We start from the raw sequence: 55,964 nt of genomic DNA on the forward strand, positions 1-55,964 counted from the left end.
ACGAGAATCAGGGAAAGACGCGGCACGACAAGGCTCCTCGCACGCCGGTCCGCCCGGCGCGCATGTGGTTGAACTCAGGCGCCGCATGGTAGAGATCGACCGGACATGTGAAAATGCACGAAATCGCATGCCATCCCTGCAAATTTGCATCACCACGACACGACATGAACTGGGACGACATTCGCATCTTTCTCGCCGCGCATCGCGCCGGCACGCTGCGCGGCGCGGCGGAGCAACTGGACATCGATCAGACGACGGTCGGGCGCCGCCTCGGTGCGCTCGAACGCACGCTGGGCAGCCGGCTGTTTCTGCGCACCACCGCCGGGCTCGGGCTGACCGACAGCGGCCGGCAGGTGCTCGATACCGCGGAGGGCATGGAGCGGCTGGCCGTGTCGTTCGAACGGCGCAGCGAAGGCGCGGACGCGCGCGTGGCCGGCGAAGTGCGCGTGACCACGACCGATGCGCTCGCGGTCGACTTCGTGGTACCGGCGATCGAACGATTGCAGCAACACCATCCCGACGTGCGCGTGCTGCTGAGCACCACGACGCGCATCGTCGATCTCGCGCGCCGCGAGGCCGACATCGCGGTACGCACGACGCGTCCCGACCAGCCCGACCTGATCGTGCGGCTGCTCGCGCGCTGGGACGTCGGGCTCTATGCGACGCGGCGCTATCTCGATCGCTTCGGCGAACCGCGGCCCGGCAGCCGCTTCGCGGGCCACGACATCGCGCGCTACCAGCCGGGCGTCATGCAACAGCAGCACGACACGCTGGCCGGCGAATCGGCCGCCGACGGACGTGTCGTGGCCGAACTCGATTCGAGCCTGATGCTGGCCACGTTCGTGCGCGCCGGTCTCGCGCTCGGGGAACTGCCCGCCTACCTCGCGCAGCGCGATCCGGAACTGGTACGCATCTGGCCCGGACGGCACCGCACGAAACCGTACGAGACGTGGCTCGTGCTCCATCAGGATCTTGCCCATACGGCGCGGGTGCGCGTCGTCGTCGACGCGCTCGTCGAGACGTTCGCGCACTGACGCGCACGCCGCGACGCAGGCCTGCAGCGGCTCACGCGCGAGATCTACGAGCACGGCGGGATCGTGTCGGACCCGCGGTTGCAGCAAGCTGCCTCCTCACGTTGATTCGCGATCCTTTGTTTTTTCGATTCCTGTCGACCGGGACGCGTGCGCCACACGCTCAAAGCACCTCGAAACGCAAGCCGGCATGACGCACGAGGCGCTCGACGAAGCGCTCGTCGAACATCGTCGCGGGCGTCCAGAAGCCGCCGCCGCGCCCGGTCTTCTCACCGTCGCGGCTGCAATCCAGCGCGAGGCGGAGTGCGGCCTGACCCAGCATCTTCCCGGTCGAGCCGTAGCCCGGATCGCGATCGCCGGTGACTTTCACGCGCAGCGTCCGCCCGTCGTCGGCGCGGCCGAAGAAGCGCAGGTCGAAACGGCCGGCCAGTTGCGCGGCGACGCTCGGCCCCTCGCCCGGCTTCGGCAGCAGCCGGCCGCCCGTATCCGCTGCACCCGGCGATCGCGTCCCGCCCCGCCTCCGCGCCTCGCCTATTGCGCAACCGCCTCCGCTGCCCGCCGCGCGGCCGCGATGTGATCGGCCGCGACATAGCCGAACGTCATCGCCGGCCCGATCGTCGAGCCGGGGCCCGGGTAGGTCTTGCCCATCACGGCCGCCGACGTGTTGCCGAGCGCATAGAGGCCGTCGATCACCGAACCGTCGGAACGCAGCACGCGCGCATGCGCATCGGTACGCAAGCCGCCCTTCGTGCCGATCTCGCCCGGGTCGACCCGCAGCGCATAGAACGGCGCACGCTCGATCGGCCCGAGGCATGGATTCGGCTTCGACGACGCATCGCCGTAGTAGCGATCGAACAGGTTGCCGCCCTTGCCGAATTCGGTATCGATGCCGGTGAGCGCGTAACCGTTCATCCGCTCGACCGTCTGCGCGAGCCCCCGCGCATCCACGCCGATCTTCGCGGCCAGCTCGGCCAGCGTGCCCGCGCGATAGATGACCGAGTCGAGCCAGCCGGGCGGAATCCTGCTGTCCGGCTGCACGCTGCCGGGCAGCAGCACGCCGCACGGATAACGCCTGCGATATTCGGCATCGAAGATCAGCCACGCGGGCACGTTGGCCTGCGTGTTCGCATGGTCCGCATACATCGCGTGGATCACGTCCGGATACGCCGCCGATTCGTTGACGAAGCGCCGCCCGAGCCGGTTGACCATCACGCAGCGCGGCGCCGAGCGCTCGACGAACAGCCCGCGCTGCTTCTCCTCGCCCGGCACGCGCACCGTGGGCACGCCCCAGACGAAGTCCATCAGCGCGACGTCGGCCCCGAGCGCGAGCCCCGCGCGGATGCCGTCGCCAGTGTTGATCGGCGGCGCCGCGCTCCACTCGGCGCGCGTCGGCTTCGGCAGAAATTGGTCGCGCATCGCCTGGTTCGCCTCGAATCCGCCGCACGCGAGCACGACGCCATGCGTCGCACGGATGCCGAACGGCCGGCCGTCGCGTTCGACGACCACACCGTTCACGCGTGCGCCGTCGGTGTGCAGCGAGCGCATCGGCGTTGCGAGCCACAGCGCGATGCCGCGCTGCTCGAGCGCTGCGCGCAGGCTCGCGACGAGCGCATTGCCGAGCGTCAGGCGCCGGTCGCGCGGCGTGCGGCGCCGCCATTTGAAATCGGTGGCATAGCGCAGCATCAGGCGCACGGCGAGCCGCAGCCAGCCGCGCTCCTTCGTGAGGATCGTGTGCGCCTCGATCTGCGTCATCGCGATACGCCCGCCGATCAGCGTCGCCGGCGAAGGCGCGCGCAACGTGTCGAAATGCGCGCCGAGACGCGCGGCATCGAACGCCGCCGGCTCCATCGTCCGGTAGCCGGGCTTGCCGCCCTTGCGGTCCGGGTAGTAGTCGGGATAACGCGGCACCGCATTGAACCGCGTGTGCGCGTGCTTCGCGAGATACGCGACCATCTTCGGGCCGTTGTCGAGATACGCATCGATGCGCTGCGCGTCGAAATCCTCGCCGACCACGTCGCGCAAATACATGATTGCTTCGTCGTACGAATCGCTGCCGCCGAGCGCGGCGATCTGGTCGTTGCACGGAATCCAGATGCCGCCGCCGGACACCGCCGTGGTGCCGCCGTAGACGGTGCTCTTCTCGACCACCAGTACCGACAGCCCCTGGTCATGCGCGCGCAGCGCCGCCGTCATCGCGCCCGCGCCGGAACCGACCACCACCACGTCGTACGTGGCGTCGCCGAACGAATCGTGTCGATCGTCGTACATGATCGCCTCCGCTCAGATCGTGGCAAGGCAGCTTGCCGCATCGGCCGGCACGTCGGCGAGCTGGCGCCAGGCGCCGTGCTCGCCGCGGTATTCGTGCACCTCGACGCTCGCGTGCCGCGCGGGCAGCTCGCCCACGTCCGTGTAGAACTGCTGGTACCACTGACGCAGCCGATAGATCGGGCCGTCGCCTTCGCACAGCAGCGGATTGTCGACGCGCGTCTTGTGGTCCCAGATCGCGACGTCCTCGCGAAATGCCGACTGCGCGGCCAGCACGTAGCCGTCGACCATCGCGCGATTCTGTTCTTCCGTCAGCGCCGGATTCTTCTCGACCATCACGCCGAAGCGCAGCTCGAAGCTGTTCGTATCGATCGGCACGTGGCTGTTGAGCAGGATCGACCTGAGCGGCTGCCCGTGCGCTTCGCCCGTCATCAGCGTGACGTGGTATGCCGGGCCGAAGTAGGCCGAGTCGGCCGTCAACCCGCCGCTGCCGGCCAGCCGCGTGCTGCCGCCGCGCAGCTTCTGGTAGGCCACCGGGCCCGCGAACGTGTTGCAGAAGTAGTCGATCGGCGCGCCATGCACGGGGCCGAAGTGCGCCATGTCGGACTGGTTGTCGATCAGCTCGCGGCAGTTCGTGTCGATCACCCACTTGACGATCGCCCAGTCGCTCCACGCATCGGAGAAGCACGCGTCGATGCGCGGAATCTCGACCGCCGGATCGGGCCCATTGCCCTCCGGATCGTTCCACACGAACAGCAGGCGGTTCTGCTCCATCACCGGCCACGACTTGATGCGCGCCTTCGGCGGGATGCGCTGCGAATACGGAATCGCAGTGCAGGTGCCGTCGCCGGCCCACGACCAGCCGTGAAACGGACACACGAGCGCGTTGCCGTCGACGTGGCCGCGCCCGAGGTCGGCGCCCATGTGCGGGCAGTAGCCGTCGAGGATTCGCAACTGCCCGTCCTCGCCCTGGAACACCGCCACGCGCGTGCCGAAGATCGACAGGCCGTGCGCGCGGCCGTCGCGGTAGTCGTCGGCGCGCCCGAGGCAATGCCAGCCGCGCGCGTAGCGCGCGTCGATGGGTGCGGCATGAATCCGGTGAACGGGATGCCGGGTGGCCGGCGCGGATGATTCGGTCATGGATCGTCTCCTTCCAGTCGAAAGGCGCAGCCCTGCACCTGCGTGGCGGACCTTGCCGGGAATATGCCGGGCGGGTCGATGCACCCGGCGCTATGTCACAAAACATTTATTTTGTGACGAATAATGGCACAAATTCCATTTTTGTGACAACGTATGCGAAAATTCCGAACCGACGCATTCGGTCGGCTCATCGGCACACGCCGCGCAACGCACGGCAACGAGGAAAGGTATGGATCGGCAACTGCGCTGGGGCGACGCCAGCAGGATGGACAGCGTCAACGACGGGCGAAGCGCGATCCTGCGCGCCACGCTCGACGCGATGATCGAGCACGGGATCGACCGTTTGTCGATCGACGACGTCGCACGCCGCGCGAACATTTCGCGGCGCACGCTGTACCGCTACTTCGGCACGAAAAAGGAGCTGATCCAGGGCGTGATCGGCATCCAGAACGCCGAGTTCTTCGACGAGATGCAGCGCGCGCTCACCGCCTTCGAGCACGACTTCGAGGCCTACTGCGAAGAGAGCGTGTGCTTCGCGGTGCGCTATCGCGATCGTCATCACGGCGGCTTTCACCACAACTATCTGGCCACGAGCCTGTCCACCGACGTGTTCGGCTACATCGTCGAGAACATCGCGCCGATGTGGCAGCGCGTGCTCGAAAAGCCGTACCGTGAATACGTCGCCGTGCACGGCGCGCGGGTGCCCGCGCTCGACGACATCATCGCGCTGATCAGCCGTATCGGGCTCGCGTACTGCCTGGTTCCGGCTGACGAGCAGGCGATGCGCGCGCAGATGCGCATCCTGTGGACGTTCCAGCGCGAGCCGGCCGGCAAGCCGGTCGCGGCCCGGATGAAGGCCGCGCGCTGAGCGGCGGCGCCCGCGCGATGTCGCGCAGCCCGGCCGATACCATCCGATACCGGCCTCGAACATTTCAACTCACACCGGACTACCCCATGACGACCTGCGGAGTTTCCGTCTCCGGCCGAACGCTCGATCGCGCCGACCTGCTGCTTCTCGTCGAAGGCTCGCCTGCGCCGCTTCGTCTCGAAGACTGCGATCTCGAAGGTGCGGACCTGTCGCGGCTCGATTTGCGCGGCGTGCGATTCGAGCGCTGCGCGCTCGCGGAAGCGTCGTTCGTCGGCGCGACGCTCGCGCAGACCGCGTGGATTCGCTGCCGCGCGCGCCAGACGAGCTTCGCGTCGGCCGACCTCGAGGACGCGCAGTTTCAGTCCTGCGATCTCAACAACACGAACTGGCGCCGCAGCAAGCTCGGCTCGGCGCGCTTCGACGAATGCAGGCTGACCGGCGCCGACTTCGAGGAATGCAAGTCGCTCGGCATCGAATTCGCGAACACGTTGCTGGTCGGCGCGAGCCTGCGCCGCTTCTCGTTCCGGAAAACGCGGCTCGTGGCGCTCGACTTCTCGGATGCCGATCTCGCCGGCACGGACTTTCGCGACGCCGTGTTCGAAGGCGGCAGCCTGCGCAACGCGCATCTGAACGACGCCCGGTTCGACGGGGCCGACCTGCGCGACGTGGAGCTCGGCGGCACGCCGAAGCTGCTCGCGTCGGGCGTGCTGCGCGGCGCGACCATCTCGTATGACCAGGCCGCGATGCTGATCGAGAATCTGGGGATCCGGGTCGCCTGACGACCGCACGCGCGTTGCTTCGCCCCGCGGCCGACATGCGCGACGCCGGCCGCGAACCGCGCATGTCGCATGTGCTGCCGGCAATCTGTCGAATATTCTCATCACTTCGACCGCATCCCGAACGGCACACGTCACGCACGCCCTTGCGCTCACGCTCGACGACCCGATCCGTCGACGCGCGAATCACTAGGGAAAATCCGGAGACATCCTTACAGCGATTTACCTGATGATTCACAGGAACGCGATGTTTCGGCGATTTCGCTTTGCATCATGCTTTCGTTTTGCTTGACGGTCCCGCTGCCGCCGCGCGGCAAATGCGGCGATCGACATGTGAAACGGCCAGCGTCCGCGAGTCGCCGGGTGTTCAATACTTTCAACAACCCGGTCGAGAGCAATCGTGAGAATCCGTGGCCCGCTGGTGCGGTGGAGACGAGGCGATGCGCGCAACGTGCGTGCATCGATCTCGTCCACCGGCGACAGTGACCGCCGGCAAAGTCCTCGCCTGCATCTGTCGATCTACACCATCCTGTCCCGCCGTTCCGTCCGCCGTCACAACGCCGTCGCCGCGCGCGCATACGTCGCGATCCACACCGACGACGTGGCGTCGCTGCTGCCTTAGCGCGCCCCCTCCGTTCCGTTCGACCTGCGCATCGTGTCGCGTGACTCGCGACAGGGTCGGCTCGCGTTGCGTGCCCTCACGATTCGCTTCGCAGGCCGAGCCGACTCCTGATCATCATGCACCGCCGGCGTTCGTTTCGAGCGCCGGCCGGTTGCACACGTCCATCCCTTGAACCGTGGCGCGGCGAGCAGCCAACCGCCGAGCCTCCCGATACGAACGACAAGCCATGCAACTCCGCACCCTTCGCCGCACCATCGCAACCGCCGCCATGATGTCCGTCGCGGGCATCGCCTCCTTCGTCACTACGCACGCCCAGGCCGCCGGCGAGCTGAACATCTACAACTGGTCCGACTACATCGCGCCGGACACGATTCCGAATTTCCAGAAGCAGACCGGCCTGCACGTGCGCTACGACAACTACGACAGCGACGACACGCTGCAGGCGAAACTGCTGTCGGGCAACTCCGGCTACGACATCGTCGTGCCGACGTCGAACTACATGGCCAAGCAGATCCAGGCAAACGTCTACCAGCCGCTGGACAAGACGAAGCTGCCGAACCTGTCGAACCTCGACCCGCTGCTGATGAAGATGGTCGCCGATGCCGATCCGGGCAACCAGTACGGCGTGCCGTGGGCGTATGGCACCGACGGCATCGGCTACAACGTGCAGGCGGTGAAGAAGGCGCTCGGCGACAAGGCGCCGGTCGACAGCTGGGCGCTGGTGTTCGACCCGGCCAACATGGCGAAGCTGAAGAGCTGCGGCGTATCGTTCCTCGACCAGGCCGTCGACGTGTTCGCCGCGACGCTGCAGTACATGGGCAAGGATCCGAACAGCACGATTCCGGCCGATTACCGCGCCGCGTACGAGGTGCTCAAGAAGGTGCGCCCGTACATCACGCAGTTCAACTCGTCGGGTTACATCAACGATCTCGCGAACAACGACCTGTGCGTGTCGTTCGGCTATTCCGGCGACGTCGGCATCGCGCATCGCCGTGCGGCGGAAGCGAAGCGTCCGTACGAGGTCCGCTTCGCGAATCCGCGGGAAGGCGGGCTGCTGTGGTTCGACATGATGGTGATCCCGAAGGATGCGCCGAACCGCGATGCCGCGCTGAAATGGATCAACTACCTGCAGGACCCGAAGGTCAACGCGGGGATCACCAACGCGGTGTTCTACCCGACCGCGAACAAGGCCGCGCGCCAGTTCGTGAAGCCCGCGATCGCGCGCGATCCGTCGGTCTATCCGGCCGACGAGGTGCTGAGCAAGATGACGCTGCTCAAGCCGATGCCGCCCGAGATTCGCCGGCTTCAGAACAGGTTGTGGGCGCAACTGAAGACGGGGCGCTGACCAGCACGGGGCGGCCCAGTCGGGCCGCCCCGACAGATCGCCGGCACGCACCGACGCGCTCCCGCGACGATCATCCGCTGTTCGGGAAAACGGCCGCGGATGCACGACCGCCGATCCGAACGGGCCGTGCCCGACCGGCTGCACGACCAGCCGCCGTCGGCACCCGCACCCGGCGACTGATGCCCGGCCGCGGCTGCACTATCGCTGCGCCGGCTCCGCATGCGGCAACGCCGCCGCGAACGCTGCGTCGATGAAGCGAATCACGTCGTCGAGCGACGACGTGCATGTCGCGCCCGCGGCGAGCTCGCGAAACGCGCCGTCGGGCCCGAGGCAGATGAGCGGCTTGCGCCAGTGCTGCGCCAGCGCGATCTCCTCGGCGGTCCCGTGCCCGCCGGGCAGCGCGACGATCAGGTCGCTGCTCAGCACGTTCACGTAGTTCCGGTTGATGGTGTGCGGATCGGCGCCCGGTTCGCGGCGCGGCAGCGGCGTGAGGATCGGGATCTCGACGAACGGATGCGGGTAGCCGTCGAGCGGCACGAAGCCCGCGTGCGGATCGGCCTGCGTCGGCAGGATGCCGATCGACCGGCCGGCCCGCCCCGGCACGCCGGCGAACGCGCGCGCGACCGCCAGCATCACGCCCTGGCCGCCGCCCGTCAGCAGGTTGAAGCCGGCCTGCGCGAGCCATGCGCCGAGCGGCTCGGAAAACGCGAGCCACGGTTCCTTGCCCGAGCCCATCACGCCGATTGTTCGGTGGTTGCGTTGCATCATGTATTCCGGTGATGTGATGAATCGTTGAATTGAACCGCGGCGCGGCACCGGGCTGCGAAACCCGGCCACGCGCCGCGCATCGTCATTCGAGTTCGACGCCCTTGAGCTCGGGGATCAGGAACAGCGTCGCGACCATGTCGAGCACGTAGAGGCCGGCGAGCAGCGCGATCGCCGTCTGGAACGAGTAGCGCGCGGCCAGCGCGCCGACCGCCACCGGCCCGAAGCCGCCGACCGCACGGCCGATATTCCACAACACGTTCTGCGCAGTCGCGCGCGCGGCGGTCGGATAACCTTCGGACATCAGCGTGCCGTAGCCGCCGACCATCCCGTTGACGAACATCCCCATCAGCGCGCCGCCCCACAGCATCGCCGTCGGGTCCGACAGGTGCGCGTAGGCGATGACCGTCACGACCGAGCCGAGCTGGTACAGCAGGAACGTCGGCTTGCGGCCGATACGATCGGCGAGTTGCCCGAAGGTCCAGACGCCGATCATCATCCCGACGACGGTCACCGCGGTCCACAGCCCCGACTTCGTCAGCGAGAAGCCCATCTGCTTCGACAGGAAGGTCGGCAGCCAGATCATGATCCCGTAGTAGCCGAAGTTCTGGACCGAGCACAGGATCACGATGCCGAGACTCGTGCGCGCGGTGTGCGCGTCGGCGACGAGCATCCGGAACGCGTTGGCCCGCGGCTGCGTCGCGCGCCGCACGAAGACTTCCGGCTCGTGCAGCCGGTTGCGCAGCACCCATGCGAGCAGTGCGGGCAACACGCCGACCACGAACATCCCGCGCCAGCCGATATGGAGCAGCAACAGCGGCGTCAGCAGCGCGGCCAGCAGCACGCCGGCCTGCCAGCCGAGCGCGACGTAGCACGACACGCGCGCCCGCTTGCTCGCCGGCCACGCTTCGGCCGCGAGCGCCATGCCGATGCCGAATTCGCCGCCGAGGCCGATGCCCGCGATGGTGCGATACACGAGCAGGTCCCGGAAGCCCTGCGCGAACGCGCACAGGCCGGTGAAGACCGCGAACAGCATGATCGTCCAGGTCAGCACGCGCACACGGCCGTAGCGGTCGCTCAGGGCACCGAACAAAATGCCGCCCGCGACGGCGCCGATCAGCGTCCACGTGACGAGCGCGCCGCCCTGCCCGGGCGTCAGCTGCAAAGCCGCGGTGATCGCCGGCAGCATGAAGCCGAGGATCAGCAGGTCGAAGCCGTCCATCGCGTAGCCGATCGCCGAGCCGGCCAGCGCCTTCCACGCGTACGCCCCGACCTGCCCGCCGCGCGGCGCCGCCGGATCGTCGAGCGCCGAAGATTTCATGTTTGCTGCCATGGTGTCCCGCCGGAAATGTCCGGGCGACATTCTAAAGCCTGTTCCCGCGCATGACGGGCCCGTGCACGGGCGCACGCAGAAAGCGCCGCGCTGCCCGCTTCCGGGAACGGAAGCGGGCAGCGGCGGTAATGAATTTGAAAAATGTTGAAGCCGGCGATCCCGCAGCAGGCTGGGACACCGAAAGAACGGGATGAAACGGGAGTGGTGAGGCCGGCGCGGTGCTGACTCAGCCCTGATCGTCCCCGGGCCACCAGGTTTTGGCCTCGCGGTCGACGAGCAGCGTATCGAGATCCCGGCCTTCGAGCCATTTGGGTCGCGGGCCGCGGCCCGACCACGAGCGGCCGGTCGTCGGATCGTAATACTTGGCAGGCGCCTTGCGTTTTCGCTGGACGATGTAGCCGAGGGCGCTCAGCACTTCCTGCTGCGAGATGCCCAACAGCTGGACCTGCTCCCTGAATGCCGCCAGTGCGGCTTGCTTCTCCTTCTGCTTGGCTTCCGACAGCTTGATGTTCAGGTCCCGAAGTTGTGCTTCGAGTTCCTGCAGAGCCTGGGTCATGTATTCATCCTCTTTGGGCATGTTTTTATTCAAAAAACCTCCGATGGCAGAACCTATCACGAAGTTCCGCCAATCTGTGTTGCGATGTGTGAATCGTTTGCCGGCATCTGTAAGGGTTTCGAAGTGTGCCGAACGCAACACCATCGTCGAAAACCGCATGACATCGGCACGCAACACCTGACGCGCCGCGTTCGAACGCGCGGCGAGCCTTCGGCGGCGACCTCCTCGCCGCCTGGCGCCGCACCCTGGCACAGGCGCGGCATGGCGCGAATGATAGCAGTGCGCATCCGTCATGTTCGAGGACTTTTGCGGTCCGGCGCACACTCGCCGGCCTTGGCCCGCGAGCCTCGACGCCGGCGCGGCGTTTCACGTGCCGAAGCGGCACCCGTCCCGCGCGATCCGCGCATGCAGCTTCGGACCGCGCGCGGCGTTCAGCGCGCTTGCATGGCCGACGCGTCCGGCCAGATGTCCGCGGAAATCCGGATGCGCGGCGCGGGTTCCGCGACGCCGGCCCGTGGCGGATGCAGTTGGTCAGGATCAGGAGGCAGCCGCCGCGACGCTTGTCGTCAGCGTCACGAGAAAACCACGACGGAAGTCGTCGAGCCAGCGATCGTCGATGGCCGTCATGCCGCTTGACCGGTTGACGTGCGTCAAGGCCGGCCGCACGGCCAAACCTAGACTGGACCCATGCCCTCTCACCGGATGTCGGCAGTCACTCATCACAGGAATCCACCATGCGCATCACCGTTCATCTCGACACGTTCGCGCATGCCGGCCCGTCGGCGTATGCGATCGTCTGGCTTGATTTCGACGAGCAAAAGTGGTCGTGTGAAGGCCACTACGCGATGGCAATGCCCTCATGGGGGACGCTTGCCCGGACCGGCGACGGCATCCGGCTTGCCGTGCCCGATGCCAGCCGTCCGCTCATCGTCCTTGACGGCTTCGCGTCCGGCAATGCCGAAGCGCCAAGTGTCGGCGCATCCGGCATGGCACGCTGGTACCCGCATGCCCATCACGCGCCGGATGCCGGTCGCTGGCGCGTGCAATGTCTCGATACCGAGCAGGCCGAACCCGAGCACCGGCTGTTTGCAGACGACGCACGCTGAGCGCGTCGCACACACGGAGCCGGCATCCTGGCTCGGTAGAGAGCCTCGGCCCAGACCCACGCGCGAACCGCTAATCTTCCGTTTCCGGAATCGCATTGACGATCATCGAGAACAGCTTGCCGAGATCGGCTTCGAGCTTGACCCCGTCGAATGGATCGCGATTGGCTCCGAAGGCGAGGTCAAGTTCCGCCCAGTCCTCGTTTGACAGCAAACGTCTCGCGGCCGGCAAAATCAGCGTCTCCTCGGTAAACCGGTGATCCGAATAGAACTCGGCATATTCATCCACCAGCGCCACCAGTGCCGCTAATGCGGGCGCCCCCTTCAACTCGTACCGGGTGAGCGCGTGTTCGAGATTGGTCAACATCCCGTCACCTCGCGCGTGCTGAGTCTCCAGTTCGTCGATCACGCCGTCGAATTCGGAGGCCACATCCCGCAATGGTGCAAACAGGTAGCGCTCCTCTTTCGGATGATGTATCTGCTCGGGGTACTCTCGAATGTAATAGAGCATCGCCCGGAACACCATGAGACCCGGAACGGGCTTGCCAGCCGCAAGCAGATGGACATAGCGCCGCATGCCCTCGACGACGGCAGACAGCCGCTCGTGCTCACGGAGGATGACGGTGATCGCGGCCCGCGGCCCCAACGACGACATACCAGACCTCACGGAAACAGGCGGAATGCACTGGCGATCGCTCGATCGACTCGCTTGCTCGGCGAGCCCGTCAGCCAGTGCCCACAATTTCCATCTTGGTCCGCTGCGGCTCGACATCAAAGTGTGCCGACGCGACGGCCTTGAGGGAGATCAAAGAGTGTGCCGGCCCGGCAACGCGCGAAGTCGGCATGCGTCGGCCGATTCGAACAGGTGCCCTGCCGACTGAATCGCTCGTGCTTGTCATCGATCCGGCACCTGGTTTTCGAGGTCCGGATGCGCTCCGCCGTCAGCGCGATCGTGTGAAAGATGGGCGACTGCGATGGACCGGCAAAGCACCCGCGGCGAGCGGCAAAATACACTCGTATTTGACTTCAATCAAGATATCCGTCTCCGGCGCTCTCACACTGTATTCAGTATCGCTACGCAAGCATGAGGCCGCCAGGGAAGACATCGATACCAACGCAAGCGACCGATACCGGCTGTTTGGCTGTACCGCGGTTCGACTGGAAGCAAAGAAAGATGAACAAGATGTTTTTCTTGCCAATGTCACTGCTACCGATCGTCATCGCGATCGGCGGCGTCCCGTCGCACGCACGCGCCGAGGACGGGGAGCAACTGGCTCGGCAGGTCTGTGCCACTTGCCACGGTGCACGGGGACACAGCGAATCACCCATGTTCCCGCGCTTAAGCGCCCAGACACCGGAATATCTCACTGTGCAGCTCAAGGGCTTCCGCGAGCACACGCGGGGCGAGACGCATGCGCGCGAGTATATGTGGGGTATTGCGTCGCGGCTCGACGATGCGACGATTGCATCGCTTGCAGCCTATTACTCGCATCAGGAACCGGTGCATGGCAAGGCAGGCAACGCCGCGCTGATGGCCAGGGGGAAAGATATTTTCGAGCATGGCGTACCGCACCGGGGGACCCCGGCATGCGCGTCGTGCCATGGCCCGCAGGGCCAGGGTGCCGGCGCGTTCCCGCGGCTTGCCGGACAACACGTGAACTATCTGCTTCGGCAGATCGAGTTCTTCAAGAACGAGACACGTGCCAATTCCCCCGTCATGACAGCCGTTGCTCATACGCTGGATGCCGACGACGCCAATGCGGTCGCCACATGGCTCGAATCGCAGTAGGGTCGTAAGCGCGAAATCCTCCGCACGTCGCCGGCACTGCTGAATCGATCCACGATTGCGTCCGCAACCCACAGTTGCGGACGCAACCACGATGACAGGTGACACGATCAACCCCGATAGCTGCGCTCGTCCCGAGCCACGGCGCATGGAACGTGTCGACATCGATATGGATGACGTAACGTTTCGCTTCGTCCGGCAACGCGGCCGGAAAGCAATCGGTCGGGAACGGGCACGCACGAGGTCGCGCGCGCGATCGCATCCGATACGAAGACACGCCGCGATCGGCTCTCGCTTGCTCGCGTGATTTTTCGAATGCGCCAGGGTATCGGCGAACCGGACGGGCCGCCTTGCGGCCCGGACGCTTCCCCCAAACGGGAATGTTGCGCGGTGTAACGTCCAGCCGCGCCCCGGCGCCGACCGCTGCCACACGTTGCGGCATTGCGGCGCGCCGCGCTTACGGCAGCGGCGGTGCGTCGCGCAACACGGCTTGCAGCCCCGTCGCGAACGGTGTCACATGATCGATCCCGAGTGCGCGCACGCGCGATGCATCCAGATGGCAGTCGTACGGACGCGGCGTCGCATCGGCCGGCGTGTCGATCCGCGCGAGCGCGGCGTCGATGCCGAGCGCGGCCGCGATCCGTTGCGCGATGTCGTACTTCGTCATCGGTTCCTCACCCGACCAATGACGGATACCCGTGACCGGCGAACCCGCGAGCTGGCGCAGCGTCAGGTCGCGGATCACGTCCGCCACGTCCGGCGTGTAGGTCGGATAGCGGATCGCCCACGCGTCCATGCCGACCGCATCCGCGCCCGCTCGCGCGGACGCGACGATCGCCGGCACGAGGCTCGTGACGGCCGACTCGCGCCAGTCGACGATCGGGCCGTAGAGCAACGGCAGGCGCAGCACGCAGGCAAGCGGCGACGCGGCGAGCAACGCGGCCTCGCCTTCCAGCTTGGTGCGGCCGTAGATGTTCAGCGGGTTCGGCACGGCATCTTCGCGGTACGGTGCGGCCTTGCCGTCGAACACGTAGTCGGTGGAGATGCCGAGCGTCCACGCGCCGTAGCGCGCGGCAAGCGCGCCGATGCGCGCCGGCGCGTCGACGTTGATCGCGCGCGCCGCCGCGGGGTCGCGTTCGCAGACGTCCGGGCGGCGCTCGGCGGCGCAGATGATCACCGCGGCCGGGCGGCGCGTGTCGAACAGACGTTCGAGTGCCGGCTGATCGAGCACGTCGAGTCGGACGATGTTTTCCGGCGGCAATGCGAGGCGCCGTGCGCCCGCGGTGTCCGGGTTCCGGATGGTTGCGACGAGCGTCAGCGACGCTGCGCGGGACAACGATGCGGCAACCGCACGGCCGAGCAGGCCGGACGCGCCGATGAGAAGGATGGTCGGGTGCGACACGGTAGCCAACGATGAAAGGGGACGAGGGGCCCCAATCTATACGAGAACCGGCAACCGATGTCGATTTCGCTCGCCCGTCGACGACGAGCGGATGATGAAACACGGGCCCGGTGCGCTTCCACGCACCGGGCCCGTCGTGCAGCACGAATTCTCGCGCCCGCTTACTTCCGGTCGAACGAATACCGCCCCGGCCCGCTCACCGCGAGCAACAGCAGCCCGCCGATGATGCTGATGTTCTTGTAGAAGTTGATCATCGCGAGGTACTGGTCCATGCCCTGCAGCGCCCAGTAGCGATGCCCGATCAACGCGGTCGCGAGCGTATAGACCGCGAACACCAGCGCGAGCGGACGCGTATAGAAGCCGACCGCGATCAGCGCGCCGCCGAACAGCTCGACCGCCACCGCGATCACCGCCGACAGCTCCGGCGACGGCGCACCCGTCGACGCCATGTACGCGACCGTGCCCGAGAAGCCGCTCAGCTTCTGCCAGCCGAACAGCACGAACAGGATCATCAGCAGCACGCGAGCCGCCAGCAGCAGCTCGTCCTTCTTCGACTCCAGCGAAACGTAACGCATAGCAATCACCTTGATTTGACGGTTTTGACGCATTCGGTGCCGACGTCCGCCACAATGGCGAACCCACGGATCGACAACGAACCCGCCTCGCACGATCGAACCGCGGGCCGGCCGGCCCGCTGCCGAAGAATCCGTCCGGTCGCGCCGTCGTGGCGCGCTGCCGAACGGTTCTGGCGAAGCACGAGTGCAGTCTACTGTCTCACCGGAAATCATCAATCCGTCACAACAAGATTGGCTGTCTCGATTTGGTGGACAATTGTCACGTAACAAACGCGTCATAGGCGACCGGCGGGGCATCGCACACGAAAGGGCTATCGCGGCTTTCCCTTCCATGCAAGGGCAGCCGGAGATCGGCGGGGGCCCGGCCAGCGCAGCGTCGAAGCCCCCTCGGCCCGCGAATACGCCGGACGGCGCCCGCCGGACATGCCGATGGCACCGGCCACGGCATGACCTCAGGTGACGATGGCCTGGCGGATCGAGATGCCCTGGGCCGCATTCGATACGGCCTCCCATTGCTCCCACTCGGCCAGTCGCGCCGCATAGGCGGCACGCACGACGGGCATGCCCTCGGTGCCCAGGAACAGACGCAACGGCGGCTTGTCCGTATCGACGACCTGCAGCACGGCCTGCGCCGTGGCCTGCGGTTCGCCGAATTCCATGGCCGCACCCCGCGCGAACGCTTGCTGACGCAGCGCGGCGTAGGCCTCCAGCCCCTCGGAGATCTTCAGGGACGCGGGACTCGCGAAGTCGGTCGCGTAGGCACCGGGCTCGATCAGCGTCACTTTGATGCCGAAGTTGGCGACTTCCTGCGCCAGGCTGTCGTGCAGGGCTTCCAGCGCCCACTTGGAGGCGTTGTAGAAGCCGGAAGTGGGATCGGCCACGATGCCCGCCACGCTGGAGACGCCCAGGATATGCCCGCTGCGCTGGCTGCGCAGGACAGGCAGCGCAGCCTGGATGACGCGCAGCGCACCGAAGAAATTCGTCTCGAATTCGGCTTTCACGTCGTCGACCGTGGCTTCTTCGATGGCGGCGACCAACGCGTAGCCGGCGTTGTTCAGCACCACGTCGAGTCGCCCGAAATGCTGGTGCGCCTGCGTGACTGCGTCCGCAACCTGCTGCGCATCGGTCACGTCCAGGGCCAGGGGAAGTACGCGGTCGCCATAGCGCTCCGCAAGCACGTCCAGTGAGCCGGCGTTGCGGGCCGTTGCAGCCACCCTGTCGCCGCGCGCGAGTGCGGCTTCTGCCCAGATGCGCCCGAATCCGCGTGCGGCGCCCGTGATGAACCAGACTTTCGATGTCATATCGCATACCTCCATGTTGGGGAAAAAAGCCGTACGGTCTGTCAGCGCGTCTGACTGAGGATGATGCGGTCGAACATGCGGTCGCCTAGCCAGACGCGCATGCGGATCAGCATCTTGGCGAACTTGCCGGCCGCATAGCGCGTGCGCGGCTTGCGACTGGAGACGGCCTTGGAGACCACGTCCGCGATCACGCGCGGATCGCTACCGGTGCCGTGTCCGTATGTGTTCTTGATCGACTTGGCCACCATCTGCACCAGGCGGCCGTACGGGCCGCTGGCCGAACGCTTGACGATGCTGTCGGTGGCGGCATCACCGAAACCCGTCTCGATCACGCCGGGTTCGACGATCACGACCTTGATGCCAAACTCGGCCACTTCCAGGCGCAGGCAGTCCGACCAGCCTTCCAGTGCGTGTTTGGTCGCGTGGTACCAGGCCCCCAGGATGCTGTACATCTTGCCGCCCATCGAGGTGATGTTGACGATGTATCCCGAACGCCTGGCCCGCATGGCCGGCAGCAGGAGTTGCGTGAGCCGCGCGGCGCCGAACAGGTTGACCTCGAACTGGTAGCGCGCCTCGTCGATGCCGATTTCCTCGACCGGCCCATACAGGCCGAAGCCCGCGTTGTTGACCAGCACGTCCACCCCGCCCGTCCGGGACAGGATGAACTTGACGCCATCGACGATCTCGTCGTCCCTGGAGAGGTCCATGCGCAGCGGCTCGGCGCCGAGTCGCGCCAGGTCGTCCATCTTGTCGACACTGCGTGCAGCGACATAGACCCGATAGCCGTCCTTGATCAGACGCTGGGCAATGGCCTTGCCCATGCCTGACGATGCGCCGGTGACCAAGGCCGTTTTTCTCTTTCCTGTGGTGGACATGTCGCACCTCGTTTTGTTGAATTGCCGCTAGCTTTTCAGGAAAAGCAGGCCGCTTGCCTCGCGTCATGTGCCAAACGGCTTGCGATCCGCGCCGCCGCACGGGGCGCGATGTTCATCGGCCGGCCTCCTGCACACGGCTGCGCAGTGCCTTGAGCGTCCCGTACGGCGTGTCGACCACTGTCCGGTTGGCCAGCCAGTCGGGAATGGCGCCGCCGGGGGATGCATGCATCTGGTAGGTGACTTTCACACCCTCGGCGTCGGGCACCAGCTTCCACTGACCTTTGGCCTGCGGAATCCGCACCTTGCCCTCGCGCAACGGCAGGTAGTCGGGGACCGCCTCCACGCGCACGGTGACCGCGCCGTCGCCGGCCTTCGTGTAGGTGAAGTGGTAGATGCCGTCGCGGTTGGAGACCGGCCAGGGCGCCTTGTTGTCCAGGTAATGGAACTGCTCGGTGTCGGTGGCCTTGAGCAGTTCGGATGCGGCCACGTCGGGCATCCATTGACGGTAGGCATCGGCGTCACGCAGCACCTTGACGACGTCATCGGGGGTAGCCCGGATCTGCACCTCGCCGCGGAATTCGCGCAGCGGCGATCCGTCGACGTTGCGCACGTAGACCCTGATGCCATCGGCCTGCCTGGCGAGCGACCAGCCGTCCTGCGCGAAGGTCGTCTGGCTGGCCAGCAGCCCAATCAGCAGGGCGGCGGAAAGAAGATTGCGTCGGGCGATCATCGCGAAACCTCATGGAGTGAAGATGCCTTCACCATAGAGGGCCACGCTGCGCAGCGAACTCGCCACGCGCGCCAGAGGGATGGCGATCGGCGCCAGCCTGAACGCGGCTCAGGGCGATTTCGTTCGCGCCTGTGCAACCTGGGCTGCAAGGCCGTGGCGCTGCAAGACCGACCGGATGGCAGGCAATTGCGCGACGACAGCCTCGTAGCCCAGGCGCCGTGCCGTTTCCCGGCCCTCGGCATCGTCCATGCCCGCGGGCGCGATCGGCGGAGCGATCAGCACGTCGGCCGACGCGGCCTCCGGACCCGAGAGCAAGCAGCTTTGTGCCTGCGACACACGCAACCACATCGACACCGCCGAACTGGAGGGGTATTGCGGTCCGTGGCAATAGATGTCCACTGCGATCACGACGTCGGCGCCCAGCGCACGCGCTGCCCGCACCGGCACCAGTGCGGCGACGCCGCCATCGACCAGCAGGTGGCCGCCGGCCTGCACCGGCAGTAACACGCCGGGAATCGCGGCCGACGCACGCAGTGCCTGGCCGGCGTCACCTCGCGTGATCACGTAGGGCCGGGACTGGTCGAGGTCCGTGGCGACGGCGGCGAAACGCACCGGGAAGCGCTCGATGGCTTGCCCGCCAACCAGGCCGTTGGCCCAGCTTGCCAGCGCCTCGCCCTTGACGAAGCCGGGACCGCCGAGGGCAACATCGACCAGCGCGCGCATCCGCATGCTGTTGGCCTGCTGCCAGAGTTGGCCGGGCGAGCGGCCCGACGCATAGGCCGCGCCGATGATGGCGCCGACGGAGGTGCCCACGACCAGATCCGGGCGGATGCCGGCTTCTTCCAGCGCCTGCAACACGCCGACGTGCCCAAAGCCGCGCAGCCCCCCGCCACCCAGCACGAGGGCCAACCGGGGTCTGGCGGCAAGCGGTGCGACAGGCGGCACGGCCGCTGGCGCCTGCAAGACGCCGTCGACCAGCCAGAGGCCCTCGAAGCCGGGCCGCGCCCGCTTCGGCGCGCCGACACATGCGCTCAGCAGGCTGACCGCCAGCATCCAAGGCAAGCCTGCGCGCAGCCAACGCGTTCCCATCCCGCTCAATTCTGCGCGGCGCCGAGCCGGGCCAGTTCGGCAGAAGGCAGAATCACCACGCCCCGGGACGTGGGAACGGTTCGTACCAGCGCCTGGGCAACGGCCTCGGCGTGTACGGGCCTGTAGGCGCCGGGCAGGATCGGCGCGAGCAGTCTGGCGACGGGGATCGCGATGATCTCGCCGTACCGCGTGGCCTGGCCCAGGCCGTCCCGGTAGTCCAGCAGCAGCGAAGGTTGCGCGATGACCAGCGCCGTGAAGGGCATGGCCTTGAGCGCATCTTCCAGTTCGCCCTTGACGCGGGTATAGAACATGGACGACCGGGCATTCGCCCCTGCGGCGCTGACCAGCCCCACGCGCCGCGCGCCCGCCGCAAATGCGGCCTGCGCCACGGCCAGGTTGGCATCGAAGTCCACCGCGCGGAAGGCCGCCTTGCTGCCGGCCACCTTGATCGTGGTGCCCATGGACAGGTACACCTCGTCGACCTGCGCAAGCGCGGGCAAGCAGCCGAAATCCACCTGGTGGACCTGGAGCCTGGGGTCGCGCACAGCCAGCGGGCGGCGGCTCAGCGCATGGACCTCCGAGACCGTCCGGTCGGCCAGCAGGGCCTTCAGCATCAGGCCGCCCACGAGTCCGGTGGCACCTGCCAGCAGCACTTTGCGTTGTTTCTCTTCCAGGGTCATGAGTGTCGTTCTCAGTTCAGGCGCATCGCATTGCGCGCGGTATCCGGCGTCTGCCCGGTCCATTCCAGGAAGGCGCGGTAAAAGGAGTTGGGATCCTCGAAACCAAGCAGGAAGGCGATTTCGCCGGCAGTCATCGTCGTGCTCCCGAGGTAGTGGCGGGCAAGACTTTCCCGGGTGGTGTTCACCAGCGAGCGGAAATTCTCCCCTTCGTCTTCGAGGCGGCGCTGTAGCGTGCGCTTGCTGAGCCCCAGGCGCTCGGCGGCTTTCTCGATGGTGGCCGTGTTGCCGGGCAGCAGCTCCAGCAGCACCGCACGCACGCGCTCGGCCATCGTGGCTGTGGCGTCCAGTTCGCTGAGCCGACGGCGCAGTTCGGGCTCGAACACGCGCCACATGCCTTCGTTCACGGTCAGGAACGGGCGCAGGGCATCGGTGGCGCCAAAGGTAATGGCCGGACGCTCGCCACGTTGAACGGGCACGCCGAAGAAGCGCTGGTAGCGCGGCGCACAGCTGGCGGGCGGAAGCTGGGGCAGGGCCACCCGCAATGCCCGCACGGGCTCGCGTGTGGCCAGGCGAGCCAGCCGCAGGAAGAACGCGACCTCGGCCACCTGCAGCGAATAGGGCAACTCGGTCTGCACCGACAACCAGCGCGGCGACACCGTCAGCGATCCGGCCTCATCCACGTCGACCTCGAGCCTCATGGGCGCCACAAGTTGCTTGTATTTGGCCAGGCGCTGCACCGCCTGCATCAGGTTGGCACTGCACAGGGCGGCGAACAGCGGCGGATCGAATACCTCGGCCGAGACCATCTCGACGAGGCGCAACGGAAACATGGGGTCGTTCGCTTCCAGCTCCAGCGCGCGCCAGAAGCGGAAGTACTCGTCCGTGTCGAGCCCGCGATCTGCGCGATGAAACAGGTCTTCAGGCAGACGCGCCCTGCGCAGCACGTGGTCGGCCTGCACGCCGAAGTCCTTCAGCAGCGTGCGCCATGCGATATCCAGAGAGAAAGTGAGGTTGCGTGCCATGGGTGTGCACCAAAGGTCGATGATGGCCGGACGTGATCCGGTGTGCGGTAACAGCTTAGCTGTTGAACCGCGATCGGACACATGCAATGCGCGCCAAATCGATCGCAGGATGTGACATTCGATGGGGGCGGCAGTTGCACAAGAGATAGCGGGCAGGCGCACGCAAGGCAGGGACACGGCCCCGGCATCTTCGACGCATGCCCTCGAGACCTGTCGGGAATGCCGGTCAGGCGACCTCCGCCGCTCGAATGGCGACCAGGCCGCGCGACGCCGCGTTTCGGTCGCGTTTCGGCCTTCGGCGATCGACACGACTTGTGTCGAAACATCGGGACGCCGTTTTTCAGCAACGCCTGTACCAAGGGCATGCGAAGCATCCGAACGACTGTCAACCGCCGCGTCGCGATGACCGTTCATACTCGGCAAGGCAGCTTTCTCCCCGCGGCCCGTTCATCGTGCGACGGTCCCGGTTCGAATCCATGCCGGTTCTTTTTCGGCAAGACCGCGCAACCATTATCGGAGCCATATGGCATTTCGTCCGTCCTTGCGAACAGCAGCCGCGCTCCCGGTTCTTTGCGTGGTGATGCTGGGCGCGTGCGCCGCCGTGGCGCAGCACCCTGCCGACGCGACCGTTTCATCTCGGTCGCCCACCGGCACGCAACTGAAGACCGTGCCCGGCGCCCGGACGGCCGGCGCGCCTTTTGTCCACCCCGGGCTGCTGCATACGGAGCGCGATTTCACGCGCATGCGCGAGAACGTCGCCGCGCGGCGGCAGCCCTGGTTCGACGGCTGGCAACGCCTGGTTGCCAATCGGCATGCTTCGCTCGACTGGAAGCCGAATCCGCAGCCGGCCATCTATCGCGGCCGAAACCCCGACCACCCGGAAAATTACGCGACGCTCTTCAATGATGCCGCCGCGGCCTACGCGCTGGCACTTCGGTGGAAGATCACCGGCGACGACGCCTACGCGCAACACGCGATAGGAGTCCTGAACGCGTGGTCGCGCACGCTGACGACGATCGGCGGCAGTTCCGACAAGTTCCTGGCTTCCGGTATTTACGGCTACCAGTTGGCGAACGCGGGCGAAATCCTGCGCACCTCTCCCCTGTGGCGCGCCGACGACTTCCGGCGCTTCCAGTCGATGATGCTCGGCGTGTTCTATCCCATGAACCACGACTTCCTGGTTCGGCACAACGGCGCAAGGATCGACCACTACTGGGCCAACTGGGATCTCGCCAACATGGCATCCATGCTGGCGATCGGGATCCTGACCGATCGCCCCGACATCTACGCCGAAGCGGTCGACTATTTCAGGCACGGCGCCGGCAACGGCTCGATCGAACACGTGGTGTGGAAGTTGTATCCGGACGGGCTGGGTCAGCTGCAGGAAAGCGGGCGCGACCAGGGGCATGCCATGCTCGATATTGCGCTGCTCGGGGCGTTCTGCCAGATGGCCTGGAGCCAGGGAGACGATCTTTACGGATATGACGACAACCGGTTCCTGCGCGCAGCGGAATACGCCGCTCGATACAACCTCGGGAGGGACGTGCCTTACACGCAATACACGAACAGCGACGTCACGCAGCCCGTCATCTCGCCGAATTCGCGCGGTAACGAGCGCCCTGTCTGGGCACTCGTCTATAACCACTACGTCGTGCTGAAAGGGCTCTCCGCGCCGGACGTGGAGGCCTTTGCCCGCAAGGTCGCGCCGGAAGGCGGCGGTGGCGACTATGGTCCCAACAGCGGCGGCTTCGATCAACTGGGATATGGCACGCTGACGTATACGCTCGAATGACGGGCAGCTGTCCGCGATCAGCGAATCGTGAACCCACGGTTCGCCGCCGAATTTGCCCCACCCCGAGACAGCAAAGGTAGATCGCTTCCGGTGTAGACGTCTTGCAGGATGCCGCTCGCATCACGGCCGAGCTTGACGACAGTTGCCAGGGTGGCCGGCCGTCGATTGCGAAGCGCGTTGGCCCAAGACCAGGGCCTCGTCACGCCTGGCGCAGCGGCCCGCCGAATCACATCAAATCGATCGGCAGCGTCTTGTCGAGATTGTCGTGCCAGGCGCGAATGGTCTTCGGCACGGTCTTTTTCCACGCCGGCACGTTCGAGTAGTAGCGCATGCGCACCTTGTCATGGGCATCGAACACGAGCAGCCCGACCCACAACTCTGTGCCCCGGCGCATCACGATCGCGGCGTTCGTCGTCGCGATGCCGCGCACCCAGTACGACTTCACGTCGGCGTTCAGGCCGTCAAGATCCTGCTCGTTCGCGCTGGTGTTGATCGTATCGACGAGCGTCTGATAGTCGGCGCCGAGCAGCGTATGTGCGATCGCGTTCTGGTGCGCGTCGGCCAGCACCTTCAGCGTCACGAGGTCAGCCGCCTGGCTCGCCTGCGCCTTCGACGCCGTCACGTACTCGCCCGAATACACGACGCCCGCACCGGCGCCGCAATCGGCATCGCCGCCCTGCTGCGCGACCTGCACGCGGCCGCCCTTGCGGCTGAAATCGAGCCGGCATCGATCCTGGCGAAACGTGCCGCGGTCGCCGTGCAGGTCGATATCGCCGCCGAGTCCGCCGGTATTCGCGCCATTGTTGCCGCTCAGTTCGAAGTGCAGACGCGGTGCCGTGCCGGTAAACGTCAGCACGCCGCCGAACGACGGGTTGTCGCTGTCGCGATACCACGTCTGTTGCCAGCGGTCGGCCGCAAGCGGCGCGCCGTTCAGGCTCGCGAGCCGCTCGCGATAGCGATCGCCGAGGCACGATGCATCGTTGCCGCAGCGATCGCGCTGCTTGAGCCATTTCAACTGCGCCGCCTTCAGCGCGGCGGTATCGCCGCCTTTCGCGAGCGTGTTCTTCCACACCGCCGCCAGCTGGCCGTCGAGCGACGACAGCCCGGCGTCCGCGCAGATCGTCTTCTCGGTCGGTGAAGCGGCTTTCGCGCAGTCGAAGCCGGCCGCCTGCGCGGCCATCGGCGCGATCGTCAGTATTGCCAACATCATGGCGGCTCGCGGGCTCACGCTCCACGCATGCCGGCCGCGAAGCGCGGCTTGCCCTCGCTCGCCGGCGCGAGCACTCGATCGGTTCTGGGTTGTCATGGCCTGGATCGTCGCTGGTTCGCGGGCCTGTAGAAACGCCATGCCCGCAACGTTCGAGGTAAAAATGCCCGGCGCGGCATGCGGCACTCGCCCCGCCCGCCGAAGCGTAACCCGAACCGGGCGCGCCATCCACACCGATCACGCGCACGATGCCTCGGCCTTGCATGTGCACGCCGTGATGGCGACACGCGCGAACGCCGGCAGCGCAAGCACGCGTCAGCCGTCAGCCGTCGAATGGCACCAGTTCGTAACTCGTGCTCCGGCCACCGGACGACGAGCGATGCAGGACACCGCGCGCGACGAGCTGCTCGATATCACGCAGCGCCGTGTCTTGCGAGCACTTCGCGAGGGCGGCCCACTTGCTGGTGGTCAGCTTCCCTTCGAAACCATCGAGCAGGCGATTCATCACCTTGACCTGACGTTCGTTCATCGCGAGGCCCGCACATCGCTGCCAGAAGCGCGCCTTGACCAGAACCGCATCGAGCGTCGTGTGCGCGTGATCGACGGCCCGACCCAGCGCATCCAGAAACCACGCGAGCCATGCCGTGACGTCCAGCGAACCGCGCTGCGTGCGCTCCAGCACGTCGTAATACGCATTGCGCTCGCGCTGGATTTGCGCCGACAGGCTATAGAAGCGCTGCGGGCTCCGATCAGCGCGCGCCAGAACCAGATCCCCGAGCGCGCGTGCGATACGGCCGTTGCCGTCGTCGAACGGGTGGAGCGTGACGAACCACAGGTGGGCCAGGCCGGCCCGGATCAGCAAGGGCTCGACCGGCGTCGCATTGAACCACCGCAGGAAGCGCTCGATCTCGTTCGGCAGGCGCGCGGCAGGCGGCGCTTCGAAATGCACGCGTTGCCGGCCGATCGGCCCGGACACCACCTGCATCGGCCCGCTCGCATCCATACGCCACGCGCCGACGGTGATCCGCGACATCCCGGAATAGCCGGTCGGAAAAAGCGCCGCATGCCACCCGCGCAGCCGGGCTTCGGTCACCGCCTCCGCCGAACGGGCCGTCGCGTCCAGCACCATGTCGACCACGCCCTCGACATGGCGATCAACCGGCGCCAGCGCCCCAATATCGACGCCGAGCCGGCGCGCAATCGATGATCGGACCGATGCGACGTTCAGGTTGTCGCCCTCGATTGCGCTGGTCTTGACGACATCCTCCGTCAATGCGGCCAGGCTGGCCTCATCGCGCAGTGCGAGGCCGACATCCGCCAGTCTTCCGGCCAGCGCACCTTGCGCACGGCTGACATCGGCCAGTGACGTCGCGAGTGCCGGGAGGTCGAAGCGCCAGGCGGGCCAGTCGGACGACTGCCAGATGAAGGTGTAATCTCCGCTCATGATGCGGAGATTATCCCACCGATTCACCGCATGACTCAACAATCTCCGCAAATCCTGCGGAGATTACGCTTCGATTCACCGCACGCGCCGCACGCCCGCGCCTCTACCGCCGCCGGTCCGCGCCGCCGTTCGCCGCCGGCACGGCCTTCCCCAGCCGCTCGGCCAGAAACCCGATGAACGTCCGCAGCGTGACGAATCCTTCACGGTGCTGCGGAAACACCGCGTTCAGCGTGATCGGCGGCGGCGCGTACGCGTCGAGCACCGGCACGAGCGCGCCGCTGTCGAGCGCCGCGCCGACGATGAAATGCGGCAGCAGCGCGATGCCGAGCCCCGCGATCGCCGCGTCGCGCACGACTTCGCCGTTGTTCGCGACGAGCGGCCCCTGCACGTCGAAGGTGCGCGCCACCCCGTCGACCCGGAATTCCCAGCCGACGCGCCGCTCGCGCCCGTACATCAGGCACGTATGGCCGCCGAGGTCGGCCGGCGTCGCGGGCGCGCCGTGCCGCTTCAGGTAAGCGGGGCTCGCGCACGCGATCATCTGCCACGCGCCGAGCGCTCGCGCGATCAGCGTCGAATCCTCGAGCGTGCCGATCCGCAGCACGAGGTCGAAGCCCTCGCCGATCAGGTCGACCCGCCGGTCGGTCAGGTCGACGTTCAGCCGCACGGCCGGATGCGCGGACAGGAATTCCGCGATCAGCGGCGACACGTGCGTGATCCCGAACGACAGCGGCGCGCTGATCTTCAGCGAGCCGTGCAGCTCGGTGCTGCGCACCGACATCGCCTGCTCGGCGTCGGCGACCTCGGCGAGGATCCGCTGCGCGCGCGCATAGAACTCCTGCCCCGATTCCGTGACCGCGAGATTGCGCGTGTTGCGATGCAGCAGACGCACGCCGAGCGACGCCTCGAGCGCCATCGTGCGCCGGCTCACGAACTGCTTGGACAGCATCAGCTGGTCGGCCGCCGCCGTGAAGCTGCCGGCATCGACGGTCGCGACGAAGATCCTGAGGTCGTTGAGTTCCATATTGTCCACTCCATAGCGACAGTCATTATCTCTACGGCCATTTATTTGTCAAATAGATTGACCTAAGATTCATCTCAACGAACGGCCGGGCCCACTTCCGAGGTCCGGCGACATCCAGGAAAAAATCATGATCGAGACTCGTGCAGCAAACCAACGTGGCCGTGCCGAGCATGGCTGGCTCAGCTCCCGTCACACGTTTTCTTTCGCGAACTACTACGATCCCAAGCAAGTCGGCTTCTCCGACCTGCTGGTGATCAACGACGACCGCGTCGCGCCGGGCCGCGGCTTCGGCACGCACCCGCACCGCGACATGGAAATCCTGTCGTACGTGCTCGACGGTGCGCTGGAGCACAAGGATTCGATGGGCACCGGGTCGGTGATCGTGCCGGGCGACGTCCAGTTGATGAGCGCGGGTACCGGCGTGCGTCACAGCGAGTTCAACCACTCGCACGAGACGCCCGTCCACTTCCTGCAGATCTGGGTCGGACCGTCCGAGAAGGGTGCCGAGCCGCGCTATCAGCAGACGAACATCGCGGAAGCCGACAAGCGCGGCAAGCTCACGCCGATCGTGTCGCCCGACGGCAGCGGCGGTTCGCTGAAGATCCGCCAGGACACGCGGATCTACGCGGGCCTGTTCGACGGCGACGAGCGCGCCACGCTCGAACTGGCACCGGGCCGCTTCGCCTACGTGCATGTCGCACGCGGCAGCGTGACGGTCAACGGCGTGACGCTCGGCGAAGGCGACGGCGCGCGCATCCGCGACGAACAGGCGCTGACGTTCGCCGACGGCAAGGATGCGGAAGTGCTGGTATTCGACCTGCGTCCGGTCGAAGTGACGGCCGAGTGGGCATGACGCCTGCTTGGAACCTCGGGCCCCGCTGAAGGCGGGGCCTTCTTAATCGGAGATTCGCAACATGGCCAAGGTACTCGTTCTTTACTACTCGTCCTACGGGCACGTCGAAACGATGGCGCAGCACGTCGCGGAAGGCGCGCAATCGGTGCCCGGCGTCGAGGTCACGCTCAAGCGCGTGCCGGAAACCATTCCCGCCGACCAGGCGAAGGCGATCGGCGTCAAGGTCGACCAGGCCGCCCCCGTGGCCACCGTGGACGAACTCGCGGGCTACGACGCGATCATCTTCGGCACGCCGACCCGCTTCGGCAACATGGCCGGCCAGATGCGCACGTTCCTCGACCAGACCGGCGGCCTGTGGATGAAGGGCGCGCTCGTCGGCAAGATCGGCAGCGTGTTCGCGTCGACCGGCACGCAGCACGGCGGCCAGGAAACCACCATCACGTCGTTCCACACGACGCTGCTGCACCACGGGATGGTGATCGTCGGCGTGCCCTATGCGTGCAGCGGGCTCGTCAACATGAACGAGATCACGGGCGGCACGCCGTACGGCGCGACCACGCTCGCGGGCGCGGACGGCAGCCGTCAGCCGAGCGCGAACGAACTCGACATCGCGCGCTACCAGGGCAAGCACGTCGCGGAACTCGCCGCGAAGCTCGCGTCGTAACGCGAACGAATGCCGCGCGTGCCGGGAAGCCCCGGGGCCGCGGCGCGTGGCGCTTGCGCGGCACACACACGAGCGAACGGCGCCGGTCGAACCCGGCGCCGTTTTTCATTGAACCAACGTCGGCCCTTGCCGGCCGCCTGCAGCCGTTTGCGGCCGTTACTGGCCCGATGCAGGCGCGGCCGGCGCCGGCGCCGCCTTCGTCGCGGGCGCCTTCTCCACCGCGTTCTGCGGATAGTTGCTCTGGTCGTTGGTGAGCCGGTAGCCGGTGCCCGTGCCGATCGCCTTCAGGTCCTTCGCGTGACGCGCGCGCGCTGCCTTGCGGGCAGCTTTCTTCTGCGCCTTGTCGAGTTGCTTCTGCGTCGGTGCGGATGCCGGATTCTCAATGGGCGCGGACGCCGGATCCTGCGCATATGCCGCCGGCGCTGCGGTCAACAGCAGACCGAACGACGCCGTTACTGCCACTGCCACCGAAACCACGCGAGACTTCGTCATGACCGGTTCTCCTTGTCGATTGTTGGATGTGGGTCGAACGCCGGCCCGCACGCGACGGACGTCGGCGTGCCGCCACGGCGCCGATGCAACGTTAGCCGATCGCTGCACAAATGTCCGTGCCGGTTCCTGAATTCTCCCGATAACGGCCACGATACATCCGCGGCAGGCGCCCGGCGGGCCGGCGCGGGGGGCTCGGTCATCAGGGAAACCGATAGCATCGCTCGCCGCCGCTGCCCTGCACCGCTCAGATCCAGCGCGACAGCACCGGCAGCAGGATCGGCACGACGAATGCGGTCAGCACGCCGTTCAGCCCCATCCCGAGGCCCGCGAACGCGCCGGCCTCCTCGCTGACCTGGAACGCGCGCGCGGTGCCGATCCCGTGCGACGCGACGCCGAGCGCGAAACCGCGCACGGCCGGCTCCTCGATGCGCAGCGCGTTCAGGATCGCACGGGCGCACACGGCGCCGAAAATGCCGGTCGAGATCACCAGCACGGCGGTCAGCGACGGAATTCCGCCGATTTCCTGCGCGACGGCCATCGCGATCGGCGTGGTCGCGGATTTCGGCGCGAGCGACGCGATCGTCTGGTGCGACGCGCCGAACAGCGCGGCGATGCCGACCGCCGACACGATCGCGGTCAGCGAGCCCGCCAGCAGCCCGACGAGCAGCGGCACCGCGGCGCGCCGCAGCTTCGACCACTGGCGGTACAGCGGCAGCGCCAGCGCGACGGTCGCCGGGCCGAGCAGGAAGTGAACGAACTGCGCGCCCTCGAAATACGTCGGATACGGCGTGTGCGTGATCGTCAGCAGCACGACGATCAGCGCGACCGCGATCAGCACCGGGTTCGCGAGCGGGTTGAAGCGCGCCCGCGCATAGACGGCCTGCGCAACCAGGTAGGCAATCAGCGTGATCGTCAGGCCGAGCAGCGGGGTCGCGGCGAGGTAGACCCAGATCGCGCCGAGTTTCGGGAAGGCCGTCATTGCGTGCCCTCCGCCGCACCGTCCGCGCGCCGCTGGCGCCGCAGCAACGCGCGCGTGACGAGCGCCGTCACGGCGATCGCAAGCGACGTGCTCGCCGCCAGCGCGACGACGACCGCCAGCGCATCGCCGCGCACGCGGTCGGCCGACACCATGATGCCGACGCCGGCCGGCACGAACAGCAGCGACAGATGGCGCAGCAGCTCGAGCGCGGTCGGCTCGATCGCGTCGGCCACCCGCGGGCGCAGCATCACGAAACCGAACAGCAGCAGCATGCCGATCACGGGGCCCGGCACCGGCACGCCGAACAGGTAGGACACCCCTTCCCCGAGACACTGGAAGGTCAGCAAGACCGCGAACGCCTGCAGCATGAGCCGCTTCTCCCGAACGTGGCCGCGTGACCGTGCAGCCGATGGGCCGGCGGCATGCGACGCCGGCGTGGACGATACGCGCGATCGTACCAACAATGCGCGCGGCGGGCACCGCGGGCCATCACGCGATCGGGATCGGCATCGGGCTGCTTCGATCCGGCCGCCGGGGTCGCGTTTCGACGGCCCTGTCGCCCCGCTCCCCATGCGAAAGCGGCGGACCTAAGCCCGCCGCTTCGCCGTTCGCATTCGAACCCGTTCGAATGCCGCCCGCAGCCCTACTTCAGGCGCGTGGCGATTTCGTTGGCCATCGCCTTCATCGCCGCCTTGGTCGGCGCATCCTCGGCCAGCGCGTTCAGCAAACCGAAGTCGTGAATCGTGCCGTCGTAGCGCGTCGTCGTCGCATCGACGCCAGCGGCGTCGAGCTTGCGACCGTACGCTTCGCCTTCGTCGCGCAGCACGTCGAACTGCGCGACCTGGATCAGCGCGGGCGGCAATCCCTTCAACTGCGCGGTGCTCGCACGCAGCGGCGACGCGTAGATCTCGTTGCGTTGCGCTTCGTTCTTCGTATAGGCGTCCCAGAACCACTTCATCATCGGCCGGGTCAGGAAGTGCCCCTGCTGATACGCGTTGTACGAACCGGTATTGAAGTCGTGGTCCGTCACGGGCCACAACAGGCCCTGGAAGCGGATCGCCGGGCCGCCCTTGTCCTTCGCCATCAGCGCGACGACGGCCGCCATGTTCCCGCCGACGCTGTTGCCGACCACCGCGAGGCGGCTGCCGTCGACGCCGATTTCCGCGCCGTGCGCGGCGACCCACTTCGTCGCCGCATACGCCTGGTTGATCGCGACCGGGTAATGCGCTTCCGGCGACGGCGTGTAGTTCACGAACACCGCGACGGCGCCCGATTGCACCACCAGATCGCGCACCAGGCGCTCATGCGTCGGGAAGTCGCCGAGAATCCAGCCGCCCCCATGGAAAAACATGAACACCGGCGGCGTGCCCGCCACTCCTTGCGGACGCACGATCGTGATCGGCACCGACAGGCCGTCCTGCTCGATCGTGCGGTTCGATACGTCGATGCCGGACAGGTCGACCTTCGCGCCGCGCTGGGCGTCGACCAGCACCTGACGCGCCTTCGCGGGGCTCAGCGTTTCGAGGCCCGGCCCCTTCTGGCCGTTCAGCACGGCGAGCAACCCGCTGGTCGCCGTATCGGGACGGACGCCGTCGGTGCCGGCGGCAAAGGCGGTGGGGGCGCTGAACAACGCGGCCGCAACGGCAGCGGCGACAAGCAGCGGCTTGACGATCTTCATGATGAAACTCCTTGGCTCAACCGGTGTATGCAATGAATGACGACGGATTACTTCGTAGTGCGTGCGATCAGACGAGCGTCAGCGTGACGTCGATGTTGCCGCGCGTCGCGTTCGAGTACGGGCAGACGATGTGCGCACGGTCGATCAGCGTTTGCGCGGTTTCACGGTCGAGGCCCGGCAGCGAGATCTTCAGTTCGACTTCGATGCCGAAGCCGTTCGGGATCGCACCGATGCCGACGCTGCCTTCGATCGCGGCGTCCGCGGGGATCGCGATCTTGTCGCGGGCCGCGACGAACTTCATCGCACCGATGAAGCACGCGCTGTAGCCGGCCGCGAAAAGTTGTTCAGGGTTCGCGCCGGCGCCGCCCGCACCGCCGAGTTCGCGCGGCGTGGTCAGCTTCAGGTCGAGACCGCTTTCGGGCACCGTGGCACGGCCGTCACGGCCGCCGGTGGCTTTTGCATGAGCGCGGTACAGCACTTTTTCGATCGACATGACAGACTCCTTTTCAATGGTGAGTAAGTGAAACAGCCTTCCAACCCGGGATCGCGCGCCGACGGCCTGGCCGCCGGCATCACGTTTGTTTATCTACTCATAGATAGACACATATCCCCAAAAAAATGCGGATGATCGAATCCATCCGCCCGATTATCTATCTACCACAAGATAGATAACTAACCCCAACAAAAGGCGGCGAACCGCCTGACTGCCTGCCCCGTCCATCAGGACCGGGTTTTCCAGACGGCCTCGACATCCTCGAGACGCGCCCGCGTATGAAACAGCCGGCTGGCCAGCACGCTGCCCTGGAACGCCGCGTACAACGTGCGCGCCGCCGTTTCCGGCGTGCCGCTGAACTGCAGCGTGCGCTCCTTCGCGCCCTGCGCCAGCAACTCGGCGAGCCAGTTCTCGTTGGCCTTGAAAAAGGCCTGAACCGCCTGCCGCACGCGCTCCGGCAACGATTCGATGTCCGCCGCGAGCATGCCGCACAGACAGATCTGATTGCCGTCGCCGAGCGTTCTGCCGAACAGCTTCGTGTAGAGGCTCAGCTTGACGTCGGCCGGCAACGCCGGATCGATCGCACGCATCGCCGCAAGCACTTCGTCGCTGTACGCCGCCACCGCTTCCAGCACGAGATCGTCTTTCGACGGGAAGTAGTAGTGGATGCTCGACGTCTTCACGCCAACCAGATCGGACAGGTCTCGATAGCTGAAGCCGTTGTAACCGCGCAGCATCATCAGCGTGATCGCGTGGTCGAGAATCTGTTCGCGGACGGTCGTCTTCGTTTCCATGGATCGAACTTTATCTACTCATAGATAGATAGTCAAGACTTTTTTGTGGGGCGCGATGAAAGGCTCGTCGAATCCCGGGTGTCGGCACGCGTGGCACCGTGCCGCCGCGATTGCTTACAACGCGCGCAACAGCGTGCGGGACACGCCGGAGCGCGGCGGCGGGCGGAACTACCCGGACAGGCGACGACGCGTGGGCAACGAACGTTTCGAATGATCCGCCCATGCTCGGGTCGCGGCGCACCACTCACCGGACACCATCCCTTCGTTCCATTTTCTTCGTCAACCTAACGAAGCGCGCCCCGCTTCGCCTGCGCGATTTGCGCACATGCGCGCCCGAGCGCGTGCCGGCATCGCCCCTCCGTCGCCGTGCGACGCCGGTTCTCTCTCGGAAGGAGTACCTCTTCAAGAGAGTTGTTTGCGCGTTATTGGCTAACGATCGTTGATCGCATCGTACCCAACCCGACTTGACGGAGACCCCCATGAGTTCCCTCCCTGACAGCGCACCGGCGGATTTCCCCGCCGCGCATGGCGAGACGGCCGGACTTCAGCGCAAGATAAGCTGGACCGGCGCGTTCTGGGTCGCGAGCGGCGTGCCCGCGCTCGTGCTCTTCTCGATCGGCTCCATCGCGGCCACCGTCGGCAAGCCGTCGTGGATCGTATGGATGATCTCGATCCTGTTCGGCTTCATCCAGGCGTTTTCTTACGCGGAGATTGCAGGACTCTTTCCGCACAAGTCGGGCGGCGCGTCGGTGTACGGTGCGATCGCGTGGGTGCGCTACAGCAAGCTGCTCGCGCCGCTGTCCGTGTGGTGCAACTGGTTCGCGTGGTCGCCGGTGCTGGCGATCGGCTCGGGCATGGGCGCGGGCTATGTGCTGAACATGCTGTTCCCGGCCACGGCCGCGATCAACACCTGGCAGATCACGCTGCTCGATCTCGGCTGGCTCGCGAGCGGCCTGTCGCTGCGCATCAACGCGACCTTCGTGATCGGCGCGATCATCCTGCTCACGACCTTCGCGGTCCAGCATCGCGGCATCCTGCAGGCCGCAAAACTCCAGATGATTCTCGCGATCGCCGCGCTACTGCCGCTGCTGCTCGTCGGCGTCTATCCGATCCTGAGCGGCGACCTGCCCAAGTCGCACCTGCTGCCGCTCTACCCGCTCGCGAAGGATGCGGCAGGCCGCGTCATCGACGGCACGTGGAATCTGGCGGGCCTGCAGCTGATGGCGGGCGGCCTGTTCATCGCCGCGTGGTCGACCTACGGCTTCGAGACGGCGGTCTGCTACACGCGCGAGTTTCGCGATCCGCGCCGCGACACGGTCAAGGCCATCGTCTATTCCGGCCTGCTGTGCATCGTGTTCTTCACGATGGTCCCGCTCGCGTTTCAGGGCGCGCTGGGCCTCGGCCAGCTCGTCACGCCCGAAGTGAAGGATGCGGCCGGCAACGTCACGCAGGCGGCCGTCTACGACGGCGTGCTGTCGCCGGGCATCTTCAGCGGCATGGGCGTCGCCGAAGCCATGGCGCAGATCGTCCACGTCGGCAACCGGGGCGAGTACATCCTGAAACCGATGCTGGTATTCGCGCTGGTGCTCGCGATCATGACGTCGATGGCCGGATCGTCGCGCACGCTGTATCAGGCATCGGTCGACGGCTGGCTGCCGAAGTACCTGTCGCACGTGAACGAGAACGGCGCGCCGACCCGCGCGATGTGGACCGATCTCGGCTTCAACCTGTTTCTGCTGCTGATGTCCGACTACACCGTCGTGCTCGCGATGTCGAACGTCGGGTACATCATCTTCAACTTCCTCAACCTGAACGCGGCATGGATCCACCGCCTCGACCGCGCGAACTGGCCGCGCCCCTTCAGGGCGCCGCGCTGGCTGCTCGCGCTCGGCACGCTGCTGTCGTTCGTCAACCTCGCGCTGATGGGGTTCGGCGCCGACGTGTGGGGCAAGGGCACGCTGGTCTCGGGCCTCATGTTCGCCGCGCTGATCCTGCCGGTGTTCGCCTGGCGGCATTACGTGACCGACAAGGGCCGCTTCCCGGACCAGATGCGGGAAGACATGGCGTTGTCCGGCAGCATGCAGCCGCGCAAGGCCGGCTATCTGCCGTACCTGACGCTGCTGCTCGGCGTGGCGGTCGTCGCTGCGACGCACTGGTTCGCGCCATAAGCGCGCCGTCGCGGTTGCGCTCGAATCGAAACGACGCCCGGTTCACGACCGGGCGCCGCGCTTTCGCGCCGGCAATCCGGCGCGGGCGCGGCTGGCCGCGCGAATGCGTCGGCCGCTCAGGCGCCCGACCGGTCGCCCGGCCGCACTTCGAAGATCGCGCCCTCGACGCCCAACACCTCGCCGCTTGCCGAATAAATCCCGACGCCGTTCTCCCACACCGGCTTGATCCGTCCGTCGGCGCACCTGATCCGATACCGCAGATCGAAGACGCCGCGCACCGCCAGCGCCTGCTGTACACCCGTCCACACGTAATCGGCATCCTCGGGCACGATCAGTTGCCCGAATGCATGCGCATGCCCGTCGAGAAACCACTGCCGCGGATAGCCGGTCAAGCCCTCGCATCCGGCGCTCACGTACTCCATCGTCCACAGCCGGTTGTTGCGGCCGCGGTAGACGAGGCCCGGAATGCTGTCGAGCAGCCCCGCGACGCTTCTCAGGTGTGCCTGCGTCGAGGTCTCGCGACGGCGGTCGAGCGTCACGTCGGACAGCGCAACGGACGAGCCGCCGGCATTTCTCTTCAACGACACCTCGAACCAGCGCAGTTCGCCGTCCGGACGCACGCAGCGCAGACGCTCGCGGACCCCGCCGCGCGAGATCGCCCGCGCACGCTGCAGCATGCCGCTCCAGATGCGCCGGTCCTCCGGATGCACGTAATCGACGAAGCGCCGACCGGCCGCGGGCCGTTCCATCGCGTCGGTCCACGCGACGTTGAAGCCGGCGATCCGTCCCGCGCCGTCCAGCTTCAGCAGCGCAAGCGGGCAATCGTCCACGTCGAACGCGCCGCTCGACGGCTGCGTCGGCTGAACAGGCTGAGTCACGCGCGCGCCGTCCTTCATCACGCCCCCCGTTCCCGCGTCGATGCGCCGATCGCGCGCCGGTGCACCGATGCCGCCAGCTCGAGCCGCGTTCGCGCGTCCAGTTTCCGCAGCAGGTTCTTCACGTAGACCTTCACCGTGCCCTCGCTGATGCCGAGCACGCGCGCGATCTGCTTGTTGCTCATGCCGTCGGCGATCAGCGTCAGCGTCTGCGTTTCGCGCGCGGTCAGGTCGACCGGCCGCGCGTCGGCATGCGCGCCGGCGACGCCGTCTTCGTCGGCGAGTTCGTCGTCGAGCACCACGAGCCCCCGCATGCAACTACGCACGTAGGCGAGCAGCGCTTGCGGCTCCGACTCCTTCAGCACGTAGCCGTCGGCGCCGAGCCGCACGGCCGCGCGCAGCTCGTCGCGCTCCATCGACGCCGTCAGCAGCACCTTCACGCAATCGACCTCCTTGCGCCTGAGCCCGTCGAGCACCTGCAGCCCGCCGAGCCCCGGCATGTGCAGATCGATCAGCACCAGCTCCGGGCGCAGCATGCCCGCGAGCGAAATCCCCTGCGCGCCGTTCGACGATTCGCCGACCACGCGAAATTCTCCGGTCGCACCAAAAAATTCGGCCACGCCGCGGCGAAACAGCGGGTGATCGTCGATCAACAGCAGCGTCGTCGGTTCCATCAGGATGTCTCTCCGAATGTCGCGCCGTCCGGCACGACAAGTATCACGCGCGTCCCGCGGCAGGCGCCGCCATCGATCGCGATGCGTCCGCCGATCGCCGCCGCGCGTTCGCGCAAGATGTCGAGGCCGTAGTGGTTCAGGTCGGCCGATCCCTCGCTGAGCCCGATTCCGTCGTCGACGACGGATACCTGCAAACCATCGCCGTCGGTCCGCAGCGTGATCCACGCATGCCCGGCCTGCGCATGACGCACGACGTTCGACAGCGCTTCACGGACGATCTGCAGGATATGCAGCGCGATGCGCGGATCGATCCGCAGGTCGGGCACGCGATTGTCGAGTTCGAACACCACATCGCAGCGGCGCGAGAATTCCGCGACCGACTCGGCCAGCGCCTGCTGCAGCGAGCGCCCGTCGAGCGTCAGCCGCGCGCTGGTGATGAGCTCGCGCACCTGGCGCTGCAGGCGCGTCGTCATCGTGCGCAGTTCGGCCAACAGCGGGTTGCCGGTCGTGCCCTGTTGCTGCAGGCGAGCGACCAGGAACGACATGAAGCCCAGTTGCTGCGCGACCGAGTCGTGCAACTCGCGTGTCAGCGCCTCCGACGGGTTCGTCGCGTCGCGCCCGTGCGCGTCGGCGGGCGCCCGACGCATCAGCGCCGCGCGGATCGTGGCCGCGACGATCTCGAGGTCCATCAGCAGCGTCGGCGCCGCCGGCAGCGCGACGTCCAGCACCAGCACCGCGTCGCCGAGCGCGCGCACCGCGCGCCCGTGCCCCTGCCCGACGCAGTCCGGACACAGTTCGCATGCGCCGTCGCTTGCCCCATGCCGCAGCTTGCAGCGATGCCCCTGCGTGCATCGCACCAGCGTGTCCGGCGCGGATTCGTAGCCCGCGCCGCCATCGAGCGCGAGCACGATCCGCGCGTCCGGCAATTCGCGCGCGAGTCCCGTGAAGAACGCGTGAAACGCCACGTGGCGCGGCGCGCCATTGACGTATCCGGCCAGAAACGCGAGCAGCGCGTCACGCATGCGCGTCGGCAACGACGCGCCGCCGGCGGGCCGCATGCATCGGTCGGTCAGGCTGTCGTCAGGAGTCACGGTCGTTCGGCACGGACAAACCAGGATCGAATCACGACGCAAGTTCCATGCCTTTCGGCGCCGTTCCGGCGCGCTACCTCTTAGGGCGTACCTCCTCTTCAGGATTGAACGGCAATTACTGGCAAGAAACTATGTTGAACAACAGGAACGCAAACGTGACGCCACGACCGTCGCCGAGCGTACGCCCATTCATGATGCAAACGCCCCATTTTGGGAGCCGATCGATGCACTCAATTGAACCGTTCGCAGCCCGCAACCGGCAACCGGCCCATACGCCGTTCGTGCCGCCGAGTTTGCCGCACTATGCGCCGCTGCAGCCTTGCGCCGAGGCCCGCTCGCATCTCGTGGTCGCGCAAGGCGGCGCGCTCCATGCGCTGCCGGCGTTCATCAACGCGCTCGCGGGGCTGCCGGGCAGCGCGCTGCTCGTCACGCTCGGCAAGCTGCAGGCAATCGGCCTGCCGGCCGTGTTTCACGCGTCGCTCGACACGCTGGAAGACGAGGTGCGGCACCGGCTGGATGAAAGCACGGTCGGCGTGCGTCTTTATGTGTGCGGCGACGAGACGTTCGTCTGGCACATTCGGCGTATCGCGCAGGCGGCCGGCCTGCTGCCGGAGGAGGTGGGTGCGGCCGTGTCCGGCACGCGGCGCACCGTGTACTGCGTGCATTGCGGGGCCGCGCATGCGCACGACGGGCATGACGAGCCCGACGAGGTCACCTGCCCGTCATGCGACGTCCGCCTGAGTGTCCGCCAGCATTTCTCCGCGCGGCTCGGCGCCTATCTCGGCGTCTGCGCGGATGCCGACCAGCCCTGCGCGGGAGACCGCGCATGAGCCTGCTCGACGTTCGCGTGGCCGAAGCCCGCATGCTCACACCCGTCGTGCGCGAACTGGTGCTGACGGCGCTCGACGGCCCCCTTCCGGCGTTCTCGTCGGGCAGCCACGTGCAAGTCGTGCTGAACGACGGCGGCCGCACCTATCGCAATGCCTATTCGCTGGCGGGCGATCCGGCCGAACGAAACCTCTACCGGATCGCCGTGCGCCGTCACGCGTCGTCACGCGGCGGCTCCGCGTTCGTGCACGACCGTCTGGAACCCGGCGCGCGCCTGCGCATCACCGCACCGGCGAACCTGTTCGCGTTGAACACCACCGCGCGCCATCACGTTCTCGTCGCGGGCGGCATCGGCATCACGCCGTTCATCGCGCATCTCGCGGAACTCGAGCGCCGGCAAGCGAGCCACGAGTTGCACCATGCGTACCGCGCGGGCCTGACGGATGCCTATCGCGCATCGCTCGATGCGCGGCTCGGCGCGCGCTTTCACGGCTATGACGGCGTGCACGCACGCTTCGACGCGATCGCGATGCTACAAAGGCAGCCGCTCGGCACGCACGTCTACGTGTGCGGCCCCGCAAGCCTGCTGGACGCGGTGCGCGCCGCGGCCGCCGCGCTCGGCTGGCCGGCCGGCCGCGTGCACTGGGAAGCCTTCGTGGCGCCGGCGCCGGGCCAGCCGTTCGCGGTCGACCTGCGCCGCAGCGGCCGTCGCATCGCGGTCGGCGCCGAGCAGAGCCTGCTCGAGGCGCTCGAATCGGCGGGCATCGACGTGCCGAACCTGTGCCGCGGCGGCGCATGCGGCCAGTGCGCGACGCGCTATCTCGACGGCACGGTCGAGCATCGCGATGCGTTCCTGGACGCCGACGCGCGCGCCACCCATCTGATGCCCTGCGTATCGCGCGCGTGCGGCGCCGCATTGACCCTCGACCTGTGAGATCCGAGCCATGAGCGTATTCATCAAGCCCGCGCAAACCTATCGCGACGACTTCTCGTTCCGCAACAGCCCGGCGGCGATCGCGCGCTTTCCGTTTCCGTTCCCCGAGGACCGGTACATGTATTCGGTCAACCTCGAGCCCGCGACGCCGCGCGATCCCGGCTCGGTCTTCGCGCACCACTTCGACATCGACGAGCACTACCGTTCCGAGATCGCCGAACGCGCACGCGTGCTCGACGCCGATCCGCGCCGCGCGATCGTGATGCCGCACATGGAGACCGCGTGCTGGGACACGCTGGAGATGATCATGACGCATCTCGCGCACGACTATCCGGCGTGGTTCGCGCTCGAGCGCGACGGCGATCGCTGGCACTGGCGGAACCACGCGCTCGACCTCGACCAGGCCTTCGTGTTCGGCGACGCGCGCACGCTGCCGTACGGCCCGCTCGAATACGTCATGCGGCAGACGCAAGGCGACATCGCGCTGCTCGACCAGCGCGACGGCGACCTGTACATGGACGCCGGCGTCGTCACCGGCCCGGCCGACTGGTCGCTCGCGTTCGATGCGGGCATGAGTTTCAAACAATGGCACGCACCGGTGCCGCTCGCGCACCAGGCGGGCGTATTCGACCGCGCGCTGAAATACCTGCTCGGCGTGCAGGCAGGCCACCCCGTGCGCCGCCTGAACTGGACGCTGACCATTCATCCGCGCCTCGACACGTCGCCCGAGACCTATCACCAGTGGGGCGCGGACCGCGGGCGCGTGACGCCCGACAACGTCGGCGAAGCCGTGCACCTGCGCGTCGAGCTGCAATTGATGGCGCGGCTTGCGCGCAGCAATGCGCTGATGTTCGGCATCCGCACCTACCTGTGCAGCATGGCCGACCTCGTCGGCAACCCGGTGTGGGCGCGCCGGCTGCACCGCGTGCTGCGCGACCTGCCCGACCCGATCGCCGAATACAAGGGCATGACCCGCTACCGGCACACGCTCGTCGAATGGCTCAGCCGGTTCGACGTCGACGCCTGACCCGGCGTTTTCCGTAATCGACCTTCACTTTCGTTTGGAGCATTCAAGATGGCGAACTCCTGGCGCATCTCCGCCCTCGCGGACCGGCATCGCGCACTCGGCTCGAATCTCGAGGACTGGAACGGCATGGGCACCGCATGGACCTATGCGACCGATCTCGCCGACCACCACGAGGCCATTCGCACCCGCGCAGGCCTGATGGACGTATCGGGGCTGAAGAAGGTGCACTATGTCGGCCCGCACGCCGAAAGCCTGCTGAACTGGGCGACGACGCGCGACATCGGCAAGCTGTATCCCGGCAAGTCGGTGTACGCGACGCTGCTCGACGAGAGCGGCAAGTTCATCGACGACTGCATCGTCTACCGCACCGGCCCCAATGCGTTCATGGTCGTCCATGGCGCGGGCGCGGGGTACGAGCGCCTCGTGCGCTCCGCGTATGGCCGGCAGGTCGCCGTGCTGTTCGACGACGACCTGCACGACCTGTCGCTGCAGGGGCCGGTCGCGGTCGACTTCCTTGCCAAATACGTGCCGGACATCCGCAACCTGCCGTACTTCCACCATGTGCAGACGCGCCTGTTCGGCCGGCCGGCGATGATCTCGCGCACCGGCTACACCGGCGAGCGCGGCTACGAGATCTTCTGCAAGGCCGCCGACGCGCCGTTCATCTGGGACACGATCCTCGACAAGGGCCGGGCGATGGGCATCGTCCCCTGCGCATTCACCGCGCTCGACTGGCTGCGCGTCGAGAGCTACCTGCTGTTCTATCCGTACGACAACTCCGAGATGTACCCGTTTGCCGACGAGCGCGCCGGCGACACGCTGTGGGAACTCGGCCTCGATTTCACAGTGTCGCCCGGCAAGACCGAATTCTGCGGCGCGGCCGAGCACTTCCGGCTCGCCGGCAAGGAGCGGTTCCGGATCTTCGGCGTCGAGCTCGAGGCCGCGAAGGCCGCGCAGGCCGGCGACACGCTCTGGCACGACGGCAAGGCGGCCGGCGTGATCACGTGCGCGATGTATTCGCGGCTGACGGGGCGCTCGCTCGCGCTCGCCCGCCTCGACGTCCGGCATGCCCGTGCGGGCGTGCCGCTCGTGGTGAAGGGCAGCGTCGAGACGCGCGCGACCACCGCGCTGTTGCCGTTCGACGATCCCGACAAGAAAAAGCGCACCGCCGTCGGCTGACGCGTTGACGACCATGCATGACCGGCGACGGCCGGCCTTTCCCGCATTCCGATCCGTTTCGAGGACACACGACGTGAATCCGAACTACATCCTGACGATCAGCTGCCCGGCCACGTCCGGCATCGTGGCTGCCGTCACCGCCCATCTCGCCGCGTCGAACTGCTACATCGGCGAGCTGGCGCAATACGACGACGAGGTCAGCGGCACGTTCTTCATGCGCGCCGTGTTCCGCTTCAACACCGGTGCGAACGGCAACGTCGAGCAGCTGCAGCGCGATTTCGCGGGCGTCGCCCGGGATTTCTCGATGCAGTGGCAACTGAAAAGCGCCGGCGAACCGATGAAGGTGCTGCTGATGGTCAGCAAGTTCGACCACTGCCTGTCCGACCTGCTGTACCGCTTCCGCAAGGGCGAGCTGCGCATGCAGATCACCGCGGTCGTGTCGAACCATCTGGATCTGCGGCCGATGGCCGAGCGCGAGGGCATCCGCTTCATCTACCTGCCGATCACGCCGGACACCCGAACGCGGCAGGAGGCGGAGCTGATGCGCATCGTCGACGAAACCGGCACCGAACTCGTCGTGCTGGCCCGCTACATGCAGATCCTGTCGAACGACCTGTGCGAGCGGCTCGCCGGCCGCGCGATCAATATCCACCACTCGTTCCTGCCGGGGTTCAAGGGCGCGAAGCCGTACCACCAGGCGTTCGAGCGCGGCGTGAAGCTGATCGGCGCGACCGCTCACTACGTGACGTCCGACCTCGACGAAGGGCCGATCATCGAGCAGGAGGTGCAGCGCGTCGACCACGTGCTGCAGCCGTCCGATCTCGTCGCGATCGGACGCGACACCGAGACGGTCGCGCTGTCGCGTGCGGTCAAGTATCACACCGAGCACCGCGTGTTCCTGAACCAGAACCGCACGGTGATCTTCCGATGAGCGGCGCGACGATCATCGACGGCAAGGCGATCGCCGACGCGCTGCTGGAATCCGTCCGGCACGACGTCGCGCGGCTGCGCGGCGACGGCGTGCTGCCCGGCCTCGCGGTCGTGCTCGTCGGCGACGACCCGGCGAGCCACGTCTATGTGCGCAACAAGATGCTGCGCGCGCAGCAGGTCGGCATCCGTTCGATCGAGCATCGGCTGCCCGCCGACACCGTCGCGTCCGACTTGCTCGCGCTCGTCGCCGAACTCAACGCCGACCCCGACGTCCACGGGATTCTCGTGCAGATGCCGCTGCCCGCGCCACTCGACGCCGCGGCCGTGATCGACGCGATCGATCCGCGCAAGGACGTCGACGGCTTCCATCGCGACAATGTCGGCGGGCTCGCGCTCGGCCAGGACGCGCTCGTGCCGTGCACGCCGTCGGGCTGCATGCATCTGCTGCGGGAGATCGTCGGCGACTTGCGCGGCAAGCATGCAGTCGTCGTCGGGCGCTCGAACATCGTCGGCAAGCCGATGGCCGCGCTGCTGCTCCAGTCCGACTGCTCGGTGACGACCGTCCACTCGCGCAGCGCGAACGCCGCCGAACTGTGCCGCCAGGCGGACATCGTCGTCGCGGCAGCCGGCAAGCCGGGGCTCGTCGATGCGGACTGGATCAAGCCGGGCGCGGTCGTCGTGGATGTCGGCATCAACCGCATCGAATCCGGCGGCGCGACGCGGCTCGTCGGCGATGTCGACCACGACAGCGTGGCGCGCGTCGCCGCCGCGTTGACGCCGGTTCCGGGCGGCGTCGGTCCGCTGACGATCGCCTTCCTGATGAAGAACACCGCGCTCGCGGCGCGGCGGCAGCGCGCGACGTGACCCGCGTCCGCGCACGAACGGCACGCGCCGTTCGCCGAACCACGGCTAACCACTTCCAACGAGGTAGAACGCGATGACACAACGTGTTGCAATCATCGGTGCGGGCCCATCCGGCATGGCCCAGCTTCGCGCCTTCCAGTCGGCCCAGGCGAAGGGCGCGGACATCCCCCAGCTCGTCTGCTTCGAGAAGCAGCGCGACTGGGGCGGCATGTGGAACTACACGTGGCGCACCGGCACCGACGAACATGGCGAGCCGGTCCACGGCAGCATGTACCGCTATCTGTGGTCGAACGGCCCGAAGGAATGCCTGGAGTTCGCCGACTACACGTTCGAGGAACACTTCGGCAAGCCGATCGCGTCGTATCCGCCGCGCGAAGTGCTGTGGGACTACATCAAGGGACGCGTCGAGAAGGCCGGCGTGCGCAAGGACATCCGCTTCAGCACCGTCGTGCGCCAGGTTGCGTTCGACGACGCGAGCGGCCGCTTCACGGTGACCGCGCACGATCTCGACAAGGACGTCGTGTACGCGGAAGACTTCGACTACGTCGTGAATGCGTGCGGCCATTTCTCGACCCCGAACATGCCGAGCTTTCCCGGCTTCGACAGCTTCGGCGGACGCATCCTGCATGCGCACGACTTTCGCGACGCGCTCGAATTCAAGGACAAGGACATCCTGCTCGTCGGCAGCAGCTATTCGGCCGAGGACATCGGGTCGCAATGCTACAAGTATGGCGCGCGCAGCATCACGAGCTGCTATCGCACGGCGCCGATGGGTTATCACTGGCCGGCGAACTGGGAGGAAAAGCCGTTGCTCGAGCGCGTGCGCGGCAACGTCGCGTTTTTCGCCGACGGCAGCAGCAAGAAGATCGACGCGATCATCCTCTGCACCGGATACCAGCACCATTTCCCGTTCCTGCCCGACAGCCTGCGCCTGAAGACGAACAACCGGCTTTGGCCGCTCGACCTGTACAAGGGCATCTTCTGGGAACGCAACCCGAAACTGATCTATCTCGGCATGCAGGACCTCTGGTACTCGTTCAACATGTTCGACGCGCAAGCCTGGTACGCACGCGACGTCATCCTCGGCCGCATCGCGCTGCCCGGTTTCGACGCGATGCACGCCGACAGTCTCGCGTGGCGCGCGCGCGAGGAAACGCTGGTCACCAACCAGCAGATGTTCGAGTATCAGGGCAGCTATATCCAGGACCTGATCGATGCGACCGACTATCCGAGCTTCGACATCGCCGGCGTCAATCGCACGTTCCTCGCGTGGAAACACGACAAGCACGAGAACATCATGGGCTATCGCGACAAATCGTATCGCTCGCTGATGACCGGCACCCAGTCGCCGCCGCATCACACGCCGTGGCTCGACGCGCTCGACGATTCGATGGACGCGTACCTCGGCGAGCGTGCGCCCGAGCCGCGCGTTCGCGCCGGCTGACTGTCGCGGCACTGCGCTGTCGCGTCACCCGACCGGGCCCCGGGTGCCGCGACGCCCGACGTGCCGTTCGCGGCCGCGCGCATCGCGGGCCGCGCCCGTCCACTCATTCAAGGAACGTCCATGCTCATTCGACCACCGACCGTGTCGCGGCCGCACGAACCTGCGTTGTCCGCGCATGCGGCCGGCCGCGAACGCCATCGTGTCGCCGGTGCGGGGCTCGCCGCCGTCAAGCTCGATGCCGGCGATACGCTGCAGGTGATCGACGTCGAAGGCCGGCAGCGCGCGGAGCTGCTCGCATTGCGCGTGCGCGACGGCGGCAGTGCGCTGGCCGCGCTCGCCCTGACGCCCGACGACAGCGCACGCTTCATCGCCGAATGCCTGAACGGCGCTTCCGCAGCACAAGCGGATCTCGCCATCCTGCTCGAACGGCACGGGCTGACGGGCAAGCCGTTGCCCGACGGCGCCGTCCTCTGGTCCGGCGACACCCGCGCCGGCACCATGCGCACGTTCGTCGCGACGGAGCCGATCGTCGCGATCGTCGCGGCGCCCGGCGGCCCCGTGCCCGTGGACCGGGCCGGCCAGCCGGCGACGGAGCTTCAGCTGTCCGTCGTGCGCGCGGGCGCGTCCGCTGCCACGCAGACGAGCGTGCCGCTCGCCGATCCGCTCGCGGATTTCGTCATCCGTCCGGGAACGGCCGTCGCGTACACGGTCGCGGCCGGCGAGTACCTGCAGATCGTCGACGTCGACGGCAGGCAATGCTCCGATTTCGTCGCATTCGATCTCGACGCGCTCGGTGGGCACCGGGAAGTCGGTCTCGATCCGACCGTCACCCGCACGCTGAACGGTCATGCGTATCCCATGCCCGGTCTGTACTCGCGGTTCTTCGATCAGCTCATGCAGCCGATGCTCGAAGTCGTGCACGATACCGTCGGCCGGCACGACACGTTCGCGCTCGCGTGCACCGCGCGCTATTACGACACGCAGGGTTACCCGGGCCATGCGAACTGCAGCGACAACATCAGTGCGGTGCTCGCCGAATACGGCATCGCCGCGCGTCCCGGCTGGCCGGCGATCAATTTCTTCTTCAACACCTCGATCGACGCGCACGGCCAGATGACGATCGACGAGCCGTGGTCGCGCCCGGGCGACTACGTGCTGCTGCGCGCGCTGAAGCCGCTGCTGTGCGTCAGCACGTCGTGCCCCGACGACATCGACCCCGCGAACGCGTGGCAACCGACCGACATCCGGATCCGAACCTATTCGAGCGAGGCGCGCGTCACCATGTCCACCGCCATCAGACCCACCCCCGACGCCCCGCCCGTGCTGACGCGCCAGTCGGGCTTCCACGCCCGCACGTCGGCGCTCACGCGCCACTTTGCCGACTACCGCGGCTGGCACCTGCCGGCGCGGTTCGACGGCTACGGCGCGATCGACGAATACTACGGCTGCCGCGAGCGCGCGGCGATCGTCGATCTGTCCGCGTTGCGCAAGTTCGACGTCACCGGCCCCGACGCCGAGGCCCTGTTGCAATACTGCCTGACGCGCGACGTGCGCAGGCTCGCGGTCGGACAGGTCGTCTACTCGGCGATGTGCCATCCGCACGGCGGAATGCTCGACGACGGCACCCTGATGCGGCTCGGCCCCGACACGTTCCGCTGGATCTGCGGCGACGATTTCGCGGGTGTCTGGCTGCGGGAGCAGGCGAACAGGCTCGGCATGAAGGCCTGGGTCAAGTCGTCGTCCGACCAGATCCACAATGTCGCGCTGCAAGGGCCGCGCAGCCGCGAGATCCTGCGCGCGCTGATCCGCACGCCCGCGACCCAGCCGTCGCTCGACAGCCTCGGCTGGTTCCGCTTCCTGATCGGCCGCCTCGGCGGCGACGACGGCTGCCCCGTCATCGTCAGCCGGACCGGCTACACCGGCGAGCTCGGCTATGAGGTCTGGTGCCATCCGCGCGACGCGCAAGCCGTATGGGACGCGATCTGGGCGGCGGGCCAGCCGCACGGACTCGTGCCGCTCGGTCTCGACGCGCTCGACCTGTTGCGGATCGAAGCCGGGCTCGTGTTTGCCGGCTACGAATTCACCGACGAAACCGATCCGTTCGAGGCCGGCATCGGCTTCAGCGTTCCGCTCGCGACGAAGACCGATGACTTCGTCGGGCGCGACGCGCTGCTTCGCCGCAGCGCGCATCCGCACCGCCGGCTCGTCGGGCTCGAACTCGCCGGCAACGAACCGGCCCGTCACGGCGATTGCGTGCACAACGGGCGGGCACAGGTCGGCGTCGTCACGAGCGGCATGCGCTCGCCGATCCTCGGCAGGAGCATCGCGCTCGCGCGAATCGACGTTCACCACACGGAGCCGGGCAACGTGCTCCACGTCGGCAAGCTCGACGGCCAGCAGAAGCGCATCGACGCGCGGGTGACCGCCCCGATCTTTTACGATCCGGAGAAGGCGCGCGTACGCGGCTAGCGGATGCGATTGCCCCTTGCACACACCTGCAGGCAACCGAAGCGTTCGGGATCAGGTCATCCCGTGGGATGCGATGATTTCCTCGGTGCGCTCCCAGAGGCGCCGGGCGAGATCGGCGTCCCGGGCGAAGGCCGAGGATTCGGCAGCGCGGCAATCCGCGAAATAACGGCCGGTGACGCCGTTCAGCGCAGGATGCGCGGCCAGCAGGCACGTTGTCGCGGCGCCCTGCGGCACCGTTTTGCCGAACAGCATCGCAGCCGAGACGATCCAGTTGAACGGCCCGCGCATATGCCGATGCAGGCCCGTGGCGCCAATCAGTCCCGGATGGAGTGCGTTTGCAGTGATTCCGACATGACCCACTCTGCGTGAAAGCTCGTTCGCGAACAGGATGTTGGCGAGCTTCGCCTGGCCATAGAACGGAAAACCGCGATAGCCGTTGCTACCGTCGAGATTGTCGAAATCAATGCCTTTCCCGCCTGGAGCAAAGCGATGGGAATGACTGCCCACAATGACGATCCGGCCCGGGCGCGAGCGGTTGATTGAAGGCAGCAACCGCGTCACCAGCAGATGATGGGCGACATGGTTGACGAAGAACTGCTTTTCCACGCCGTTCACCGTCTCCAGCTTTGGCAGCGCCATTATCGCGGCATTGGTGACGACGGCATCGAGGGTGATGCCGCACGCGAGAATGCGGTCGGCGGCCCGGGCAACGGAAGCGAGATCGGTCAGTTCGGCTCCAACGGCCATGCCATCTGCGGCGTCGGCGATCGCCAGGGCGGCGCGCGCCTTGTCTTCATCCCTCGCGACGGCAATGATGCGGGCGCCGCGCATTGCCAAAACCCGCGTCGTTTCAAGACCGATACCAGAATTACAGCCCGTGATCAGGATCGTCCGGCCGGAGAGATCCAGGCCCTCGGTGACCTGCTCCGCGGTGCTGCGTCGCGAAAAGCGCAATGCGGTTATCGGGTCCATCACCCTTCTCTCCCATCGTCAGGTTCATTACGACACCTGGCCGCGCCGACGCTGAAGCCACCGGGACCACCGGCAATGACGACTCGCTTGCCGACCAAATTCCCCATGGCGCGGCTTTCATAAATTCCCGTTACTTCATTATGGGATTTGCATTGCATTTAATCATTATCGAAATGCGCCAAATAACTCGCATTAGACGCCAATAGGGATACCCACGAAAATCCGGGCTACCAGCGACTTATTTTTTGAAAAAAAGAAAATGGCGCGATCGAAACGTTATACTTTGTTAAATCCCATTTTCACCAATCTTACCTAGCTAACGCCCACGGTGTTATGGATAAAGTTTTCCATGAAGACATCTGAAATCATTCGCGACGTCGCAGCCGAGATAGAAGCAATTTTTCGCGAAAACGATCTCGCTGCTCCAAACCCTTCGGCCCTGGAACAACTCGAGCTTCTGCATGGTCGCATTCGCGCTCGCTGCGGCTACTGCGCCGACAGGGTAGGTCACATCAGGATCCTCGCCCAGGACTTCTACAGCGTTCGCAGACATCAATTTCATCCCCAGGGTGCCGACGGCGTACTGTGTGATATCCGTACGAATCTCGAGGCGATTCGTTCATGGTCGAAGGTATGGGAGGAGCACGGCAAGTAACTTCCGCACTGGAGCGCTGGCAATCGAAGCGTTCGTCGGGCAGACAGATGAACGACGAATTGCCGCCGAATTCAGTCATCCGTCGATGCTCTGCCTTAATCGATCCCGCCGCCCCGTTTGACAACCGATGCAGTTCAACCGCCCCGGATAGGGACGGCGAACCGGCGCACAATGCGCGCTTGCGGCTACGCGATCGTCACGAATGGTAAGCCGTCTCCCCGTGCGAACTGACGTCGAGACCCTCACGTTCGCGCTCACCGTCGACACGCAGACCGATCGTCATGTCGACCAGCTTGAATGCGGCAACCGACACGACCGCCGACCACACGAGCGAGGTCCCGACGCCCCAGCACTGCGCAATCAGTTGCTCGCCGATGTGGTAGTCGGCGACCTTGTTTGCCACGTAGTCGTAGATCCCGGTTCCGCCCAGCGACGGCGACGCGAATACCCCGGTGAGCAGCGCACCCGCGATGCCGCCGATGCAGTGGACGCCGAATACGTCGAGCGAATCGTCGACACCGAGAAGGCGCTTGAGCCCGTTGACGCCCCAATAGCAGACGATGCCCGCGATCAACCCCATCGCGATCGCGCCCATCGGCCCGACGAACCCACATGCCGGGGTGATCACGACCAGCCCCGCGATCGCGCCGGACACCGCGCCGAGCATGGACGGTTTCTTCTTCAGCGACCATTCGACGAACGTCCACGACACCGTCGCCGCACAGGTCGCCAAAAGCGTCGTGACGAATGCGAGCGTCGCCGCGCCGCTTGCCTCGAGCGCGGAGCCCACATTGAATCCGAACCAGCCGACCCACAGCAGCGACCCGCCGATCATCGTCATCGTCAGATTGTGCGGCGCCATCGTCTCCCTGCCGAACCCCGCCCGCTTGCCGATCATGATCGCGCCGACCAGCGCCGCGATGCCTGCATTGATATGCACCACGGTGCCGCCTGCGAAATCGATCGCGCCCTTCTGGAACAAGAAGCCGGCCGTCGCGCCGGCCTTGTCGGCCGCCGCGGCGCTCGTGTAAGCGTCCGGGCCCGCCCAGTACCAGACCATGTGCGCAATCGGCAGGTACGAGAAGGTGAACCACAGCACCATGAACGCCAGCACCGCGGAGAATTTCGCGCGTTCGGCGATGCCCCCCACGATCAGCGCGGGCGTGATCGCGGCGAACGTCAGCTGGAACGACACGTAGATGAACTCCGGAATGACGACGCCCTTGCTGAAGGTCGCGGCGGTCGAATCCGGCGTGATGCCGACCAGGAACGCCTTCGAGAGCCCGCCGAAGAACGCGTTGCCTTCGGTGAACGCGATGCTGTAACCGTATACCGCCCACAGAACGCCGAGCAGGCAGAACACCACGAGCGTCTGCATCAGGATCGACAGCATGTTCTTCGCCCGCACCATTCCGCCGTAGAAAAGGCCGAGCCCGGGTGCCGCCATCATCACGACGAGCAGCGTCGCGACGATCATCCACGCGGTGTCGCCCTTGTTCGGCACCGGCACCGCCGCCACCTTGTCGTCCGCGAACACGGGTAGCGCCAGCAATGCGAGCCACGCGCACAGAATCCAGCCAATCGTCTTTTTCATGTCGTTTCCTCGAAGCAAGGCATGCACCGCCCCGCGATGCACGCGATAACCGATGACGAACCAGCAAAATCGGGAATGACCGCGACACCGCACGGAGGCACCGAGCGGGTCGCGGCGTCTGAAGCGACCGACGACATGACGCCGCCCGCTACTGCGCGGCGCCATGTCGCGCGCACCGTCACACCGCGGTCATGACCGCTCGCCCGGAATCCACGACGTGCCGGCCAGCGGCACGCGCGCCATCGCGGCCGCCTCGACCGTCAGCGCGACGAGATCTTCCGGCTCCAGGTGATGAACGTTCTGCTTGCCGCAGGCGCGCGCGATGGTGGTCAGCTCCATGTTCAGCGTCTTCAGGTAATTGCGCACACGACGCGCGCCCTCTTCCGGCTCGAGACGCTTTTCGAGCACCGCGTCCTGCGTCGTCACGCCCACCGGACACTTGCCGGTATGACAGTGGTGACAGAAACCCGGCGACGTATGCAGCGCCGCGTAATCTGCCGCAGCCGAATGCAGCATGCCGTCCTGGAAGTACGATTCGCTGTTGCAGCCGAGCGCCATCAGCACCCCCTGGCCGATCGCGACGGCATCCGCGCCGAGCGCGAGCGCCTTGGCGACGTCCGCACCGGTGCGAATGCCGCCCGACACGATCAGTTGAACCTGCCCCTTCATGTTCAGGTCCTCGAGCGCGGCGACGGCCTGACGGACCGCCGCCAGCGTCGGAATGCCCACGTTCTCGATGAAGCAGGTCTGGGTTGCCGCCGTGCCGCCCTGCATCCCGTCGACCACGACGACATCCGCGCCCGCATGCACCGCGAGCTTCACGTCGTTGAACGTGCGCGTTGCCCCGACCTTCACGTAGATCGGCTTTTCCCAGTCGGTGATCTCGCGCAGTTCCTGGATCTTGATCGCGAGATCGTCCGGGCCGGTCCAGTCCGGATGGCGGCTCGCCGAGCGCTGGTCGACGCCCGCCGGGAGCGTGCGCATCGACGCCACGCGCGGATTGACCTTCTGTCCGAGCAGCATGCCGCCGCCGCCCGGCTTCGCACCCTGCCCGATCACGACCTCGATCGCATCGGCGCGGCGCACGTCGTCGGGATTGAAGCCGTAGCGCGACGGCAGGCACTGGTAGACGAGCGTCTTCGACGAACGGCGCTCCTCCTGCGTCATCCCGCCGTCGCCGGTCGTCGTCGACGTGCCGGCCGCCGTCGCCGCGCGGCCGAGCGCTTCCTTGACGTTCGCCGACAGCGCGCCGAAGCTCATCCCGGCCACGGTGATCGGGATGTCGAGCACGACGGGCTTCTTCGCGAAGCGCGTGCCGAGCACGGTCTGCGTCGTGCATTTCTCGCGATATCCTTCGAGCGGGTAACGCGAAAGCGAAGCACCGAGGAACAGCAGATCGTCGAAGTGCGGTACGTGACGCTTCGCCCCGAGGCCGCGAATCTCGTACAGGCCGCGTTGGGCGGCCGTGTGGATGTAGTCGATCGTCTTGCGGTCGTAGCCGTACGACTCTTCCTGCTGCAAGCGGGCGAAATGAATGGGTTTGACTTCCATGGCGTTGCCTCGATGGAGCGTGGATTCAATATTCCTGGTTCGCGTCGGCGTTCCAGTGGTAGAGCGTGCGGGCCGAAGCGATGCGCCTGAACGCGCGCGGATCGTGGTCGAGCCCGGCCGCATCGAGCAGCGCCGCGACGGCACTGAAGTCCGCGTCGGCCATCGGCTCGAACTGCGCGTCCGCGCCGAGCGACTTCACTTCACCCTTCACGTAGAGCACTGCTTCGTAGAGCGAATCACCGAGTGCGTCGCCCGCGTCACCGCAGATCACCATCCGGCCCGCCTGGGCCATGAATGCGGAGAAGCTGCCGACCGACCCGCCGACGACGATGTCGCCCCCTTTCAGCGAGATGCCACAACGCAACCCGGCGTCGCCATCGATCACGAGCAGCCCGCCGTGCGCGGAGGCACCCGCGCCGTTCGACGCGAAACCCTTCACGTGCACCTTGCCGCTCATCATGTTTTCCGCGACGCCGGTCCCGGCGCTGCCCTCGATGACGATCGTGGCGCGCTGGTTCATGCCGCCGGCGTAATAGCCGGCGTGGCCATCGATCGTCACGGTCACGTCGGCGTCCACGCCGACCGCGATGTTGTGCGCACCGTTCGGCGAGGCCACGACGATCGCCTGCCCGTCGAGCACGTCCGCGCTGCCGTGCAGGTACTGGTTGACGTCCCTGACGGTTGCGTGCTCAAGGTCGAATGTCATGCGTTCCATACGTACATCTCCTCGGGTGCGGGTTCGAATACCTTGGCGTTCCTGATGTCCGGCAGATGCGCGAGCGAGCGAAATTCCGACGCGATCGCGACATAGTCGTCGTTCTCGGCGACGACGGCCGGCTTGCATGCGAACGGGTCGCGAATCAGCGCCAGCTCGGTGGGCGTCCCCATCAGGAACGTGTAGAAGCCATCGAGCTCCTCGAAGCCCTTCTGCAGTGCGACCGGCAGCGTGTCGCCCTCGCGCAGTCGCCATTCGAGGAAGCGGCACGCCGCCTCCGTGTCGTTGTCGGTATCGAAATGAATGCCCTTCGGCTCCAGCTTCCGGCGCACGCCGTAAGGGTTCGACAGCGAGCCGTTGTGGACCAGGCAGAAGTCCTCGCCGGCCGTAAACGGATGTGCGCGATCCGGCGTCACCGCGGACTCGGTCGCCATCCGCGTATGGCCGACCAGGTGAGAACCCTTGAGGCCGCCGAACGCGTAACGCGCGGCGATCTCCGCGGGCAGGCCGATGTCCTTGTACAGGTCGATCGAGCGCCCGGCCGACAGCAGGTACACGCGCGGGTAATGCTCGTTCAGCCAGTGCCTGACCGTGTCGGCCTGCGCGTGGACGGTCAGCACCGCGTGGTTTCCCTTCGCATCGACACGCGCCGCGGCGTCGACGGACGCCTTCAGCCGATCGAGCAGCACGTCCCACGGAAAATGCTCGCCTTCATCCGTAAAGCCCGAGTACAGGCTCAGCTTGCGCTGGTTCGGCTCGACCGCGTCGCCGAACACCGCGAGACCGGCCGAATCCGGGCCGCGTTCGGTCATGCCGATCAGCATCGGCACCATCAGCTCGCCGAGCCGGTCGCGCAACGCCGGTGTCTTGACCAGCAATCCTACGATTCCACACATGTTGCCTGCTCCTCAGAAAAATTCGACGTACTGCTTGATTTCCCAGTCCGATACGTGGCGCATGTATTCCAGCCACTCCATTCGCTTGAGCTTGATGAACTCGTCGACCACCGGCCCGAGCGCATCGCAGATCGTCCGGTCGGCCTCGAGCGCGTCGAGCGCCTCGCCAAGGTTTTGCGGCAGCACGCCGATGCCGTGGTCGCGAAGTTTCTGCGCAGGCCACTCGTACAGGTTCTCGTTCGCCGGCGCACCCGGCGACAGGTCGCGGTCGATGCCGTCGAGCCCGGCGGCGATCACGGCCGCCGTCGCGAGATACGGGTTGCATGCGCCGTCCGGCAGACGCAGTTCGATCCGGCCGCCTGGCATCCGCACCATGGTCGAGCGATTGTTGTCGCCGTAGCTGATGTAGGCCGGCGCCCAGGTCGCGCCGGTCAGCGAGCGCCCGACGACGAGGCGCTTGTACGAGTTCACCGTCGGGTTGCAGAGCGCCGCCAGCGCGGACGCATGCGCGAGCAGGCCCGCCGTGAACCGGTAGCCGAGTGCCGACAGGCCCATGCCGAGCGTATCGTCGGCGTCGGCGAACAGGTTGCGCTTGCCGTCGCCGATCGACATGTGCATGTGCATGCCGTTGCCCGGGCGGTTCGCGAAGGGTTTCGGCATGAACGAACAGATCATCCCGAGCTCGTTCGCGATTTCCGACGCGGCCATCTTGAAGAACACGTAGTGATCGCACGACGTCAGGCAGTCGGTATACGTGTAGTTGATCTCGAACTGCCCGTTCGCGTCCTCGTGGTCGATCTGGTAGACGTCGATGCCGACCGCGCGCAGCGATTCGGTGAGCTTTTCCAGGAACACGCGCGTGCGGGACAGCCCCTTGTAGTCGTAGCAGGGCTTCGCCAGCGTATCGCTCGGATCGCAAGGCTCGAGCGTGCCCGACGCGGAGCGCTTCAGCAGCGAAAATTCGGGCTCGAGGCCGGTAAAGAGCGTCCATCCGCGCTCGGTCAGGCGGGCAACCTGCTTCTTCAGCGTCACGCGTGAATCGAACGCCCACGGTGCGCCGTCGACGTGACCGTCGCACGCGATGCGCGCGAGCCCGGACTGCCACGGCACCGGCGTCAGCGTCGCGAGATCGCCGACCGCCATGTAGTCCGGCCCGTTCGGCTCGATGCCGACACCCCAGATCGCAAAGCCCGCGAAACCCGCGCCCGCGGTCAGCACGCTGCCCAGATGCGCGACCGGCACCGATTTCGCCTTGGCCACGCCGTGAATGTCGACGAATTGCGCGAGCACATACTTCACACCGTGTTGCGCAAGGTATGTCTGCGCTTCGTCCACCGAATCGAAGCGCGGTACGCTTCCGAGTGCGTTGACTGGCAACGGGCTCGCATCGTTCAGGTTCATCGTCTCTCCTTGCAACTGCTGCGTTCACTGGTTTGTGGAATCCGCCCGGCTGGCGAGCGGCCCAATTGCGCGACATGAGGCAAGCACCGCGTCCGGTACGCTGCGATCACGCCTTCTGCATGCGAAGGGATTTATTGTTGTGAAACAATAATTCCCCATATGAAACTTGCGGTGCGCACGCCGGCGGTCCCGACCGTGCCGGCGCGCGTACCACAATCTGCTACCCTTGCCCCTTTTTCCGAGGTCGACGATGCATACCGCTGACGACAGCAAGACCCCGCTCGAACGCTATCTCGGGTCGACCATCCGCGAGCTTCGCCAGAGCCACGGCCTGACCATCGCCCAGGTCGCCGAACAGGCCGGCATCAGCCGCGGCATGCTGTCGAAGATCGAAAACGCTCAGACCTCGACCGGTCTCGACGTACTCCACCGCATTGCCCAGGCGCTCGGCGTCTCCATGGCCGTGCTGTTCCGCAACTTCGACGTCCCGCAGGGCGGCGCCCAGCTCGTGAAGAAGGGCGCTGGCATGGAAGTCGTCCGGAAAGGCACGAAAAGCGGCCACACCTACCATCTGCTCGCCTACGACCAGGGTCCGCGTAAAACCTTCGAGCCGTTCCTGATCACGATGGAGGACCAGGCGGAACGCTTTCCCGTCTTCGAGCATCCCGGCACCGAGTTCATCCACATGCTCAAGGGCGTGATCGAATACCGGCACGGTCAGCAGACCTACATCCTGCATCCGGGCGACACCCTGACATTCCGCGCCGACGTACCGCACGGCCCGGAACGCCTGATCAAGACCCCGATCCAGTTCCTGTCGATCTTCGTCTACGGCCCCCCTGCCGACGAATGACCCTCCCGTCGCGAGAGATAATGCAAGCCTCGTGCCAGGTTTATCTACAGGAATCAAAGATTCCCGTGAATAAACACTTCGGGCGAGATGGCACCCGTGCGTCAGCGGGTGAGAACCCGCTCCCTGCGTGCTGCGGGTGCAGCGCCACGCCAACTTCGGTGCA

Annotated in this window: 54 protein-coding genes and 2 pseudogenes (1 of these 56 running past the window's edge); 21 read left to right on the forward strand and 35 right to left on the reverse strand. The window is 66.6% G+C overall.

The genetic code is table 11. The annotated features are described in order from the left end of the window. A protein-coding gene (locus DIE12_RS24580) for a multidrug effflux MFS transporter (RefSeq protein ID WP_124521221.1) crosses the window boundary here: on the reverse strand, positions 1–26 show its start. The gene continues 1,153 nt to the left of window position 1, outside the view; only the first 26 of its 1,179 coding nucleotides appear in the window; it begins with the start codon at positions 24–26; its stop codon lies beyond the left edge, outside the window. Positions 27–164: 138 nt separating this feature from the next. Here DIE12_RS24580 and DIE12_RS24585 point away from each other — a divergent pair, with 138 nt between their 5' ends. Further along, a complete protein-coding gene (locus tag DIE12_RS24585; protein ID WP_124521223.1) occupies positions 165–1,034 on the forward strand; it encodes a LysR family transcriptional regulator in 870 nt (289 codons plus the stop codon). Between the two features lie 160 nt (positions 1,035–1,194). Here the strand turns inward: DIE12_RS24585 and DIE12_RS24590 are convergent. The 3 genes and pseudogenes from DIE12_RS24590 to DIE12_RS24600 all read right to left on the reverse strand — a co-directional run. Next, positions 1,195–1,503: pseudogene (locus DIE12_RS24590) on the reverse strand (saccharopine dehydrogenase); the annotation flags it as partial. Between the two features lie 59 nt (positions 1,504–1,562). Then, the gene (locus DIE12_RS24595; protein ID WP_124521225.1) at positions 1,563–3,299 is read right to left on the reverse strand and encodes an FAD-dependent oxidoreductase; all 1,737 of its coding nucleotides are present in this window, start codon (positions 3,297–3,299) and stop codon (positions 1,563–1,565) included. A gap of 12 nt (positions 3,300–3,311) precedes the next feature. Then, positions 3,312–4,436, reverse strand: coding sequence for a Rieske 2Fe-2S domain-containing protein (locus DIE12_RS24600; RefSeq protein ID WP_124521227.1), 1,125 nt, complete (start codon positions 4,434–4,436; stop codon positions 3,312–3,314). A 229-nt stretch (positions 4,437–4,665) separates the two neighbouring features. On the opposite strand from DIE12_RS24600, the gene DIE12_RS24605 reads away from it, so the two are divergent. The 4 genes from DIE12_RS24605 (at position 4,666) to DIE12_RS24620 (ending at position 8,047) form a co-directional block, all read left to right on the forward strand. Then, on the forward strand, positions 4,666–5,304 hold the full coding sequence (locus tag DIE12_RS24605) for a TetR/AcrR family transcriptional regulator (RefSeq protein ID WP_124488064.1): 639 nt from the start codon (positions 4,666–4,668) through the stop codon (positions 5,302–5,304). Between the two features lie 86 nt (positions 5,305–5,390). Continuing rightward, entirely contained in the window at positions 5,391–6,083 is a 693-nt protein-coding gene (locus DIE12_RS24610; RefSeq protein WP_124488065.1) for a pentapeptide repeat-containing protein, read from the forward strand. A 448-nt stretch (positions 6,084–6,531) separates the two neighbouring features. After that, positions 6,532–6,702 carry a hypothetical protein gene (locus DIE12_RS24615; protein WP_221622533.1) on the forward strand — a complete coding sequence of 57 codons (171 nt, stop codon included), beginning with the start codon at positions 6,532–6,534 and terminating at the stop codon, positions 6,700–6,702. A 268-nt stretch (positions 6,703–6,970) separates the two neighbouring features. Next, positions 6,971–8,047, forward strand: a complete 1,077-nt coding sequence (locus DIE12_RS24620) for a polyamine ABC transporter substrate-binding protein (RefSeq protein ID WP_409364198.1) — start codon at positions 6,971–6,973, stop codon at positions 8,045–8,047. Positions 8,048–8,245: 198 nt separating this feature from the next. Here the strand turns inward: DIE12_RS24620 and DIE12_RS24625 are convergent, their stop codons facing one another. The 4 genes and pseudogenes from DIE12_RS24625 to DIE12_RS38730 all read right to left on the reverse strand — a co-directional run. Beyond that, positions 8,246–8,812 (reverse strand): DNA-binding protein, encoded by a 567-nt coding sequence (locus DIE12_RS24625; protein ID WP_124521231.1) that lies wholly within the window; start codon positions 8,810–8,812, stop codon positions 8,246–8,248. Between the two features lie 85 nt (positions 8,813–8,897). Further along, positions 8,898–10,145, reverse strand: a complete 1,248-nt coding sequence (locus DIE12_RS24630) for an MFS transporter (RefSeq protein ID WP_124521233.1) — start codon at positions 10,143–10,145, stop codon at positions 8,898–8,900. 226 nt (positions 10,146–10,371) lie between these two features. Continuing rightward, positions 10,372–10,701 (reverse strand): H-NS family nucleoid-associated regulatory protein, encoded by a 330-nt coding sequence (locus DIE12_RS24635; protein WP_044847685.1) that lies wholly within the window; start codon positions 10,699–10,701, stop codon positions 10,372–10,374. Positions 10,702–11,067: 366 nt separating this feature from the next. Further along, positions 11,068–11,239 (reverse strand): annotated as a pseudogene (locus DIE12_RS38730) (RNA-directed DNA polymerase); the annotation flags it as partial. A 196-nt stretch (positions 11,240–11,435) separates the two neighbouring features. Between DIE12_RS38730 and DIE12_RS24645 the strand changes: the two are divergent. Beyond that, positions 11,436–11,807, forward strand: coding sequence for a DUF3564 family protein (locus DIE12_RS24645; protein WP_124488069.1), 372 nt, complete (start codon positions 11,436–11,438; stop codon positions 11,805–11,807). 70 nt (positions 11,808–11,877) lie between these two features. On the opposite strand, the gene DIE12_RS24650 is transcribed toward DIE12_RS24645, so the two are convergent. Next, positions 11,878–12,459, reverse strand: coding sequence for a hemerythrin domain-containing protein (locus DIE12_RS24650; RefSeq protein ID WP_124521235.1), 582 nt, complete (start codon positions 12,457–12,459; stop codon positions 11,878–11,880). Between the two features lie 519 nt (positions 12,460–12,978). Between DIE12_RS24650 and DIE12_RS24655 the strand changes: the two genes are divergently transcribed. Continuing rightward, a complete protein-coding gene (locus DIE12_RS24655) occupies positions 12,979–13,593 on the forward strand; it encodes a cytochrome c (RefSeq protein ID WP_124488071.1) in 615 nt (204 codons plus the stop codon). A gap of 454 nt (positions 13,594–14,047) precedes the next feature. On the opposite strand, the gene DIE12_RS24660 is transcribed toward DIE12_RS24655, so the two are convergent. The 8 genes from DIE12_RS24660 to DIE12_RS24695 form a co-directional block, all read right to left on the reverse strand. Then, the gene (locus DIE12_RS24660; RefSeq protein ID WP_124488072.1) at positions 14,048–14,992 is read right to left on the reverse strand and encodes an SDR family oxidoreductase; all 945 of its coding nucleotides are present in this window, start codon (positions 14,990–14,992) and stop codon (positions 14,048–14,050) included. A 161-nt stretch (positions 14,993–15,153) separates the two neighbouring features. Then, complete coding sequence (locus DIE12_RS24665; RefSeq protein WP_124488073.1) at positions 15,154–15,567, reverse strand: DoxX family protein; 414 nt, start codon at positions 15,565–15,567, stop codon at positions 15,154–15,156. Between the two features lie 452 nt (positions 15,568–16,019). Beyond that, complete coding sequence (locus DIE12_RS24670) at positions 16,020–16,868, reverse strand: SDR family NAD(P)-dependent oxidoreductase (RefSeq protein ID WP_124551379.1); 849 nt, start codon at positions 16,866–16,868, stop codon at positions 16,020–16,022. A gap of 41 nt (positions 16,869–16,909) precedes the next feature. Continuing rightward, positions 16,910–17,743 carry an oxidoreductase gene (locus tag DIE12_RS24675; RefSeq protein ID WP_124488075.1) on the reverse strand — a complete coding sequence of 278 codons (834 nt, stop codon included), beginning with the start codon at positions 17,741–17,743 and terminating at the stop codon, positions 16,910–16,912. A gap of 112 nt (positions 17,744–17,855) precedes the next feature. Next, on the reverse strand, positions 17,856–18,473 hold the full coding sequence (locus tag DIE12_RS24680) for an START domain-containing protein (RefSeq protein WP_044847693.1): 618 nt from the start codon (positions 18,471–18,473) through the stop codon (positions 17,856–17,858). A 108-nt stretch (positions 18,474–18,581) separates the two neighbouring features. Continuing rightward, complete coding sequence (locus tag DIE12_RS24685) at positions 18,582–19,526, reverse strand: patatin-like phospholipase family protein (RefSeq protein ID WP_260427863.1); 945 nt, start codon at positions 19,524–19,526, stop codon at positions 18,582–18,584. 41 nt (positions 19,527–19,567) lie between these two features. Next, entirely contained in the window at positions 19,568–20,242 is a 675-nt protein-coding gene (locus DIE12_RS24690; RefSeq protein WP_124521241.1) for an NAD(P)H-binding protein, read from the reverse strand. A gap of 11 nt (positions 20,243–20,253) precedes the next feature. Further along, positions 20,254–21,264: an AraC family transcriptional regulator gene (locus DIE12_RS24695; protein ID WP_124488078.1), complete on the reverse strand. Its 1,011-nt coding sequence runs from the start codon at positions 21,262–21,264 to the stop codon at positions 20,254–20,256. Between the two features lie 580 nt (positions 21,265–21,844). Here DIE12_RS24695 and DIE12_RS24700 point away from each other — a divergent pair. Beyond that, a complete protein-coding gene (locus tag DIE12_RS24700) occupies positions 21,845–23,056 on the forward strand; it encodes an alginate lyase family protein (protein ID WP_124521284.1) in 1,212 nt (403 codons plus the stop codon). A 226-nt stretch (positions 23,057–23,282) separates the two neighbouring features. Here DIE12_RS24700 and DIE12_RS24705 read toward each other — a convergent pair whose 3' ends face one another. From DIE12_RS24705 to DIE12_RS24715, 3 genes are all read right to left on the reverse strand, one after another. Beyond that, positions 23,283–24,266, reverse strand: coding sequence for a lysozyme inhibitor LprI family protein (locus tag DIE12_RS24705; protein WP_260427864.1), 984 nt, complete (start codon positions 24,264–24,266; stop codon positions 23,283–23,285). Positions 24,267–24,585: 319 nt separating this feature from the next. Beyond that, positions 24,586–25,707, reverse strand: a complete 1,122-nt coding sequence (locus DIE12_RS24710; RefSeq protein ID WP_221622570.1) for a Fic family protein — start codon at positions 25,705–25,707, stop codon at positions 24,586–24,588. Positions 25,708–25,810: 103 nt separating this feature from the next. Continuing rightward, positions 25,811–26,728 (reverse strand): LysR family transcriptional regulator, encoded by a 918-nt coding sequence (locus DIE12_RS24715; RefSeq protein WP_124488080.1) that lies wholly within the window; start codon positions 26,726–26,728, stop codon positions 25,811–25,813. Positions 26,729–26,855: 127 nt separating this feature from the next. Here DIE12_RS24715 and DIE12_RS24720 point away from each other — a divergent pair, with 127 nt between their 5' ends. Then, positions 26,856–27,581, forward strand: a complete 726-nt coding sequence (locus DIE12_RS24720) for a pirin family protein (protein ID WP_124488081.1) — start codon at positions 26,856–26,858, stop codon at positions 27,579–27,581. Between the two features lie 61 nt (positions 27,582–27,642). Then, positions 27,643–28,245 (forward strand): NAD(P)H:quinone oxidoreductase, encoded by a 603-nt coding sequence (gene wrbA, locus DIE12_RS24725; protein ID WP_044847700.1) that lies wholly within the window; start codon positions 27,643–27,645, stop codon positions 28,243–28,245. 156 nt (positions 28,246–28,401) lie between these two features. Here the strand turns inward: wrbA and DIE12_RS24730 are convergent, their stop codons facing one another. The 6 genes from DIE12_RS24730 to DIE12_RS24755 form a co-directional block, all read right to left on the reverse strand. Then, entirely contained in the window at positions 28,402–28,737 is a 336-nt protein-coding gene (locus DIE12_RS24730) for a hypothetical protein (protein ID WP_044847701.1), read from the reverse strand. 244 nt (positions 28,738–28,981) lie between these two features. Beyond that, positions 28,982–29,716: an LrgB family protein gene (locus DIE12_RS24735; protein WP_124488082.1), complete on the reverse strand. Its 735-nt coding sequence runs from the start codon at positions 29,714–29,716 to the stop codon at positions 28,982–28,984. Next, complete coding sequence (locus tag DIE12_RS24740) at positions 29,713–30,084, reverse strand: CidA/LrgA family protein (protein ID WP_124521247.1); 372 nt, start codon at positions 30,082–30,084, stop codon at positions 29,713–29,715. The genes DIE12_RS24735 and DIE12_RS24740 overlap by 4 nt, the downstream gene beginning before the upstream one ends. 275 nt (positions 30,085–30,359) lie before the next feature. Then, positions 30,360–31,394 (reverse strand): alpha/beta hydrolase, encoded by a 1,035-nt coding sequence (locus tag DIE12_RS24745; protein WP_124521249.1) that lies wholly within the window; start codon positions 31,392–31,394, stop codon positions 30,360–30,362. A gap of 67 nt (positions 31,395–31,461) precedes the next feature. Then, positions 31,462–31,887 (reverse strand): organic hydroperoxide resistance protein, encoded by a 426-nt coding sequence (locus tag DIE12_RS24750; RefSeq protein WP_011880657.1) that lies wholly within the window; start codon positions 31,885–31,887, stop codon positions 31,462–31,464. Between the two features lie 227 nt (positions 31,888–32,114). After that, positions 32,115–32,681: a TetR/AcrR family transcriptional regulator gene (locus tag DIE12_RS24755; RefSeq protein WP_124488085.1), complete on the reverse strand. Its 567-nt coding sequence runs from the start codon at positions 32,679–32,681 to the stop codon at positions 32,115–32,117. A 479-nt stretch (positions 32,682–33,160) separates the two neighbouring features. Here DIE12_RS24755 and DIE12_RS24760 point away from each other — a divergent pair, with 479 nt between their 5' ends. Then, positions 33,161–34,849, forward strand: a complete 1,689-nt coding sequence (locus DIE12_RS24760) for an APC family permease (protein ID WP_185641016.1) — start codon at positions 33,161–33,163, stop codon at positions 34,847–34,849. Between the two features lie 116 nt (positions 34,850–34,965). Here DIE12_RS24760 and DIE12_RS24765 read toward each other — a convergent pair whose 3' ends face one another. Genes DIE12_RS24765 through DIE12_RS24775 form a run of 3 tightly spaced genes read right to left on the reverse strand, consistent with a single transcriptional unit; the run spans position 34,966 to position 37,489 of the window. After that, positions 34,966–35,727, reverse strand: a complete 762-nt coding sequence (locus tag DIE12_RS24765; protein WP_260427318.1) for a PAS domain-containing protein — start codon at positions 35,725–35,727, stop codon at positions 34,966–34,968. Positions 35,728–35,744: 17 nt separating this feature from the next. Next, the gene (locus DIE12_RS24770; protein ID WP_124521251.1) at positions 35,745–36,398 is read right to left on the reverse strand and encodes a response regulator; all 654 of its coding nucleotides are present in this window, start codon (positions 36,396–36,398) and stop codon (positions 35,745–35,747) included. Continuing rightward, positions 36,398–37,489, reverse strand: a complete 1,092-nt coding sequence (locus DIE12_RS24775; RefSeq protein ID WP_221623853.1) for a sensor histidine kinase — start codon at positions 37,487–37,489, stop codon at positions 36,398–36,400. Before DIE12_RS24775 ends, DIE12_RS24770 begins: the two co-directional genes overlap by 1 nt. Before the next feature lie 224 nt (positions 37,490–37,713). Here DIE12_RS24775 and DIE12_RS24780 point away from each other — a divergent pair, with 224 nt between their 5' ends. The 8 genes from DIE12_RS24780 to DIE12_RS24815 all read left to right on the forward strand — a co-directional run bounded on the left by DIE12_RS24780 (position 37,714) and on the right by DIE12_RS24815 (position 47,164). After that, complete coding sequence (locus DIE12_RS24780) at positions 37,714–38,319, forward strand: dimethylamine monooxygenase subunit DmmA family protein (RefSeq protein ID WP_124521253.1); 606 nt, start codon at positions 37,714–37,716, stop codon at positions 38,317–38,319. Continuing rightward, the gene (locus DIE12_RS24785; protein ID WP_124521255.1) at positions 38,316–39,251 is read left to right on the forward strand and encodes a PDR/VanB family oxidoreductase; all 936 of its coding nucleotides are present in this window, start codon (positions 38,316–38,318) and stop codon (positions 39,249–39,251) included. Before DIE12_RS24780 ends, DIE12_RS24785 begins: the two co-directional genes overlap by 4 nt. A gap of 10 nt (positions 39,252–39,261) precedes the next feature. Then, entirely contained in the window at positions 39,262–40,278 is a 1,017-nt protein-coding gene (locus tag DIE12_RS24790; RefSeq protein ID WP_124521257.1) for a DUF3445 domain-containing protein, read from the forward strand. 48 nt (positions 40,279–40,326) lie between these two features. Next, the gene (locus DIE12_RS24795; protein ID WP_124522996.1) at positions 40,327–41,457 is read left to right on the forward strand and encodes an aminomethyltransferase family protein; all 1,131 of its coding nucleotides are present in this window, start codon (positions 40,327–40,329) and stop codon (positions 41,455–41,457) included. Positions 41,458–41,530: 73 nt separating this feature from the next. Further along, entirely contained in the window at positions 41,531–42,388 is an 858-nt protein-coding gene (purU, locus tag DIE12_RS24800; protein WP_260426285.1) for a formyltetrahydrofolate deformylase, read from the forward strand. After that, positions 42,385–43,251, forward strand: a complete 867-nt coding sequence (locus DIE12_RS24805) for a bifunctional 5,10-methylenetetrahydrofolate dehydrogenase/5,10-methenyltetrahydrofolate cyclohydrolase (protein WP_124488091.1) — start codon at positions 42,385–42,387, stop codon at positions 43,249–43,251. The genes purU and DIE12_RS24805 overlap by 4 nt, the downstream gene beginning before the upstream one ends. 73 nt (positions 43,252–43,324) lie before the next feature. Continuing rightward, on the forward strand, positions 43,325–44,695 hold the full coding sequence (locus tag DIE12_RS24810) for an NAD(P)-binding domain-containing protein (RefSeq protein WP_124488092.1): 1,371 nt from the start codon (positions 43,325–43,327) through the stop codon (positions 44,693–44,695). A 120-nt stretch (positions 44,696–44,815) separates the two neighbouring features. Continuing rightward, positions 44,816–47,164, forward strand: coding sequence for a DUF1989 domain-containing protein (locus DIE12_RS24815; protein ID WP_221623854.1), 2,349 nt, complete (start codon positions 44,816–44,818; stop codon positions 47,162–47,164). A 51-nt stretch (positions 47,165–47,215) separates the two neighbouring features. Here DIE12_RS24815 and DIE12_RS24820 read toward each other — a convergent pair whose 3' ends face one another. After that, positions 47,216–48,136 carry an SDR family oxidoreductase gene (locus DIE12_RS24820; protein WP_221623855.1) on the reverse strand — a complete coding sequence of 307 codons (921 nt, stop codon included), beginning with the start codon at positions 48,134–48,136 and terminating at the stop codon, positions 47,216–47,218. A gap of 349 nt (positions 48,137–48,485) precedes the next feature. Between DIE12_RS24820 and DIE12_RS38735 the strand changes: the two genes are divergently transcribed. Further along, positions 48,486–48,791, forward strand: a complete 306-nt coding sequence (locus DIE12_RS38735) for a hypothetical protein (RefSeq protein ID WP_260427865.1) — start codon at positions 48,486–48,488, stop codon at positions 48,789–48,791. 196 nt (positions 48,792–48,987) lie between these two features. On the opposite strand, the gene DIE12_RS24830 is transcribed toward DIE12_RS38735, so the two are convergent. The 5 genes from DIE12_RS24830 to glnT all read right to left on the reverse strand — a co-directional run bounded on the left by DIE12_RS24830 (position 48,988) and on the right by glnT (position 54,948). Further along, positions 48,988–50,385: an ammonium transporter gene (locus DIE12_RS24830; RefSeq protein WP_124521263.1), complete on the reverse strand. Its 1,398-nt coding sequence runs from the start codon at positions 50,383–50,385 to the stop codon at positions 48,988–48,990. 189 nt (positions 50,386–50,574) lie between these two features. Next, the gene (locus DIE12_RS24835; protein ID WP_034191060.1) at positions 50,575–51,936 is read right to left on the reverse strand and encodes an FMN-binding glutamate synthase family protein; all 1,362 of its coding nucleotides are present in this window, start codon (positions 51,934–51,936) and stop codon (positions 50,575–50,577) included. 25 nt (positions 51,937–51,961) lie between these two features. After that, on the reverse strand, positions 51,962–52,651 hold the full coding sequence (locus tag DIE12_RS24840; protein ID WP_124521265.1) for a protein glxC: 690 nt from the start codon (positions 52,649–52,651) through the stop codon (positions 51,962–51,964). After that, the gene (locus DIE12_RS24845; RefSeq protein WP_034191062.1) at positions 52,639–53,547 is read right to left on the reverse strand and encodes a class II glutamine amidotransferase; all 909 of its coding nucleotides are present in this window, start codon (positions 53,545–53,547) and stop codon (positions 52,639–52,641) included. The genes DIE12_RS24840 and DIE12_RS24845 overlap by 13 nt, the downstream gene beginning before the upstream one ends. 12 nt (positions 53,548–53,559) lie before the next feature. Then, complete coding sequence (gene glnT / locus DIE12_RS24850; RefSeq protein ID WP_185640876.1) at positions 53,560–54,948, reverse strand: type III glutamate--ammonia ligase; 1,389 nt, start codon at positions 54,946–54,948, stop codon at positions 53,560–53,562. Between the two features lie 250 nt (positions 54,949–55,198). Here glnT and DIE12_RS24855 point away from each other — a divergent pair, with 250 nt between their 5' ends. Next, positions 55,199–55,801 carry a helix-turn-helix domain-containing protein gene (locus DIE12_RS24855; protein ID WP_124488097.1) on the forward strand — a complete coding sequence of 201 codons (603 nt, stop codon included), beginning with the start codon at positions 55,199–55,201 and terminating at the stop codon, positions 55,799–55,801. The last annotated feature ends 163 nt before the right edge of the window (positions 55,802–55,964 follow it).

The sequence above is a fragment of the Burkholderia sp. Bp9015 genome (genome assembly GCF_003853505.1).
In the GTDB taxonomy this organism is placed as follows: domain Bacteria; phylum Pseudomonadota; class Gammaproteobacteria; order Burkholderiales; family Burkholderiaceae; genus Burkholderia.

What these genes read in the sequence shown, in the direction of transcription:
- DIE12_RS24710 (WP_221622570.1), bottom strand. Translation starts at nt 25,707, where the DNA reads ATGAGCGGAGATTACACCTTCATCTGGCAGTCGTCCGACTGGCCCGCC.
- DIE12_RS24720 (WP_124488081.1), top strand. Translation starts at nt 26,856, where the DNA reads ATGATCGAGACTCGTGCAGCAAACCAACGTGGCCGTGCCGAGCATGGC.
- DIE12_RS24685 (WP_260427863.1), bottom strand. Translation starts at nt 19,526, where the DNA reads ATGCTGGCGGTCAGCCTGCTGAGCGCATGTGTCGGCGCGCCGAAGCGG.
- DIE12_RS24700 (WP_124521284.1), top strand. Translation starts at nt 21,845, where the DNA reads ATGCTGGGCGCGTGCGCCGCCGTGGCGCAGCACCCTGCCGACGCGACC.
- DIE12_RS24605 (WP_124488064.1), top strand. Translation starts at nt 4,666, where the DNA reads ATGGATCGGCAACTGCGCTGGGGCGACGCCAGCAGGATGGACAGCGTC.
- DIE12_RS38735 (WP_260427865.1), top strand. Translation starts at nt 48,486, where the DNA reads ATGAAGACATCTGAAATCATTCGCGACGTCGCAGCCGAGATAGAAGCA.
- DIE12_RS24585 (WP_124521223.1), top strand. Translation starts at nt 165, where the DNA reads ATGAACTGGGACGACATTCGCATCTTTCTCGCCGCGCATCGCGCCGGC.
- DIE12_RS24755 (WP_124488085.1), bottom strand. Translation starts at nt 32,681, where the DNA reads ATGGAAACGAAGACGACCGTCCGCGAACAGATTCTCGACCACGCGATC.
- DIE12_RS24745 (WP_124521249.1), bottom strand. Translation starts at nt 31,394, where the DNA reads ATGAAGATCGTCAAGCCGCTGCTTGTCGCCGCTGCCGTTGCGGCCGCG.
- DIE12_RS24635 (WP_044847685.1), bottom strand. Translation starts at nt 10,701, where the DNA reads ATGACCCAGGCTCTGCAGGAACTCGAAGCACAACTTCGGGACCTGAAC.
- DIE12_RS24705 (WP_260427864.1), bottom strand. Translation starts at nt 24,266, where the DNA reads ATGATGTTGGCAATACTGACGATCGCGCCGATGGCCGCGCAGGCGGCC.
- DIE12_RS24690 (WP_124521241.1), bottom strand. Translation starts at nt 20,242, where the DNA reads ATGACCCTGGAAGAGAAACAACGCAAAGTGCTGCTGGCAGGTGCCACC.
- DIE12_RS24595 (WP_124521225.1), bottom strand. Translation starts at nt 3,299, where the DNA reads ATGTACGACGATCGACACGATTCGTTCGGCGACGCCACGTACGACGTG.
- DIE12_RS24645 (WP_124488069.1), top strand. Translation starts at nt 11,436, where the DNA reads ATGCGCATCACCGTTCATCTCGACACGTTCGCGCATGCCGGCCCGTCG.
- DIE12_RS24795 (WP_124522996.1), top strand. Translation starts at nt 40,327, where the DNA reads ATGGCGAACTCCTGGCGCATCTCCGCCCTCGCGGACCGGCATCGCGCA.
- DIE12_RS24600 (WP_124521227.1), bottom strand. Translation starts at nt 4,436, where the DNA reads ATGACCGAATCATCCGCGCCGGCCACCCGGCATCCCGTTCACCGGATT.
- DIE12_RS24840 (WP_124521265.1), bottom strand. Translation starts at nt 52,651, where the DNA reads ATGGAACGCATGACATTCGACCTTGAGCACGCAACCGTCAGGGACGTC.
- DIE12_RS24785 (WP_124521255.1), top strand. Translation starts at nt 38,316, where the DNA reads ATGAGCCTGCTCGACGTTCGCGTGGCCGAAGCCCGCATGCTCACACCC.
- DIE12_RS24820 (WP_221623855.1), bottom strand. Translation starts at nt 48,136, where the DNA reads ATGGACCCGATAACCGCATTGCGCTTTTCGCGACGCAGCACCGCGGAG.
- DIE12_RS24835 (WP_034191060.1), bottom strand. Translation starts at nt 51,936, where the DNA reads ATGGAAGTCAAACCCATTCATTTCGCCCGCTTGCAGCAGGAAGAGTCG.
- DIE12_RS24735 (WP_124488082.1), bottom strand. Translation starts at nt 29,716, where the DNA reads ATGACGGCCTTCCCGAAACTCGGCGCGATCTGGGTCTACCTCGCCGCG.
- DIE12_RS24740 (WP_124521247.1), bottom strand. Translation starts at nt 30,084, where the DNA reads ATGCTGCAGGCGTTCGCGGTCTTGCTGACCTTCCAGTGTCTCGGGGAA.
- glnT (WP_185640876.1), bottom strand. Translation starts at nt 54,948, where the DNA reads ATGAACCTGAACGATGCGAGCCCGTTGCCAGTCAACGCACTCGGAAGC.
- DIE12_RS24810 (WP_124488092.1), top strand. Translation starts at nt 43,325, where the DNA reads ATGACACAACGTGTTGCAATCATCGGTGCGGGCCCATCCGGCATGGCC.
- DIE12_RS24770 (WP_124521251.1), bottom strand. Translation starts at nt 36,398, where the DNA reads ATGGAACCGACGACGCTGCTGTTGATCGACGATCACCCGCTGTTTCGC.
- DIE12_RS24750 (WP_011880657.1), bottom strand. Translation starts at nt 31,887, where the DNA reads ATGTCGATCGAAAAAGTGCTGTACCGCGCTCATGCAAAAGCCACCGGC.
- DIE12_RS24610 (WP_124488065.1), top strand. Translation starts at nt 5,391, where the DNA reads ATGACGACCTGCGGAGTTTCCGTCTCCGGCCGAACGCTCGATCGCGCC.
- DIE12_RS24630 (WP_124521233.1), bottom strand. Translation starts at nt 10,145, where the DNA reads ATGGCAGCAAACATGAAATCTTCGGCGCTCGACGATCCGGCGGCGCCG.
- DIE12_RS24675 (WP_124488075.1), bottom strand. Translation starts at nt 17,743, where the DNA reads ATGTCCACCACAGGAAAGAGAAAAACGGCCTTGGTCACCGGCGCATCG.
- DIE12_RS24790 (WP_124521257.1), top strand. Translation starts at nt 39,262, where the DNA reads ATGAGCGTATTCATCAAGCCCGCGCAAACCTATCGCGACGACTTCTCG.
- DIE12_RS24805 (WP_124488091.1), top strand. Translation starts at nt 42,385, where the DNA reads ATGAGCGGCGCGACGATCATCGACGGCAAGGCGATCGCCGACGCGCTG.
- DIE12_RS24665 (WP_124488073.1), bottom strand. Translation starts at nt 15,567, where the DNA reads ATGCGTTACGTTTCGCTGGAGTCGAAGAAGGACGAGCTGCTGCTGGCG.
- DIE12_RS24730 (WP_044847701.1), bottom strand. Translation starts at nt 28,737, where the DNA reads ATGACGAAGTCTCGCGTGGTTTCGGTGGCAGTGGCAGTAACGGCGTCG.
- DIE12_RS24655 (WP_124488071.1), top strand. Translation starts at nt 12,979, where the DNA reads ATGAACAAGATGTTTTTCTTGCCAATGTCACTGCTACCGATCGTCATC.
- DIE12_RS24670 (WP_124551379.1), bottom strand. Translation starts at nt 16,868, where the DNA reads ATGACATCGAAAGTCTGGTTCATCACGGGCGCCGCACGCGGATTCGGG.
- DIE12_RS24855 (WP_124488097.1), top strand. Translation starts at nt 55,199, where the DNA reads ATGCATACCGCTGACGACAGCAAGACCCCGCTCGAACGCTATCTCGGG.
- DIE12_RS24625 (WP_124521231.1), bottom strand. Translation starts at nt 8,812, where the DNA reads ATGCAACGCAACCACCGAACAATCGGCGTGATGGGCTCGGGCAAGGAA.
- DIE12_RS24715 (WP_124488080.1), bottom strand. Translation starts at nt 26,728, where the DNA reads ATGGAACTCAACGACCTCAGGATCTTCGTCGCGACCGTCGATGCCGGC.
- DIE12_RS24650 (WP_124521235.1), bottom strand. Translation starts at nt 12,459, where the DNA reads ATGTCGTCGTTGGGGCCGCGGGCCGCGATCACCGTCATCCTCCGTGAG.
- DIE12_RS24780 (WP_124521253.1), top strand. Translation starts at nt 37,714, where the DNA reads ATGCACTCAATTGAACCGTTCGCAGCCCGCAACCGGCAACCGGCCCAT.
- DIE12_RS24620 (WP_409364198.1), top strand. Translation starts at nt 6,971, where the DNA reads ATGATGTCCGTCGCGGGCATCGCCTCCTTCGTCACTACGCACGCCCAG.
- wrbA (WP_044847700.1), top strand. Translation starts at nt 27,643, where the DNA reads ATGGCCAAGGTACTCGTTCTTTACTACTCGTCCTACGGGCACGTCGAA.
- DIE12_RS24760 (WP_185641016.1), top strand. Translation starts at nt 33,161, where the DNA reads ATGAGTTCCCTCCCTGACAGCGCACCGGCGGATTTCCCCGCCGCGCAT.
- DIE12_RS24680 (WP_044847693.1), bottom strand. Translation starts at nt 18,473, where the DNA reads ATGATCGCCCGACGCAATCTTCTTTCCGCCGCCCTGCTGATTGGGCTG.
- DIE12_RS24845 (WP_034191062.1), bottom strand. Translation starts at nt 53,547, where the DNA reads ATGTGTGGAATCGTAGGATTGCTGGTCAAGACACCGGCGTTGCGCGAC.
- DIE12_RS24815 (WP_221623854.1), top strand. Translation starts at nt 44,816, where the DNA reads ATGCTCATTCGACCACCGACCGTGTCGCGGCCGCACGAACCTGCGTTG.
- DIE12_RS24695 (WP_124488078.1), bottom strand. Translation starts at nt 21,264, where the DNA reads ATGGCACGCAACCTCACTTTCTCTCTGGATATCGCATGGCGCACGCTG.
- DIE12_RS24830 (WP_124521263.1), bottom strand. Translation starts at nt 50,385, where the DNA reads ATGAAAAAGACGATTGGCTGGATTCTGTGCGCGTGGCTCGCATTGCTG.